This is a genomic window from Cellulosimicrobium cellulans (genome assembly GCF_042723955.1).
In the GTDB taxonomy this organism is placed as follows: Bacteria; Actinomycetota; Actinomycetes; order Actinomycetales; family Cellulomonadaceae; genus Cellulosimicrobium; species Cellulosimicrobium cellulans_H.
This window is the reverse complement of sequence record NZ_JBHXIC010000001.1, coordinates 37,897-83,759: the sequence shown is the minus strand read 5'-3', so window position 1 is coordinate 83,759 and position 45,863 is coordinate 37,897. Positions and strand designations below refer to the sequence as shown.

The following is a 45,863-nucleotide window of genomic DNA, read 5'->3' as shown; positions in this document are numbered from 1 at the left end:
AAATAGTCGCGGTCGAACCGATTCGGCCGCGACTATTTCATGCACTCAGCGGGTGGGTGGGCCGGGAACACCAGGGCTCTACGCGCGGTTGGGATCGTCGGAGGTGGATCATGACCAGCCAGACCCACGACAACCAGCCCTACGAGGTCGTCAAGTCCGACGACGAGTGGCGCGCCGAGCTGTCCCCGCAGGAGTTCGCCGTGCTGCGGCAGGCGGGTACCGAGCGCGCCTGGACGGGCGAGCTGCTCGACGAGAAGCGCGTCGGCGTCTACGCGTGTCGCGCGTGCGGCAACGAGCTGTTCCGCTCGGACACCAAGTTCGACTCGCACTGCGGGTGGCCGAGCTACTTCAGCCCGCTCGCGGGAGACCGCGTCGAGCTTCTCACCGACCGCAGCCTCGGCATGGTGCGCACGGAGGTGCGCTGCGCGCGCTGCGGGTCGCACCTGGGCCACGTGTTCGACGACGCGCCCCAGACGCCGACGGGCGACCGGTTCTGCATGAACTCGGTCAGCCTGACCTTCCAGGCCGGCGAGGAGTAGCCGACCGGGCGCCGGCCCACGTGTCCACCAGGCACGCGAGCGCGACGCCCACGAGATAGCAGACCAGGTCCCGCACCGCGAACGTGCTGCCCAGCAGCCACGCCGCGGGCGGGACCGCGTCGTTCACGGCGGTCGCGAGCCCCGTGGCCTGCAAGGCCTCGACGGTCCAGCACCAGCCGAGCGCGAGAGCGCCCGCGACGAGCGGGCGGGCGCGCGCGAGCACGAGCACCACGAGCAGGTAGGTCGCGACGGCGTAGAGGACGTCACCGCCGACGTCCCCCCACGGGTCGGGCGCGCGCGTCGCGACGAGGAACCCCGCGACCACGACGAGCCCGAGCACGAGGGCGACGACGAGGCGCCGCCGGCGGGGCCGCGCGAGCTCCGGTGCGACGCCGGGGCGGGGCGAGCGCGCGTCGTCGGGCACCGTCACGCGACGTCAGGGCGAGGCGTCACCGGTTCGCGGCCCAGCGCACGACGTCCTCGGAGTACCGGTGCAGGAGCGCGGCGAGCGTCGCGACGTCGCGTCGGTCCCAGCCGTCCAGGGCCTCGGTGATCGAGATGACCCGGCCGCTGTGCGCGGCGTGGAGCCGGGCCTCGCCGTCGGGCGTGAGCGTGATGAGCTGGCCGCGCGAGTCGTCGGGGTCGACCTCGCGCGCGACGAGTCCCAGGGCGTGGAGCCGGCTGAGCTGGCGGGAGATCGTCGCGCGCCCGACGCCGAAGTGCGCGGCGAGGTCGGACCCGCGGATCCCGGGGTGGTCGGCGATGTGCGCGAGCAGGGGGTAGGCGCTCGCCTCGAGGTCAGGGTGGATCCGGCGGGCCATGGCGGTCGCCGCCGCCCCGCCACGGCGGAGGAGGACCCGCAGCTCGCGTTCGAGGTCGACGTACGCGACGTCCGGCTCGGCGTCGCGCGCGGCGTCGGGAACGGTGCGGGTGGGAGCGGTCTCGGCGGGCACACGCCCATCATGACGCCCGGAACGGCAAGCGGTCACGCCCGTCCGAAAAACCTCACCCGCTGGACGACCGACCAACACGCTGAGTGCATGAAATATGCGGCCTCGAACCGATTCGAGACCGCATATTTCATGCACTCAGCGTGCGGGCTGGGTCAGCGCGACGAGCGCGTCCCCGCCTCGTCGACGACGCCCGCGGGCTCGTAGGCCTCGAGGAGCGTCGACTCCGTCTCCTCGGCGAGCGTCACGCGGCCCGGGGTCGTGTCGACCGGGGCGTCCGAGCCGAGCAGGGCCGCCTCCTTCTCGAGGCGCTCCTGCAGGCCGGTCTTGGTGCCGAGCGGCACCTCCTTGAGGAACGCCACCGCGATCAGCGCGATGAGCGCGAGCGGCACCGCGACGAGGAAGATCTCGGCGATGCCGTCACCGTAGGACTTCTCCACGAGGTCCTTGATCGGCGCGGGCAGGGTCGAGACGTCGGGCACGGCGTTGCCGCCGCCCATCGAGTCGGCCGGGACGCCGAGCTTGGTCAGGCCGTCCTGGATAGACGTCGTGACCTTGGTCGCGAGCACCGCGCCGAGCACGGACACGCCGATCGCGCCGCCGAGGCTGCGGAAGAACGCGACGGTCGACGTGCCGGCGCCCATCTCGCTGACGTCGAGCGTGTTCTGCACGGCGAGCACGAGGTTCTGCATGAGCATGCCCATGCTGACGCCGAGGAAGAACAGGTAGACGCTGATGAGCGTGAAGCTCGTGTGGTAGTCGATCGTCGACAGGGCGAACAGCGACGCCACGAGGACCGCGCCGCCCGTGACCATGAAGGCCTTGTAGCGGCCGTAGCGCGTGATGAGCTGGCCGAACACGGTTGACGCGACGAACGTGCCGACGATCATCGGGATCGTCAGGAGGCCCGACTCGGTCGGGGTCTTGCCGCGCGCCACCTGCATGTACTGGCTGAGGAACACGGCGGTGCCGAACATCGCGACACCGACCGCGACGGACGCGACGACCGCGAGGACGAACGTGCGGTTCTTGAACAGGTGCAGCGGGATGAGCGGCTCGGGGGTCACGCGCTCGACGAGCACGGCACCGACGAGCGCGAGGATCGCGCCGCCGACCATGGCGAACGTCTGCCATGAGAGCCACTCGAAGTTCTGCCCGGCGAACGTCACCCACAGCAGGAGCGAGGACACGCCGGCGCTGATGAGGATCGCGCCCCAGTAGTCGATGCGCACGACGCGGCGCGCGACCTTCGGCAGGTGCAGCGTGCGCTGGAGCACGATGATCGCGGCGATCGCGAACGGCAGGCCGACGAAGAAGTTGAGGCGCCAGCTCACGGCGTCGGTGAGGACACCGCCGAGGAGGGGCCCGCCGATCTGGCTCACGGCCATGATGCCGCCCATGAGGCCCATGAACTTGCCGCGTTCGCGCGGAGAGATGATGTCCGTGATGAGCACGGTGGCGAGAGCCATGAGGCCGCCCGCGCCGATGCCCTGGAACGCGCGGAGCGCGATGAGCGTCCCGACGTTCTGTGACAGGCCGGCGAGCGCCGAGGACACGACCGCGACGACCAGCGCGATCTGGATGAGGACCTTGCGGTTGGTGAGGTCGGCGAGCTTGCCCCAGATCGGGGTCGAGATCGTCATGGCGAGCAGGGTCGAGGTGACGACCCAGGTGTAGGACGACTGCGAGCCGTCCAGGTCGCTGACGATCTTGGGGAGCGAGCTCGAGACGATCGAGCTCGCGAGGATCGCGACGAACATGCCGAGAAGGATCCCGGAGAGGGACTCCATGACCTCGCGACGGGTCATGGACGTCTCGGTGCCGCCGGGCGGGGCGGTGCGTTCTGGAGTGGTGCTGGTCATGAGGCGCTGAGTTCCTTCTGCTCACGGGGCCGTGTCGGAGCGGCCGTGTCGTGCGGCGGGGTCGTGGGGCGGTGTCAGGTGTCGTGGCCGGTCGCGCGGCGGCGCGGTCGGCGGTGGAGGGCGTGCCCGACGGCGGTGGTGCCGCGGGCGCCGTCGGTCACCCGGTCGTGCGGGGAGCGTCGTGGCCGGCGACGACCGCCGCGGCGACGCGCTCGATGTGGCGCGTGGCCGCGACGATCTCGTCGTCGTGCCACTCGGAGAACGTCGTGGCGGCGAGGGCGTCGATGTGCTCGTACGCCCGCAGGACGAGCGTGCGCCCGTCCTCGGTGAGCTCGACGGTGCGGGCGCGCCGGTCGTCGTCGTCCACCGTGCGGCGGACGAGGCCCTCGTCGACCAGGTGGCTCACCTGGCGGCTGGCCACGGACAGGTCGACGCGGAGCCTCGCGGCGACGTCCCCGAGCTGGACGGGACCGCACCGCTGGAGCATGCGGAGCAGCCCGAACGACGAGCGCGGGATGTCGAGGTCCCGCGCGATGCGGACGGCCGACTCGCGCTGCGCGCGGGCCAGCTCGTCGAGCGCCCGGATGAGGCCCGCCGCGGGGGACGGGTCGGGTGCGAGCTCGGGGGCCGCGATGGTCGCGGAGGGGGTGGTGACGGGCACGACGACTCCTTGGTTGCTGCAGGCAAGCATACGCCTGTCAGTTGCTTTCAGCAACCATTGTGCCGAGCAAGGAAGTCCCGGCCACCGCGGGGAGGCCTGAGACGGCCGAACCCGGGGTCCGTCCTCACCGGCGCGTGCCGTGAGGACCGACCCCGGGTTCGGGGCGGGAGGCGTCAGTGCGCCGTGCGCCCCACGCGCTCGTCGCCCATGTCCTCGAGCTCGATGCCCTTCGTCTCCGGGACCTTGCTGAAGACGAAGACGAACGACAGTGCCGCGAAGATCGCGTACATGAGATAGGGGATCGTGGCGCCGAAGGCCGACAGCATCGGCGGGAACGTGAGGGTGATCGCGAAGTTCGCGAGCCACTGCGCCATGGCCGCGACACCGAGCGCGGCAGCGCGGATGCGGTTCGGGAACATCTCGCCCAGCAGCACCCAGACGAGCGGCCCCCACGACGCCCCGAAGAACACGACGAACGCGTTCGCGGCGACCAGCGCGATGGGCCCCCAGGGGTCCGGCAGGGTGATGTCCTTGCCGCTCCCGACGGCCTGCGTGAACGCGAGCGCCATGAGGCCGAGCGAGACCGTCATGCCCGCCGAGCCGATGAGGAGGATCGGGCGACGGCCCACCTTGTCCACGAGCGCGATCGCGATGAACGTCACCGCGACGTTGGTCACGGACGTGATCGTCGAGACGAGGAACGACTGGCTCTCGTCGAACCCGACCGCCTGCCAGAGCGTCGTCGAGTAGTAGAAGATGACGTTGATCCCGACGAACTGCTGGAACACCGACAGCAGGATGCCGACCCACACGATCGGCTTGAGCCCGAACGACGAGCCCTTGAGCGTGCCCTCCTGGGCGTTCTTCTCGTCGACCGCGATCGAGCGGTGGATCTGCGCGATGCGGTCGTCGACGTCCTCCTCGGGGCCGAGCACGGACTCCAGCACGGCGCGCGCCTCGTCGTCACGGCCCTTCGCGACCAGGTAGCGCGGCGACTCGGGGATGCGCAGGGCGAGGATGCCGTAGACCGCCGCCGGGATGACGCACACGAGGAACATCCAGCGCCACGCCTCCCACCCGAGCCACAGCTCGTTGGAGGCGCCGCCCGCGGTCTCCGCGAGGAGCTGGTCGGACAGCAGGGCCGCGAAGATGCCGACCGTGATCGCGAGCTGCTGGAGCGACCCCATGCGGCCGCGCAGGCGGGCCGGCGCGATCTCCGCGATGTACGCCGGCGCGATGACCGACGCGATCCCGATGCCGACACCCGCCATGAAGCGCCAGATCGCGAGGTCGAACGCCGACCACGCGATCGCGGACAGGATCGAGGAGGCGAAGAACAGGATCGCGCCGAACACCATGACGCGCGTGCGACCCCAGCGGTCGGCCAGCTTGCCGCCCGACCAGGCACCGAGCGCGCAGCCCAGGAGGGCGATCGCGACGACGAGACCGGTGACCGCGGAGTCGAGGTCGAACTGCCCCTCGATCGCGGCGACCGCCCCGTTGATGACGGAGCTGTCGAAGCCGAAGAGGAAGCCACCGACGGCGGCGGCGACGGCCAGACCGATGGCCTTGCGGTGGGCGCTGCGTGCGCTCACGGTCCCGTGACCTGCTGCGTCACTGCTCGACATCTCTCCTCCGCTCCTTCCGGAGCCGGTAGGAGGCCCCTTTCGTCACTGTAGGACGGGGCGCTCGCGGTGGCGCGGCGAACGGGGTGCGGCGAACGTCACGCGCGGACCCAGGTAGCTCAGGGGCCGGCGGCGCGCCGGTACCGCTGCGACCGACCCCGGGCCGGGTGGAGACTGGGCGCGTGCCCGACGACGCCTCCACCACCCCCGGACCCCGGCCCGACCCCGGCCGGACCGACCGCACGCAACGCCCCCGCCGCCCGGCGATGCTCGACCCGCGCGACGCGGACGAGCTCCCCGGCGAGCTCGACCCCGCGCTGCGCGACCAGGTCGCGCACACCACCGCGCACGCGATCGTGCACCGCGCGCGGGACACCGAGGACCCCCAGGTCGTCGAGCGCCTCGTCCACCTCGTCGAGACCGAGGGGCTCGACGTCGTCGCCGGCCTGTGGTCCGACGCCGCGCCGAACTCCCTGCCGGGCGCGCTCTGGCGGCTCTACGTGCTGCGCGAGTGGGTGCGTCGCGACCCGCAGACGGTGGCGCTGCGCTACCGCCTCGGGGTCGATGCCGCGCCGGTCCACGAGGCCATCGCCGGAGTGCCCCGGCCGCCCGGGCCGCAGGACGTGCGCGACCTCGCCGACGCCGTGCTCTCCGGCGTGTTCACCGGCGACCTCGCGGTCGCGCTCGAACGCGCCGGGTCGTTCTGCCGGATCCTCGCCACCGGCGCCGCGTTCGACGCCGACGCCCGCGAGGTCGCCGACCCGGACGGTGCGCTCCGCATGACCCGTGGCGCCGGTTCCCTGCTCCGCACCGCGCAGGAGCTCGAGCACGCCGCCGAGCTCTGGCGCGCCGACCGCCTCGACTGACCCACAGCGGCCGCCGCGGCAGACCCCTGGTCGCGCGAGGTAGAACCGTGGTCGCGCGAGGTAGAACCGTGGTTCTTGTGCTCGACGGCGTGTGGTTGCCCTGGGTGGTCGGGGTGGGTGGTGGTGCCGCGTCTACCATCCGCCGCTCGTTCCTCGCGGCTCCCGCCAGGCCCGCCACGACGCGGCACCACCACCCACCCCGCCCGGCGTCATCTCGCCCTGGTCGGCGCCCACCCGGGCGGCTGCCCGCGGTGTCGGTTCAACCCTTGCCGTGGCACCAGTTTCCGTAGCGTCCGTCGTCGGTGTCCCGCTGACTCGCAACAGGCGCAGTCCAGATGCTGCCCCGTCGTGTCGGGCAGGTGGTAGGCCGTGGGTAGTCGACGGCCCGCGACCCGGCTGCGCTGGGCGACCCACCGCCGTCGGCCGTGACCAAGGTTCTACTTCGCGTGACCAGGGTTCTATTTCGCGTGACCAGGGTTCTACTTCGCGTGACCAGGGTTCTACCTCGGTAGACCAGGGGTCTACCTCGGTGGACCGGGGTTCTCCCTCGGCTGGGTGGCGGGAGGGTGCGGGATACAGGGCCGGTGCGCACGTCGGGGGGAGGGGTTCTCGCGGAGCGCGAACACGGGGTCGGTTGGGTACCTCGCGGGGCGCTCGGCACGTACGATGGTTCACGACGCCGGGCCGCGGTAGCCCCGGGCTCCACACTCAGCCGCTACGAGCGGCCACGCGCCGAGAGGCGCTCCCGGTCCGGCGTCGCTACTTCCCCTCCTGGTCCGAGCGCGACGCCGCGCGCCGGAGGGTCGCCGCCCCGGCGAGGACGCCGGGCGCGGGCTGTGAGCGTCCTGAGGATCCGGGACCTTCGCCCCGACGATTCCAGCATCGCTCCGCGCGTCGGCTACATTTGACGAGAGTTCGACGTGCGTTCATCCAGAGATCATCCGACCCGAGATCGTGACCACCCCGGCCGACCGGCCCGTCCGGCAGCCGAGCGGCCCTTGTGGCCGACGCCAGCTCAGACCCCTACCCCGCGTCCCTTCCGGAGCCTCCCGTGCGCCTGCGCCTGACACCGCGCGACACCTCGTTCTTCGACCTCCTCGCCGCCTCGGCGCAGCACCTGGTCACCGGATCAACGCTCCTCGCGGAGCTGCTGGGCGCGGACCGTCCGACGCGCAAGCAGCTCGCGAAGCAGCTCAGCGAGACCGAGCACCTCGCGGACGACGCGACGCACTCGATCATGCGTCGGCTCAACCAGACGTTCGTCACGCCGTTCGACCGGGACGACATCTACGCCCTCGCGTCGGCGCTCGACGACTGCATGGACTTCATGGAGGAGGCGGCCGACCTCATCGTCCTCTACAAGGTGGACGAGCTCCCGGCGCGCGTGTCCGAGCAGGTCCAGGTGCTCCAGCGCGCGTCGGAGCTCACGGCCGAGGCGATGCCGCGCCTGCGCTCCATGGACGACCTCCCCGAGTACTGGGTCGAGGTCAACCGCCTGGAGAACCAGGCGGACAAGGTGCACCGCAAGCTGCTCGCCGAGCTGTTCGACGACGTGTCCGACCCGGTCCTCCTCATGAAGCTCAAGGAGATCGTCGAGGTCCTCGAGCAGGCGGCCGACGCCTTCGAGAAGGTCGCGAACACGGTCGAGACCATCGCCCTCAAGGAGTCCTGAGCCCCGTGGAGGCAGTGCTCGTCGTCGTCGTCGTGGCGTTCGCCCTGGCGTTCGACTACACCAACGGGTTCCACGACGCCGCGAACGCCATCGCGACCTCGGTCTCGACCAGGGCCCTCACGCCGCGCGCGGCGCTCCTCATGGCGGCGGTGTTCAACCTCATCGGCGCGTTGCTCGGCACGGCCGTCGCGCAGACCATCGCCGAGGACATCGTCGCCGTCAACGACGTCCCACCGCACCAAGGTCTGGTCATCGTGCTGTGCGGTCTCGTCGGCGCCATCACGTGGAACCTCATCACGTGGTGGCTGGGGCTGCCGTCGTCGTCGACGCACGCGATCATCGGCGGCCTCGCGGGCGTCGGGATCGCGTCGGGGATCACGGTCCACTGGGATGCGATCCTCGACAAGGTCGTGCTCCCCATGGTCTTCTCGCCGCTCATCGGCTTCGGTCTCGCGTTCGCGCTCATGGTGCTGCTGCTGTGGGTGTTCCGGAACGCGGCGCCCGCCCGGGCGTTCCGCCGCTTCCGCATCGCGCAGACGGCGTCGGCGGCGGCGATGGCCCTGGGCCACGGCCTCCAGGACGCGCAGAAGACGATGGGCGTGATCGTGCTCGCGCTCGTCGCGGGCGGGTTCCAGGACGACAACACGATCCCGCTGTGGGTCAAGCTGTCCGCGGCGACCGCGATCTCGCTCGGCACCTACGCCGGCGGGTGGCGCATCATGCGCACGCTGGGCCGCAAGATCATCGAGCTCGACCCGGCGCGCGGCTTCGTCGCCGAGTCGGTCTCCGCGGTCGTGCTGTACGCGAATGCGTTCATCTTCCACGCGCCGGTGTCGACGACGCACACGATCACCTCCGCGATCATGGGCGTCGGTGCGACCAAGCGGCTGTCCGCGGTCCGCTGGGGCGTCGCGAAGAACATCGGTGTCGCGTGGGTCCTGACCATCCCGGCGGCCGCGCTCGTCGCCGCCGTCGTCTACTGGATCCTCAGCCCGATCCTCCTCTGACCCTGCTCGCGCAGGACGCGACGCGCGGGCCCTTGGGCGTCCGGGCCACGTGGGCGACGATCATCTCGCCCGGCTCGAGGAACGGGTCGTGCGCCGGCAGGGCGTTCGCGACGGGCCGCCGCGAGTGCTGGCCGAGCACGTCGAGCACCGTGGGCAGCACGGGCCGGTGGGTGCACAGCACCGACGACCGCTCGGCCTCGAGGAGCTCGCGGACGGTCCGCGCGACGCGCGCGGGAGAGCGCTCGTGCTGCGCCTCCGTGAGGTGGTCGATGCTCACCGTCTCCAGGCCCGACGCGCCGGCGTAGGGCGCGATCGTCTGGGCGCACCGGTCCCAGCGGCTCGTCACGACCGTCTCGACCCCGTACGCCGCGAGCACGGGCACCAGGGCGACGGCCTGGGCGTGCCCCGCCGGCGTGAGCGGACGGTCCTGCTCGTCGCCGTGCCACGCCGAGCGTGCGACGGCCTTGCCGTGCCGGGCGATGACGACGACGTGCGTCGCGAGCCGCCCCTCCTCGCGCTCCCGGACGAGCGCCTCGAGCGGGGCGCGGTCGGCCTGGCGCGTGAGCCGGTGCGCGGCGTCGTCGGCCGACAGCCACGCGGCGCGGTCGATCTCCTGGGGTGACACGGGCGGGACGGGGGCACGCGCGGCGAGCGCACCGGCGTCCGCCTTCTGCGACGCCCGGCGCGCGGCCCAGTAGTGCACGCGCTTCACGCGGCCCTCGGGGGTGAGGTACTGGAGGCCCGGCAGCGGGACGCCCAGCACGACCGGCTTGCCCGTCTCCTCGGCGACCTCGCGCGCGGCGGCGGCCTGAAAGGTCTCGCCGGGGTCGAGCTTGCCCTTGGGCCACGACCAGTCGTCGTACCGGGGCCGGTGGACGAGGCGGACCTGGAGCTCGTCGTCGCGCACGCGCCACACGAGCGCGCCGGCCGACTCGATGACCGGGGCGTGGGAGACGTGCGTCGGGCCGAGGGCGTCCACGAGGGGCAGCCCGCTGCGCAGGGCGGGGGAGGGCACACCCATCCGCTACCGCCTCCCGACGAGCCGGCGGCGCTGTCGCTGCACGAGGCTCGCCTGGAGGTCGACGAGCGGCGTGCCGTCCGGGCCCGACTCGGGCCGGTGCCACGTGCCGTCGGCGTCGAGGTGCCACGACGCGGTGCGCTCGGACATCGACACGTCGAGCAGGTCGAGCAGCTCGATGACCTGGTCCGGGTCGGTGATGCGCACGAGCGCCTCGACGCGGCGGTCGAGGTTGCGGTGCATGAGGTCGGCCGAGCCGATGAACACCTCCGGCCCGCTCTCGGGGCCCTCACCGATGGCGGGGCCGGCGGAGTTGGCGAAGGCGTAGATGCGCGAGTGCTCGAGGAAGCGGCCGAGGATCGAGCGCACGCGGATGTTCTCGCTGAGCCCGGGCACGCCCGGGCGGACGGCGCAGATGCCACGCACGACGAGGTCGACCTTCACGCCCGACTGCGACGCGCGGTACAGCGCGTCGAGCGTCGTCTCGTCGACGACGGAGTTGACCTTGATCTTCACCCAGGCCTCGTGCCCGGCCTGCGCCGCGGCGGCCTCGCGGTCGATGCGCTCGACGAGCCCGGAGCGGACCGTGCGCGGCGCGACGAGCAGACGGTGGAACCGTGACTGGGGCGCGTACCCGGAGAGCTGGTTGAAGAGGCGCGTGAGGTCCTGCCCGACGTCGGGGTCGCACGTGAGCAGGCCGTGGTCGGTGTACAGGCGCGCGGTCTTCGGGTGGTAGTTGCCCGTACCGACGTGGCAGTAGCGCCGCAGGCCGTCCGACTCCTGGCGCACGACGAGCGAGAGCTTGCAGTGCGTCTTGAGCCCGACGATCCCGTACACGACGTGCACGCCCGCCTGCTCGAGCTTGCGCGCCCAGGAGATGTTGGCCTGCTCGTCGAACCGCGCCTTGATCTCGACGAGCGCGAGCACCTGCTTGCCCGCCTCGGCGGCGTCGATGAGCGCGTCGACGATCGGCGAGTCGCCCGACGTCCGGTACAGCGTCTGCTTGATCGCGAGCACGGCCGGGTCGGCTGCGGCCTGCTCGAGGAACGTCTGCACCGACGTCGAGAACGAGTCGTACGGGTGGTGCAGCAGGACGTCGCGCTCACGGATCGCGGCGAACACGTCCGTGGGCGACGAGCTCTCCACCTCGGCGAGGAGGCGGTGCGTCGTCGGGACGAACGGCGGGAAGTGCAGGTCCGCACGGTCGAGGTCGGCGATGAGGTTGAGCCCCGTGAGGTCGAGCGGCTCGGGGATCTCGTACACCTCCTCCTCGACCACGCCGAGCTCGCGCACGAGCAGCGCGCGGATGCGCGGGCTGATCCCGGGCGTCAGCTCGAGCCGCACCGGCGGGCCGAACCGCCGCCGCAGGAGCTCCTTCTCCATGGCCTGGAGCAGGTTCTCGGCGTCGTCCTCCTCGACCTCCACGTCCTCGTTGCGCGTGACGCGGAACAGGTGGTGCTCGCGCACCTCCATGCCGGGGAACAGGTGGTCGAGGTGCTGGGCGATGACCTCCTCGATCGGCACGAACGACGTCGGTCCGCGGTCCGGGGCGGCGGTCTGCGACGTCGGCGCGCTCGGGCGGCCCCGCGCGTCCACGGCGATGAACCGCGGCAGGAGCGGCGGCACCTTGACGCGCGCGAAGTGCTCCTTGCCGGTGGTCGGGTTGGCCACCACGACGGCGAGGTTGAGCGACAGCCCCGAGATGTAGGGGAACGGGTGCGCCGGGTCGACGGCGAGCGGCGTGAGCACGGGGAAGATCTGCTTGCGGAAGAACTTGTGCAGGCGCTCCTGCTCGCGCGTCTCGAGCTCGTCCCAGTGCACGAGCGTGATGCCCTCGGCGGCGAGCGCGGGCTGGACGTCGTCGGCGAACACGCGCGCGTGCCGCGCCATGAGGTCGTGCGCGCGCTCGCTGATCGCGTCGAGCACCTGGCGGGGCGACAGCCCGGACGCGGCGGTGACCGCGATGCCGGTCGCCATGCGGCGCTTGAGGCCGGCGACCCGGACCATGAAGAACTCGTCCAGGTTGGACGCGAAGATCGCGAGGAACCGGACGCGCTCCAGGAGCGGCTGGCTCGGGTCCTCCGCGAGCTCGAGCACGCGCTGGTTGAACGCGAGCCAGCTCAGCTCGCGGTCGGCGAACCGGTCGTCGGGCAGCGGACCGAGGTCGAGCTCGGCGCCCACCGGCTCGATGTCGGGTTCCTCGGCGATGTGCTCGGCGATGTGCGCGGCGAGGTCCGGGTCGAGCGTGCGCTGCGTGGACGTGTCGGTCATGGGTTCATGGTGGCACCAGATGGTGAACGGTGCGTGACACGGGTCACCGAGCGGTCGGGCGTGCGTACTGCACGTGCACCGCGCGGCGCGTGAAGCCGGCGCGCTCGTACGTGCGTACCGCGGGCACGTTGTCGCCGTCGACGTACAGCACCGCCGTCGTGGCCCACCGCTCCGCGAGGTGCGCGAGCCCGACGGCGGTCAGCAGCCGGCCGAGCCCCTCGCCCTGGGCGGACGGGACCACGCCGACGACGTAGATCTCGCCCTCGCGCGCGCCGTCGGGCTGCCCGGTCGGGATCTTGGTCCACACGAACCCGACGAGCTCCGGCGCCCCGGAACCGGGAGCCGGGGTGCGCTCCAGGAGCAGGAGGCCCGCGGCGTCGAACCAGTCCTCGCGCATCCGGGCGCGCAGGTCGTCGACCGTGAGCCGGCCCTGCTCGGGGTGGTGCGCGAAGGCGAGTGCGTTGGCCCCGACCCATGCGGCGTCGTCGTCCCCCGGCACGAACGCGCGCAGCCGCAGGCCCGCGGGGATCTCGGGACGCGGGTGCGCCTCCGGCCCGCCGAGCGGCCGCTCGAGGACGAGCAGCTCGCGCACGACGTCGTACCCCGCCCGCTCGGCGAGGCCGCGGGCCGCCGGGAGGTCGCCGTGGGCCCAGACGCGCAGCGGCGGGCGCGATGCTTGGGTGGGCTCGCCGTCGGTCTCCGCAACGGCGTGCGGCTGCCCGTCGTGGTCGTGGTCGCGGTCGCTCGGGCGCGGCTCGGCCGCGCGGTCGGCCGCGCTGCCGAGCAGGTGGAACCCGAGCCCGTGCCGCCGGTGCTCGGGGCGGACGACGAGCTCGGCGCTCGGAGCCTCGCCGCGCTTGTCCACCTGGGCGTACCCCGCGAGCTCGCCCGCGCGCCACGTGAGGAGGTGCACGACGTCGTCCGTCGCCTCGCGCAGGTTGAGCAGCGGCTGCTCCGAGAGGGCGGCGACGCCGTCCTCACGCTCGGCGGCGGCGGCGAGGTCGTGGACCTGCGCGATCTCGACGTCGTCGATGAGCGGGCCGGTGTGCCAGAGGATCGCGGTCTCCACCGGTCCATCTTGCCCCCGGCGCCCCGCGCGGCCGAACCCGGGGCGCCCGCCCGACGCGTCGTGCCTGGTCGGGAAGGTTCCGGGACGGGTGACGGTTGTCACGCTCGACCGGTTCGCGGCATCGATGACGGAGGGGCAGGGGCGCCATGGGTGCGTGCGCGGTGGAGGAAGCGACGGAGCAGGTGCCCGGGGCGCCGGCCGCGACGGCGGCCACGGCGCCGGCGGTGCAGGACCGGCCCGGGCCGGCGGCGTCGCCGGGAGAGCCGAGGGAGCCGGCGATCTGGACGCGGAACTTCCGGTACTACTTCACTGCCCGCAGCGCCGGGCTGCTGAGCTGGGCGATGCTGCCGGTCGCGGTCTCGGCCGGCCTGCTCAGCTCGGGGTACGGGCTCGCCGTCGCGGGGTACGCGATGGCGTTCCTCGTCGCGCCGTTCGCGAGCCTCGTGCTGTTCGGCGGGGTGCTCGCGGACCGGTTCACCGCGCGCCGGATGATGATCGTCGCCGACGTCGCGAACCTCACCGCGCACGTGCTCCTCGCCGTGCTCTTCGTGCGGGGCATCGACCACCTGTGGCACCTGTACGCGCTGCTCGTGGTGGCGGGCACCGCCAACGCGCTGTTCCAGCCGGGGGCCGCGTCGACCGTCCCGCTCGTGGCGCGAGACGTGCAGGGCGCGAACGGGATCCTGCGGACCTCCGAGGCGATCACCGGGCTCGGCGGCCCCGCGCTCGCCGGCGTCCTGGTCGGGTTCGGGTCGACGGGCTGGGTCATGATCCTCTCCGCCGTCGCCTACGGAACCAGCGCGCTGTGCCTCCTCGCGCTCCGGCTCGGCGTCGTGCCCGCGCCCCCGGCCGGGGCGGGGCTCTGGCGCAACCTCGCCGTCGGCTGGCGCGAGTTCCGCTCCCGCACGTGGCTGTGGGGCGTCATCGTCGTCTGGATGGTCTACGCCGTGCTCGCCTGGGGGCCGCAGCTCCCCGTGGCGGCGGGCGTCGTCGTGCCCGAGCACGGCGCGACCGCGTTCGGCGTCCTCAACAGCGCGCTCGGCGTGGGGACGGTCGTCGGCGGTCTCCTCGCGATCCGCTTCAAGCCCCGGCGACCGCTCGCGGCCGGGGCCGTCGCGCTCGTCGCCTACCCCCTCTACCCGCTCGGCCTCGTGCTCGGCTGGCCGGTGTGGGCGCTCGCCGTCGCGCAGGTGCTCGTGGGCGTCGGGGTCGGCGTGTGGGGCGTCATGTGGGCGACGAGCGTGCAGACCCAGGTGCCGGGCGACGTGCTCAACCGGGTCCACGCCTACGAGGTCGCGGGGTCGGTCGGCATGTACCCGATCGGCGCCGCCCTGGCGGGTCCGGCCGTCGCCGCGTTCGGCACCGACCGCGTCCTTCTGGTGGGCGCGATCGTGGGAACCCTGACGGTCGTGGCGCTCCTCGCCGTCCGGCCGATCCGCACGCTCCAGCGCGTCCCGGACCGCACCTGACGGCACACCGTAAACGGCTCGCGCCCCGTCCGCGAGAACGACACCGCCCGCCGTCGAGCACGACATGGCGGTCGTTCTCGGCTCGATCACGACCCCCATGTCGTGTTCGGCACAGTGGCGGGTGAGGGGGAAGGTTCGGCGGGCCGGGGTCGTTGAGGCGGTCGTGAGCGACGTGACGGGCGTGCGGGAGACGGTGGACGCGGGCGCGGGGGCTCCCGGGGTCACGGGGGACGCCGTGCGCGACGTCGTGGTCGTCGGCGCTGGGCAGGCGGGGCTGTCCGCGGCCTACCACCTGCGGCGCGCCGGGCTGGACCCGCTCGTGCTCGACGGCGGTCGCGGCCCAGGCGGGGCGTGGCAGGACCGCTGGGACTCGCTGACGATGGCCGAGACGCACGCCGTGCACGATCTCCCGGGCGTCCCGCTCCCGGCCGGAGACCCCGCGGAACGCGCGAACGTCGCCGTGCCGCGCTACTACGCGGCGTACGAGCGCGAGAACGACCTGCGCGTCGTCCGCCCGGTCACGGTCGACGACGTCTCGCAGGACCCCGACGACCCCGCCCTGCTGCGCGTGCGCGCGACGGTCGGGGCCGGGTCCGCCGCGCGCGAGGTCACCGTGCGCACGCGCACCCTCGTGAACGCGACGGGCACGTGGACCCGGCCGTTCTGGCCGCGCTACCCGGGGATGGAGTCGTTCCGCGGCCGCCAGCTCCACACGCACGACTTCCGCGCCGCCGAGGACTTCGCGGGGCAGCACGTCGTGGTCGTGGGCGGCGGGGCGTCCGCGACGCAGCTCCTGCTGCAGATCGCGCCGCACGCGTCCGGCACGACCTGGGTCACGCGTCGCGAGCCCGTCTGGGTCGAGGAGGAGTTCTCGCCCGAGCTCGGGCGGGCGGCCGTCGCACGCGTCGCCGAGCGGACGTCCGCAGGCCTCCCGCCGGGGAGCGTCGTCTCGGTCACGGGCCTGCCGCTCACGCCGCGCTACCGCGCGGGGATCGCGAGCGGGGTACTGCGCCGTCGGCCGATGTTCGACCGGGTGACGCCGTCGGGCGTCGAGTGGGTCGCGGGCGCGAACGACGACGGCCTGCTCTTCCAGCCCGCCGACGTCATCCTCTGGGCCACCGGGTTCCGCGCCGCGCTCGACCACCTCGCGCCGCTCGCCCTGCGCGAGCCCGGCGGCGGGATCCTGCTCGACGGCACGACGGCGGCCCGCGACCGCCGGGTACAGCTCGTCGGGTACGGGCCCAGCGCGTCGACGATCGGCGCGAACCGGGCCGGGCGCGAGGCCGCGCGGGGAGTGCTGCGCGTCCTGCGGGCGGGCCGGGAACCCGGAGACGCGGCAGGATCTCGCGTCGCGGTGGCGGTGTAAGACCTCGTCAGGACGGCCCGCCGAGGCCTACCGTGCACCGGTGAGCACCGAACCGCCCTTCCCCGAACCGTCGTCCGTGAGCCCCGCGTCCGCGCCCGACGACCCCGCCCTCCCGACGCAGCGCCGCACCCTCACGACGCTCGCCGCGACGCAGGTGCTCTCCGGGGTCGGCGTCGCGAGCGGGATCGCAGTCGCGCCGCTCGTCGCGTCCGCGCTCTCGGGTTCGGACGCGATCGCGGGGCTCACCTCGACGTCGGGCGTCGTCGGTGCCGCGCTCGTCGCGCTGCCGCTCGCGCACGTCGCGGGGCAGCGCGGGCGGCGGCCGTCCCTGCTCCTCGGTTTCGGCGTCGCGACCGGCGGCGCGGTCCTCGCGACGGTCGCCGTGCTCGTGGGCTCGTGGCCCCTGCTCGTCGTGGCCATGCTGCTGTTCGGCTCGGGCACGGCGGCCGGGCTCGCGTCCCGGTTCGCGGCGACCGACCTCGCGACGCCGCAGCGGCGGGCGCGTGACCTGTCCGTGGTCGTGTGGGCGACGACGGTCGGCTCCGTCGTCGGGCCGACGCTCGCCGGGCTCGCGGACCGCGTCGCCGGTCCCGGCCTGCGCCTCGGCGACGCGCACGCGCAGCACGGCTCGACCGCGCCGAGCGCGGCGCCGTTCCTCCTCGCGGCGGTCGCGTTCGCGCTGGCGGCGACCGTCGTCGCGGTGTGGCTGCGGCCGGACCCGCTGCTCGCGTCGCGCACGACGACCGATGAGGCGGGCGCCGTGCCGGGTGCCGGACCAGGCGATGGCAAGGGGTCGTCGTGGCGCGACGGGCTGCGCGCGGGGTGGGCCGTCGTGTCGGCCAGCCCGACGGCGCGCCTCGCCCTCGGCGCGATCGTCCTCAGCCACCTCGTCATGGTCGGGCTCATGTCCATGACGCCCGTCCACATGAACCACGGCGGCGCGACGCTCCAGGTCGTCGGCCTCGTCATCAGCGCGCACATCGCGGGCATGTACGCGCTCAGCCCGGTGGTGGGCTGGCTCGCCGACCGGGTCGGGCACGCGCGCGTGCTCTACGTCGGGGGAGCGCTGCTCCTCGCCGCGGCCGTCGTGGTGGCGGGCGCACCAGGCGAGGACTCCGCGCGGCTGACGGTCGGCCTCGTGCTGCTCGGGCTCGGGTGGTCGTGCGGGCTCGTCGCCGGGTCGGCGCTGCTCGTCGACGCCACGCCCGGTCCGTCACGCACGTCCGTCCAGGGCCTCTCCGACCTCGCGATGAACACGGGAGGCGCGGTCGGCGGCATCCTCGCCGGGGCGATCATCGGCTTCTCGTCGTACGGCGCTCTCGCGTGGGGCGCGGCGGCCCTCGTCGTCGTGTGCGCGGTCGTGGCGGCTCCGCTGGCGCGGCGGGCCACCCTGCGCTGACGAAGTCCGGGCTGACGGAGCGCAGACGTCGCGGGACGTCCGGTCAGGGGCGGAGCACGGCGGGGAGGGCCGTGCGCTCGTCCCGGCGGACAGCACCGGCCTGCGCCGGGGTGAGGAAGAGTGCGCGCGAGAGGTCGGTACCGCGCCCGTCGGCGCCGCGCAGGTCCGCGCCGAGGAGGTCGACGGCGTCGAGCCGGGCGCCGCGCAGGTCGGCGCCGAGCAGCAGCGCGCCCCGGAGGTCGGACCCGGTGAGGTCGAGCCCGCGCAGGTCGGCACCGACCAGGTCCGCGCCGGGTCGCAGGCGGCGCCGCACGCCGCCGTCCGGCATCCGGTGCTCGACGCCGCGCTCCGGCTTCCGTCGGTCGTGGCCTGCGGCGGGTCCTCGGCCGCCCGCGGACCGCGATCCGGCGTCCGCCGCTTCCCGACGGGGAACGCGGCGCGGCGCGCCGCGTTGGGCGGAGTCCCGCACGAGCACGCTCGCGCGGTCGACGAGCGGCCCGACGTCGCGGCGGACGGCGCCGACGTCGAGCGCGAGCAAGGCGGCCGGGGCGAGGTCCGCGAGGGGTGCGGTCCGGTCGAGCGCCCGCCGGGCGTCGTCGTGCACGGGCGCCGCCGCGGGCAGGGCCAGCACCTCGGCGAGGTACCAGAGCAGCTCGTGGAGCTGGGTCACGACGGGGAGCGCGGCGAACGCGTCGCGTGCTGCGGCGGGGTCGTCGCGCCACGTGGCGCCGTCGTGCGCGGACCGGACGGCCGCCGTCACGCGCTGACCCGCACCCAGGCAGTCGTACGCGACGCAGCCGGGGAACCCGGACTCGCGCAGCCGGGCGTGGATGCCGCAGCCGAAGTCCTCCCGGAGGTTCGGGCACGGGGTGCCCGCGGGCTTGTCGATCGCGAAGTCGGCGGAGCGCACGAGGTGCAGCCCCACGCAGCACAGGCCGGTGCAGCGCGCGCAGTCGCTGCGCAGGTCGAGCTGCTCGACGAGGAGCGCGCGACCGTCGGCCGCGGGAACGGGTGGCACGTCTCGACGCTACGCCGTCCGCGGGACGCCGGGCACCGAGATATCGACCGCCGGGCGCGGGAGGGCGACCGGGACTGGGACGACCCGGCCGCCGGTCCCGCGTCCGGCGTGCGGGCTCAGGGAGCGGTGCAGGTCGCCGCGGGTGCGGTGCCCGGGGCGGAGCCCGTCGCGATGAACCCGGCGGTCGTCGTGCCGCCCGCCGCGAGGGCGCCGTTCCACGCGGCGTTCGTCACCTGCACGCCCGAGGCGGTCGCGCCGTGCACGCCGCCCCAGAGCTGCGCGACGGCGGTGCCCGACGGCAGCGCGAACGTCGCCGTCCAGCCCGTGACCGCGGCGTCGCCCGCCGTGACGACGAGCTCGCCCTGCCACCCGCCGGGCCAGGCGTTCGCGACCCGGACGGTCGCGGAGCACGCCCCGTCGTCCGGCGGGTCGGTCGGGTCGGGCGGGTCCGTGGGGTCCGGCGGGTCCACCGGTCCGTCGCCGCCGAACCACGACGCCTCGACCGCGGTCTCGCGCAGGCCGTCCCGCCCGTCGATCAGGCGCGTGCCCCACGTGCTCGGGCGCGTGGCGTCGAAGCCCTGGACCAGGTCGAGATACTCGACTCCGCCACCGTTGCCGCTCCACGACCAGCCGAGCCAACCGATCCCGAGGCGCCGCGACTCGGCGAGGATCGCGTCCTCGTCGACGTCGCCGTCCGAGTGCGTGTTCCCGAACTCCCCGACGATCAGCGGCAGGCCCTCGGCGACGAAGTGCTCGAGGTAGCCCGTGACCGTCGCCGCCTGTGCGTACACGCCGTACATGTGGACGGAGAAGATCGTGTTGGCGTCCGGGTCGGCGGCGAAGACCTGCCCGGCCTGGTCGTACTGCGTCCGCTTCCAGTCCTGGCCCCAGTTCGGGGCGTCGACGACGACCGCGTGCTCGTACCCGATCGTGCGCAGGCGCTGGATCGCCGCCGACGTGTCCGCGGCCCACGTCGCGTTGGTGGTCTCGTCGTTGCCGTACGGCTCGTTGCCGATGTTGACGAGGACGAAGTCCTCGGTACCGGCGAGCGTCGGGTACAGGTCCTCCCAGTAGTCGACGGCTCGGTCCAGCGACACCGCTCCCGGCGCGTGCTGCGGCTCGCCGTACCCGGTCGTGTCGTGCACCTCCAGGACGCACACGAGGCGGTTCTCCTCGCACAGGTCGACGACCGCCGCGACGTCCTCGGGGGAGTTCCGCGTCCACCGGTCGCCGCTCGAGAGCACGACGCGCACGGAGTTCGCACCCGCGGCCTTGATGTCGACGAACGAGCCCGTCTCGTGGGTGTACCAGGTGTGGGCGTGGTTGACGCCGCGCAGCACGAGGTCCGTGCCGTCGGCCTCGACGACCCTCCCGTCCGCGACGCGGATGCCCGGCGGCGTGTCCGCCTCGACGGCTGCCGCGGACCGCGCGGTGGCGGTCGCGACCGCGCCGCACGTGGCGAGGACCGCGGCGGTCGCGAGGGCCGCGACGAGCGGGGCGGACCGTCCGGTCCCGGGCGGTCGGGCGGCGTCGGCGTCGGGTACAGGGGCGGTGCGGCTCATCGGACGACCTCGTCTCTGTCGGCAGCGCACGCCCGGGTCGGCGTGCCTCGACATCGTGCGGGCGAGCCGCCGCCGTCGGGCAGGGTCTTAACCGATTAAGCGACGTCATCCGCTGCCGAGCCCGATCCTGCCCGCACGAGAACGGGGTTGGTGCCGTCCTCGCGCGGAGGACGACACCAACCCCGTGGTCGGCGGCGGCCGGTCAGTCGTCGGAGGACGACGGCTTCTGCAGGCCGGCCGAGATGAGCTCCATCACCGACGAGTCGGCGAGGGTCGTCGCGTCGCCGACCGTGCGGTTCTCCGCGACGTCGCGCAGCAGGCGGCGCATGATCTTGCCGGACCGGGTCTTGGGCAGCTCCGGCACGACGAGGATGCGCTTGGGCTTGGCGATCGGGCCGATCTCCTTCGCCACGTGGTTGCGCAGCTCGGTCTGCACGGCGGCGGCGCCGTCGGCGTCCGCGGCCCTGGCCGCGTGCTCGCCGCGCAGGATGACGAACGCGACGACGGCCTGGCCCGTGAGGTCGTCGCTCGCGCCGACGACCGCGGCCTCCGCGACGATCTCGTGGGAGACCAGCGCCGACTCGATCTCCGTGGTGGAGAGGCGGTGGCCCGAGACGTTCATGACGTCGTCGACGCGGCCGAGCAGCCAGATGTCGCCGTCCTCGTCCTTCTTGGCGCCATCGCCCGCGAAGTAGATCCCCGGGAAGCGCGACCAGTACGTGTCCTTGAAGCGCTCGAGGTCGCCCCAGATGCCGCGCAGCATGGACGGCCACGGCTCGGACAGCACGAGGTACCCGCCGCCTCCGTTCGGCACGGAGTGCGCCTCGTCGTCGACGACGTCCGCGACGACGCCCGGGAGCGGCACCTGGGCGGAGCCCGGCTTGGCCGCCGTGACCCCGGGGTGCGGCGAGATCATGATCGCGCCCGTCTCCGTCTGCCACCACGTGTCGACGATCGGCGTGCGGTCGCCGCCGATGACGCGGCGGTACCACATCCAGGCCTCGGGGTTGATGGGCTCGCCCACCGACCCGAGCACGCGCAGCGACGACAGGTCGAACTTCGCCGGGATCTCCTCGCCCCACTTCATGCACGCGCGGATCGCGGTCGGCGCCGTGTAAAGGATCGAGACCTTGTACTTCTCGACGAGCTCCCACCAGCGGCCCTGGTGCGGGGTGTCCGGGGTGCCCTCGTAGATGACCTGCGTCGCGCCGTTGAGCAGCGGGCCGTAGACGACGTACGAGTGGCCCGTGACCCAGCCGATGTCGGCGGTGCACCAGTAGACGTCCGTCTCGGCCTTGAGGTCGAAGACGTTGCGGTGCGTGTACGCGGCCTGGGTGAGGTACCCGCCGGTCGTGTGCAGGATGCCCTTGGGCTTCCCGGTCGTGCCGGACGTGTAGAGGATGAACAGCGGGTGCTCGGCCTCGACCCACACGGGCGTGTGCGTCGTGTCGGCCGACTCGAGCGCGTCGTGCCACCACACGTCGCGGCCGTCGGTCCACGCCGTGTCCTGGCCCGTGCGACGCACGACGAGCACGTGCTCGACCGTGGTCGGGTCCGCGCCCTCCTTGGGGGCGAGTGCCTCGTCGACCGCGGGCTTGAGGGCCGAGGCCGCGCCGCGGCGGTACCCGCCGTCGGCCGTGATGACGAGCTTCGCCTCGGCGTCGGCGATGCGGCTGCGCAGCGCGTCGGCCGAGAAGCCGCCGAACACGACCGAGTGGGGCGCGCCGATGCGCGCGCACGCGAGCATCGCGACGACCGCCTCGACGACCATCGGCAGGTAGATGACGACGCGGTCGCCGGTCTCGACGCCGAGCGCGGCGAGCGCGTTGGCGGCGCGCGACACGTCGCGCTGGAGCTCCGCGTACGTGACCGTGCGCGTGTCGCCCGGCTCGCCCTCGAAGTGGATCGCGACCCGGTCGCCCAGGCCCGCCTCGACGTGGCGGTCCACCGCGTTGTACGCGGCGTTGAGCGTGCCGTCCGCGAACCAGCGCGCGACGGGGGCCTGCGACCAGTCGAGCGTCTCGGTGAACGGCGTGCGCCAGGTGACGAGGTCGTTCGCCTGCCGCGCCCAGAACGCGAGCCGGTCGGCCCGCGCCTCCTCGTAGAGCGCGGGCTGCGCGTTCGCCTGCGCGGCGAACTCCGGGCTCGGCGGGAAGCTCCGGGTCTCGTGGAGGAGGTTCTCCAACCCGGGCTGAGCAGTGGTGGACTCGTTCTCTGGCACGCTGACCTCCGGTGCGCATCGACTCTGGTGCGGCGCCTGCGCGCGGGCCGTCGGGGAGCGGCAGCGGACGCGAGGCGGTCGGACACCCGCCGTGGTGGGCGCCGACCTTGGGGAGTCTAGACCCGTTGCCGTGAGCGCAGTCACACGGGTCCACCATTCGGCGGGAGCGCTCGCAAATGCCCGCCGGCGGGACGGGGACGTCGGGCAGGCCGTGGCGCCGGGGGAGCCGCGTCAGCGCGAACGGCGCTGTCGCACGGCCTCGTACAGCACGACCGTCGTCGCGCTCGCGGCGTTGAGCGAGCTCGCCGAGCCCAGCATGGGGATGCTCACCATGACGTCGCACGCCTCGCGCCACCCCGCGCTGAGCCCGGTCGTCTCGTTGCCCGTGAGCACGAGCGTCGGGCCGGTGAGGTCGTGGTCGGCGAGCTCGACGTCGCCGTGCTCGTCGGTCCCGACCAGCGTGAGCGGGGTACCGGACGCGCGCTGCGCGCCGACCCAGTCCAGCACCTCGCGGCCCGACGGGACCCGCACGGTCGGTACGGAGAAGATCGAGCCCGTGCTCGCGCGCACGGCGCGCGGGTCGTACGGGTCCGCGGCGTGCCCCGCGACGATCAGCCCGCCACCGCCGAACGCGTCGAGCGAGCGCGCGACGGTCCCGACGTTCCCCGGGCTCGTCGGACGGTCGAGCACGACCCCGAGGAAGTCGTGCGGCACGGCCACGCGCCCCAGGTCGTCCGGCGGCGTGGCGACGACCGCGAGCAGCTCGGGCGCGTCGTCGTCCTTGCCGCCGAGCTCGCGCATGAGCTCCGACGACACGGCGAAGCGCCTCGTGCGGACGCGGTCGAGCATCGCGTGCGCCCAGGTCGAGAGCGACCGGTCGGCGTCGACGAGCCACGTCCGCACGGTCCACCCCGACTCCACGGCGAGCGTGATCGGCCGGACCCCCTGGACGACCATCTCGCCCGCGCGGTGGCGCTTGGTGCGGTTGGTGAGCAGCGACTCCCACTGCTGGAACGCGGCGTTGCGGGTCGTGACGCGCTGCACGGGTCAGGCCTCCTGGGTGGTGGTCGTCGCGACGCGCGGGAGGCCGCCGGTGAGCGCCGCGGGTTCGGCCGCGTCGGCCTCGCGCGCGGCGCGCTCGACCGCCGCCGCGACGAGGGTCGTGACCTCGGGGTTGAACACGCTCGGGATGATGTAGGTGGGGTTGAGCTGGTCCTCGTGGATCGCGGACGCGAGGGCGCGGGCCGCGGCGAGCAGCATCCCGTCGGTGATGCGGTGCGACTGCGCGTCGAGGAGGCCGCGGAACACGCCGGGGAACGCGAGGACGTTGTTGATCTGGTTCGCGAAGTCGGAGCGCCCGGTGCCGACGATCGCCGCGTGCCGTGCCGCCTCGACCGGGTCGACCTCCGGGCGCGGGTTCGCCATCGCGAAGACGATCGCGCCGGGCGCCATGCGCGCGACGTCGTCGCCGGTGAGGACGTCCGGGGCAGAGACGCCGATGAACACGTCCGCGTCCACGACGGCCTCGCGGAGCGTCCCGGTGACGCGCCGCGGGTTCGTGTTGACGGCCGTCCACGCGAGCGACGGCGACAGGCCCGGCCGCGCGGGGTGGACGACGCCCTCGATGTCCGCGACGACGACGTCGTGGGCGCCCGCCGCGAGGAGGAGCTTGAGCACGGCCGTGCCCGCGGCACCGGCCCCGGACAGCACGATGCGCACGTCCGGCAAGTCCTTGCCCACGACCTTGAGGGCGTTCGTCAGCGCCGCGAGCGCGACGATCGCCGTGCCGTGCTGGTCGTCGTGGAACACGGGGATGTCGAGCTCGGCGCGCAGCCGGGCCTCGATCTCGAAGCAGCGCGGGGCGGAGATGTCCTCGAGGTTGATGCCCGCGAACACGGGCGCGATGGCCTTGACGGTGCGCACGATCTCGTCGACGTCGGTCGTGTCGAGCGCGATCGGGAACGCGTCGATGCCGGCGAACCGCTTGAACAGCGCGGCCTTGCCCTCCATGACCGGCAGCGAGGCGAGCGGGCCGATGTCGCCCAGGCCGAGCACGGCCGAGCCGTCGGTGACCACCGCGATGGTGTTGCGCTTGATCGTGAGCCGGCGCGCGTCGTCGGGCTTGGCGGCGATGGCCTCGCACACGCGCGCGACGCCGGGCGTGTAGATCATCGACAGGTCGTCGCGGTTGCGGATCGGCACCTTGGACTCGATCTGCAGCTTGCCGCCCAGGTGCAGCAGGAACGTGCGGTCCGAGACGCGGTCGACGACGACGCCCGGCAGCGCGCGCAGCGCCTCGACGATCTGCCCGGCGTGCTCCTCGCCGCGCGTCGCGACCGTGACGTCGACCGTGATGCGCTCGTGGCCCGACGCCGTGACGTCGAGCGCGGACACGATGCCGCCCGTGTGCTCGATCGCCGTCGTCAGCTCGCTCACGGCGGTGGGGCGTGCCTCGACCTGGAGGCGGACGGTGATGGAGGAGGAGACACTCGGCGCTGACGTCATGGGCTCCAGTATCGCGCGGCGACCACGCGCCCGGCACGACGACGGCGCCCCCTCAGGAGCGCCGTCCCGCCAGCATCGCGGCGGCTATCAGGCGTGCAACGGTGTCCGCTGCAACGGCGCGAGGTGGCCGTCGTGGCCGGGTCTCGTCCGGTCAGCGAGTCCCTACGTGGACTTCCTGCGCGTGGGTACCGCCGAGATGCTGTTGTCCCTCCATCACAGCCCGGACGGTCGGGGAGCGCAACCGCTCCCCGGGGACTTCCACACCGTGTTCTACAGCGTTCGAACGCCCGCGGTGCGGTTGGTCCGGGAGGTCCGGATCGGGCCCTTCGGCGGGCGGTGGGAGCCGGCTCGCGACCTCGGCCCGCGCGTCGTTCAGTCGCGGCGGCTTCGACGGCGCAGCACGCGCCAGACGACCCACGCCGCGACGCCGAGCGCGACGACCCCCGCCGCGGCGAGGGCCGGCGTCGACCCGGCGAGGTGCGACCGCAGCGCGACGGGCTTCGAGAAGGTCAGGGCGCCCCAGCCGTGCTCCGCGGCGAGCCGGCGCAGCGTCCGGTCGGGGTTGACGACGAAAGCGTGCCCGACGGCGCCCAGCATGGGGGCGTCGGTCACGGAGTCGGAGTAGGCGTAGCTCGCCTCCAGGTCGTACCCCTCCCGCTCGGCGAGCTCGCGGAGGGCGACGGCCTTGTTCTCGCCGTACGCGTAGAAGTCGATCGCGCCCGTGTACCGGCCGTCCTCGACGGCCATGCGCGACGAGATCGCGTGGTCGGCGCCCAGCACCGCCGCGATGGGCTCGACGACCTCGCTCCCGGAGGCGGACACGATGACGACGTCGTGCCCGTGCTCGTGGTGGGACTCGATGAGCTCGACGGCCTCCGCGTAGACGACGGGGTCGATGTGCTCGTGCAGCGTCTCCTCCACGATGCGCGACACCGTGGCGACGTCCCAGCCGGTCACGAGGCTCGACAGGTGCGCGCGCATGCGCTCGGTCTGGTCCGCGTCCGCGCCGCCGACCATGAACAGGAAGTGGGCGTACGCGCTGCGCAGCACGTCCCCGCGGTTGATGAGCCCGCCGGCGAAGAACGGCCGGGAGAACGCCGCGGCGGACGACGTCGCGATGATCGTCTTGTCCAGGTCGAAGAACGCGGCGACCCGGCCGGCGCGCGGCGGGTCCGTCGGGTCCGGGAGCGGGGTCACGGTCGCGAGCCTAGCCGCGGAACGTGGCCGTCCACAGGAGCGCTCGCCGGGGCGCCCGTCCACAGGTCGCGCGGCCGGCCCGACGACGCCCCGCCGGTCAGGGCAGGGTGGGGCGCCGGTCGACGGGGTAGCGGGGGAGGACGCGATGGGCGGAGCGGTCGTAGCGGTGGTGGGAGCGCGCGGCGGGGCGGGGGCGAGCGTCGTGGCGGCCTCGCTCGCCCGCGCGGTGGCACGACGCCGCGCACCCGCCTGCCTGGTCGACCTCGCGCTCGTGGGCGGTGGCATCGACGTGCTCCTCGGGATCGAGCAGGACCCGGGGGTGCGCTGGCCCGACCTGGCCGACGCGCGCGGCCGGCTCGACGGCGACGACCTCCTCGCGCGCCTGCCGCGGTGGGGCACGGTCCCGGTCGTCAGCACCGAGCGCGGCGGCGGCCCGGAGACCGCGGCGCTCGCGGACGTCGTGGCGGCGCTCGCCGAGGTCACGTCCGCGCGGTCGGGGGTGCTCGTGCTCGACGTCGACCGTGCCGCGATCGGGTCGGGCGCGGCCGGCGCCGGGCTGCTCGGGGCGTGTGACGAGGTGCTGGTCGTGACGCCGCTCGACGTGGCCGGGGTCGCGGGCGCTGCGGCGGTGCGCGACCGGGTCCCCGGCCCGGCGGCGCTCGTCCTGCGCCGGCCGGCTCCGGGGCGGTTGTCCGGCGGTGAGGTGGCTGACGCCGTCGGGCTCGAGGTCGCCGCGACGGTCGGCTGGGACCGGGCGCTCGCCGGGGCGATCGAGCGCGGCCAGGGTCCGTGCGTCGGCAGGGGGCCGGTCGTCCGGGCGGGTCGGGACCTCGCGGCGCGGTACGCGGGGAGCGACCGGTGAGCGGGCGCGACGCGGCCCCGGGGCGGACCGAACGGGGGCGCGGACCGCTGCTCGACGGCGTCCGGGACCGCCTCGTGCGGGCCGGCGCCGAGCCGGGAGCCGGCGCGGGGGCGGGACCCGACGACGCGGCCGTCGCCGACGCGCTGCGGGCGTCGGGGCGCGTGCTCGGTACCACCGCCCTGCGGGAGCTCACCCGCACGGCGCACGCGGAGATCTTCGGCGCCGGCCCGCTCCAGCGCTACCTCGACGAGCCGGGCGTGACCGACGTGCTCGTCAACGGGCCCGACGAGGTCTGGGTCGACCGTGGGGCCGGGCTCCAACGGGTCGTCGTCCCCCTCGGCGGTCCGGAGGCCGTGCGGTCGCTGGCCGTACGGCTCGCCGCCGCGGGCGGGCAGCGCCTCGACGACGCCTCGCCCGTGGTCGACGCCCGACTCCCCGACGGGACGCGCCTCCACGCGGTGGTGGCGCCCGTGTGCGGGCCCGGGGCCGTGATCTCGCTGCGCGTGCTGCGGACGCGGACGTTCGGGCTGGCCGACCTCGTCGCGTCCGGCACGGTCCCGGGCGCCTGGGAGCCGGTCCTGCGCGGGCTCGTCGCCCGGCGCGCGAGCGTGCTCGTCTCGGGCGGGACCGGCACCGGCAAGACGACGCTGCTCGCCGCGCTGCTCGCCCTCGTCCCGCCGGACGAGCGCATCGTCTGCGTGGAGGAGGCGCGCGAGCTCGACCCGGACCACCCGCACGTCGTCCCGCTCACCGCGCGGCGGGCGAACGTCGAGGGTGCCGGAGAGGTCGACCTCGCCGACCTCGTGCGCGCCGCGCTGCGGATGCGTCCCGACCGCATCGTGCTCGGCGAGTGCCGTGGGGCGGAGGTCCGCGAGGTGCTCATGGCCCTCAACACCGGTCACGAGGGCGGCCTGGCGACGATCCACGCCAACGACGTCGAGGTGATCCCGGCCAGGCTCGAGGCGCTGGCGGCGCTCGCGGGCATGGACCGTGCCGCCGTGGCGGCACAGGCGGTCGGCGGGCTGGACGTCGTGCTGCACCTGCGCCGCGTGCGCGCGGGCGGCACGACCCGGCGCGTGCTCGCCCAGGTCGGGGTCGTGCGTGGCGACGTCCGGGCCGGCCTCCGGGTCGACGTCGCGGCCTCGTGGGACGGGCTGTCCGGCCCGCGCGACGGCTCCGCACGCGACGGCGGCGGCAGCGGCACCGGGCCGGTCGCCGGCCCGGCCTGGGACGAGCTCGTCGCGCGGTGGTGCGCGTGAGGCGTCCATGACGGTCCTCGTGGGCGTGCTCGTCGGGGCCGCGGTCTGGTGCGTGGCGGCGCGGGGCGGGCGCCGGGCCCGTAGCGTCGTCGGCACCTCGTCGCCGCGGCCCGGGCGACCGGTGTTCCTGCGGCGCCGGTCCCGGGCGCGGGCGGTGCCGGAGCTGGTGCGCGTCGTCGTGACGCAGGTCGGGTCGCTCCTGCGGTCCGGTGCCGCGCCGGGCGTCGCGTGGGAGCGGGCGGTCGGGGTGCGGGTCGACGCCGCGGGCGTCCCCCGGGTCGCCGAGCTCGCGCCGCACGTGGGCGGGCGCGCGACCGCGCAGTCCCTCGTGGCGGCGTGCCGGCTGGCGGTGGAGGTGGGCGCGCCGCTCGCGTCCGTGCTCGACGAGGTCGCGGCCTCGGTCGCCGCGGACGCCGAGGCCCGGGCGGAGCGGGACGCGGCGCTCGCCGGGCCCCGGGCGACCGCGCGCGTGCTCCTGTGGCTCCCGGCGGTCGGTGTGCTGCTGGGCTACGTCCTCGGCGCCGACCCGCTCGGCACCGCGACCGACGGCGGCCTCGGGACGGCCGGGGTCCTGCTCGGGCTCGTGCTCCTGCTCGCGGGCCGCACCTGGTCTGCGCGGCTCGTCGAGCGGGCGCGCAGCGCGGGGGAGGACCGGTGACCGCGCTCCTGGTGACGGCGTGGGCCCTGGCGGCGACCGCGCCGTGGTGGGCGGCGCGGGCGGCCGTCGTGCGGCGGGTCGTCGAGGTGTCGCGACGCGCGCGGAGCGGTGTCGGCCGCCCCGACGGGGCGTGGGGTGAGGGTGAGCGGGAGGCACGAGGCGGAGGCCGGAGGCGCCGGGACGACGCCGGGCCCCTCGAGACGGGCGTGCTGCTCGAGCTCCTCGCGGCGGCGGTCCGCTCCGGCGCGGCCGTCCCACGTGCTCTGGACGTGGTCGGGTCGTGCGTCGGTGGTCGGGAGGGTGCCGGCCTGCGAGCCGCGGGCGCCGCACTCCTCCTCGGCGCGTCGTGGGACGCCGCCTGGGCGACGGCGCCACCGCGGCTCGCGGTCGTGCAGCGCGCGCTGCGTCCGGCCTGGTTGCACGGTGCCGCCCCCGCACCTGCGCTGCGGGCCGCGGCGCAGGCGTCGCGGCAGGACCGGACCGCCGCGGCCAAGGCCGCCGCGGCGCGCCTCGCCGTGCACCTCGTGCTCCCGCTCGGCGCGTGCTTCCTCCCGGCGTTCGTGCTCGTCGGGCTGGTGCCCGTCCTTGTCTCCCTCGGGTCAGGTCTGCTGGGCGGGTAGTCGACCCTCTCGGACTGTCGGACTGCGGGATCGTCGGACGGCGGGACGGCGGGACGGCGGGACGGCAGGATGGCGGGACGGCGGGACTGCCGAGCTGCCGGCACCGGGCCCGCACCCGTGCCCGTGCTGCTCGTGCTGGGTCGACCGCGGTGCCGTTCCTGCCGTACCACCGGGCCGCTCGCTACGGTGGGTCCATGGATGCGACCGCCGTCGGCCCGACCGAGCGGGGCGCCCTCGCCCAGGGGATCTGGGAGGAGGTCGGCAGCGGCGAGTCGTCCGCCCGGGTCTTCGTCAGCACGGACGGTGCTCGGTACGCCAAGGTCGCGACCGGCGACCAGGTTGCCGCGCTGGCCGGGGAGCGTGACCGCGTGCGGTGGGCTGCCGCCCGGGGGATCCTCGGGCCGCGGTTGCTGGGATGGGCCGACGCCCCCGACGGGGCGGTGCTGACGACCAGCGCGGTGGCGGGGACGCCCGCCGACCAGGTCGGTCCACACCAGGTCCGCCAGGCGTGGGCGAACATCGTCGCGGCGGTCGCGGCGCTCCACGACGTCCCCGCGGGCGACTGCCCGTTCGACCGGGGGCTGCGCACCATGTACCCGCTGGCGCAGGACGTGGTGGCGCGCGGCGCGGTGCGCCGGGAGTTCCTGCGCCCTGAGCAGGAGTCCCGGACGAGTCACGACCTGATCGCCGAGCTCGCCGCCGAGCTGCCCGTACGCCAGGAGCAGGAGGCGGCCGACCGGGTGGTCTGCCACGGCGACCTCTGCCTGCCCAACATCCTGCTCGACCCCGAGACGCTGGAGGTCTCCGGGTTCGTCGACCTCGGTCGCCTCGGCGTGGCCGACCGGCACGCCGACCTGTCGCTGCTGCTCGCGAGCGCGCAGGACGCGTGGCCGGACGAGGCCCAGCACCTCCAGGACCAGCTCCAGCCGCTCTACGGGTCTCCGGTCGACGCTGACCGGCTCCGGTTCCACCTCCTCCTGGACCCGCTGACCTGGGACTGACCGTCCGCGCGCAGGCACGCGCCTCGCGCGCCTCGCGCGCCTCGCGCGGCGCGACCGGCGCGACCGGCGAGCGCGGAGACTCGGCACGTGCACGCGGGCAGGGTCCTTCTCGCGACGATGCCCCGAGGGGCGGGGACCGACACCGTCCACAGGTCGGTCGCGCGAGGGTCCCGTCCACCGGCGGCGCGGCACAGGGTGCGGGCCCGGTCGTCGACCCGCCACGGTGTCCTGGACCGCCCGCGGACGCGGGCCACGAGAGGGGAGACCTGACATGCCAGGACGGGTTCGGCGCGTGCTCGCGCGCCTGACGGGGACGAGCACGGGACAGGACGGTGAGGCCGGTCTCGCGACCGCGGAGTACGCCATCGCGACCGTCGCGGCGGCGGGCTTCGCCGGGCTGCTCATCGTCGTGCTCAAGAGCGGCGAGGTGCGCGAGCTGCTGCTCGGCATCGTGCGCAGCGCGCTGTCGCTGGGCTGAGCCGTGCGACGGGAGGCAGGCACCGGCACCGGTCCGTGGCGCGGGTCCCGGCCGTGGGCGCTCCGCTCGCGGGAGGTCTGCTCGCGGGAGGTCTGCGCGCGCGGGGTCCGGTCCCGTGGGGTCCGGTCGCGCAACGACCGGGAGCGGGGTGCGGTCACGGCCGAGCTCGCCGTCGCGCTGCCGGCGGTCGTCCTCGTCCTCGTCGTCGTCCTCACCCTCGCCGCGGCGGCGGGCGCACAGATGCGCTCTGCCGACGCGGCGAGGGCCGCCGCCCGCGCCGCCGCGATCGGTGAGGACGACGCGACCGTGCGCGCGACGGCGCTCCGGGTGGCAGGGGCCGACGCGACGGTCGGCGTCGTACGCGGTGACCCGTGGGTCGAGGTCCGCGTCACGACGCCCGTCGTCGGCGGGTGGCTCTCCTCCTCGCCCCTGCGCGCGAGCGGCGAGGCCGTCGCGTGGGTCGAGCCATGACCCCGGGACGGGCCGTGGTCGGGGAAGGCCCGGCCACGCGTGCGCGGCGAGCTCGCAGCACCGGTCGCGGTACGGCCCGGGCCGGGATCGGGCGGCACGACGAGGTGCCCGACGCGGAGCGCGGCGCGGGCACGGTGCTCGTGCTCGGCGTCGTCGCCGCCGTGCTCGTCCTCGCCCTCGGGCTCGCCGCGCTCGCGCACGCCCAGGCGGCACGCGGGGCGGCGCAGACCGGGGCCGACCTCGCGGCGCTCGCGGCCGCCACGGCCGCCCGCGACGGCTGGGACCCGTGCGGTCGCGCCCGCGAGGTCGCGGCCCGTAACGCGGTGTCGGTCACCGCGTGCACCGAGCAGGACGGCGGGGTCGTTCGGGTGGACGTCGCCACGACCGCCGGCGTCACCGTCCTCGGTGTCGAGCTGGGCCGGGCGAGCGCCGCCGCACGCGCAGGCCCGGCGACCGCACGGTGACCGCGGTTCTACCTCGCGCAACCACGGTTCTACCTCGCGGCACCGGGGTTCTCTCTCGTGTGGCCACGGTTCTATCTCGCGCGGTCAGGCGTCTCGCTCGTGGAGTCCGGGCCGTTGCTCGTGAGGTCGGGAGTCTGGCCCGCCGGGGCGTGGGCGAGGACGGCGTCGAGCAGACGGACCGCCGCGGCCTTCTCGAGCGGGGCGTTGTACGACCCGCACTTGGGGGACTGCACGCACGCCGGGCAGCCGTCGTGGCAGGGGCAGCGCGCGATGGCGTCGCGCGTGGCGCGCAGCCACGTCGCGCCGAGCTCGAACCCGCGCTCGGCGAAGCCGGCCCCGCCGGGGTAGGCGTCGTGCACGAACACGGTCGCCTCGCCGGTGTCGGCGTGCAGCGCCGTGGACACGCCGCCGAGGTCCCAGCGGTCGCACGTCGCGAGGAGGGGGAGCAGACCGATCGACGCGTGCTCGGCGGCGTGCAGCGCCCCGGGCAGCTCGTCGGCGTCGACGCCCGCCTCCTCGATCACGGAGGCGGGGACGGTCCACCAGACGGCCATCGTCGGCAGCGTGCGCTCGGGAAGGTCGAGGGTCTCCGTGCCGAGGACCTGCATGTCGAGGAGGCGGCGGCGCTGGAAGCTCACCACCTGGGAGCACACGTCGACCGGGCCGTAGCCCCAGCCGACGGGTCCCCACTTCCGCTCGACGACCTCGCGCCCCGCCGCGACGTCGCCGTCGGCGGGGTCGTCGACGATCGTGACGGAGGTCGTGGAGCGCGACCACGTCCCGTGGTCGACGTCCTGGCGACGCACGAGCGCGACGTGGTCGGCGAGGTCGAGGTGCTCGACGACGTAGGTGCGGCCCTGGTGGACGTACACCGCGCCGTCGTGCACGGACCCGTCCGCGGACGCGGCGTCGACCGTGCCGAGCAGCCGGCCGGTGCGGGCCTCGGCGACCCGCACGGGCGCGCCGCCAGAACCGCGCAGGTCGGTCATGCCCGACGCGGGCTGCGCGTGCGTCCAGTACCAGCCGGACGCACGACGGCGCAGCGCGCCCCGGGCGACGAGCACGTCGAGCAGGCCCCGCACCGCCGTGGGGTCGCCGAACGCCGGGAGGTCGTCCGACCGCAGCGGGTTCTCGGCCGCCGCTGCGCACAGGTGGGGCGCGAGGACGTACGGGTTCGCGGGGTCGAACACGGTCGCCTCGAGCGGGGCGTCGAACACGGCCTCGGGGTGGTGCACGAGGAAGGTGTCGAGCGGGTCCTCCCGGGCGACGAACGCCACGAGGCCGTCCGCACCCGCGCGCCCGGCGCGGCCCGCCTGCTGCCACACCGACATGCGGGTACCCGGCCACCCCGCGATGAGGACGGCGTCGAGGCCCGAGATGTCGACGCCGAGCTCGAGCGCGTTGGTCGTCGCGAGGCCCAGGACGTCGCCCGTGCGCACGGCGTCCTCGAGCTCGCGCCGCTCCTCGGGCAGGTACCCGCCCCGGTACGCCGCGACGCGCCGCACGAGCCGCGGGTCGACGACGCGCACGCTGTCCTGCGTCTGCACCGCGACCGACTCCGCCCCGCGGCGCGAGCGCGTGAACGCGAGCGTGCGGGCGCCCGCGATGACGAGGTCCGCGAGCAGGTCCGCGGCCTCGGCCGTCGCGCTGCGCCGTGGGTGCTCCGGTGCGGCGTCGACGGACGTCGGGACGGTCGGGTCGTCGTCGTGCCCCTCGGCGGGACCGGCGGAGGAGGCCGCGTCGAAGCCCACGACCACCGGCGGCTCCCACAGCGCGAACGTCTTGCGGCCCGCGGGCGAGGTGTCCTGCGCGACGGTCACGACGTCGTCGGGCTCGACCCCGACGAGCCGAGCCGCGCTCGTGGCCGGGTCGGCGGTCGTCGCCGACGCGACGACGAACGTCGGCGGCCGGTCGCCCTCGCGCGCGTAGTACGCGGCGAGGCGTCGCAGGCGTCGCAGCACGAGAGACACGTGCGCGCCGAAGACCCCGCGGTAGGCGTGGCCCTCGTCGACGACGACGTACCGCAGGTCGCGCAGCAGCCTCGACCAGCCCCGGTGGTTCGGCAGGAGGGCGAAGTGCAGGAAGTCGGGGTTGGTCAGCACGACGTCGGCGTGCTCGCGGACCCAGCGTCGCTCGTCCTGCCCGGTGTCGCCGTCGCACGTCGCGACCCGCACGTCGCGCGCCCCCGCGGCGTCGAGCAGCCGCTGGAGCCCCGAGAGCTGGTCCGCGGCGAGCGCCTTGGTGGGCGACAGATAGAGCACGGCGCCGCGTCGGGCGACCGACTCGATGCGGCCGGGGTCGAGGAGGCGCGCGGCGGCGTCGGCCCGGACGGACGAGAGGGCCGGGAGCCAGAACGCGAGCGACTTGCCGGAGCCCGTCGAGGTGGCGAGCGAGACGTGCCGGCCCGACCACGCGGCGTCGGCCGCGACGACCTGGTGCTCCCACGGGCGGTCGACGCCGAGCGCGCGGTAGCCCGCGACGAGCGACGCGTCGGCCCACTCCGGCCACTCGGCCTGCGTGCCCGCCCGCGCGGGCAGCTCGCGCACGTGCAGCAGCCGCTCGTCGCGCCGCCCGCCCGCGCGCAGCACGTCGAGCAGGGCCGCGCTCGTCGGTCGCAGGGGGGTGGGGGCGGGGGCGTGCGGCACGCCTCCGAGTCTCCCACCTCCGGCCCACCCTTCGGCCGAGGGGCGGCCGCGCTCGGGACCTCCGGCCCTCGCGCCGGGCACGGCGCGCGACCGAGGATCGGGTCATGGGAGCGGTGCGCGGGGTCCGGGTCGTGGCGACGACTGCGCTCGCCGTCGGGGCGCTCCTGCTCACCCGGCGCATGACCCAGACGTGGGGCACGTGGGAGGGCGAGCACGAGTGCGTGCTCCCGGGCGACGGCCTCGTGCCCGACGCGCGGGCCGTCGTCGCGACGCGGGCCGTGACGGTCGACGCGCCGCCGGCCGACGTCTGGCCGTGGCTCGTGCAGCTCGGCCAGGGGCGCGGCGGCTTCTACTCCTACGACGCGCTCGAGAACCTCCTCGGCCTGGGCATCCGCAGCGCCGACGCGATCGAGGAGCGCTGGCAGGGCCTGGCCGTGGGTGACGACGTCCACCTGGCCGACGAGGCCGTCCTCCGGGTCGCGGCGCTCGAGCCCGGCTCGCACCTCGTGCTGCTCGGTGCGCCCGGGCCCGGGCAACCGGACACGATGCCGTTCCGGTTCTCGTGGGCGTTCGTCGTGCGCCCGCTCCCGCCGGGCGCAGACGGCACTCCCCGGTCGCGCCTGCTGGTCCGCGAGCGCTACCTGCCGCTCGGTGCCGCAGGCCGCGCCGTCGTCGAGGCGGTCCAGCCGGTGAGCTTCCTCATGACGCAGAAGATGCTGCGCGGCGTCCGCGAGCGCGCCGGACGTGAGTGACGCGGCATCGGCCCGCCCGCCGACCCGGCCCCGCTACCGCCCGGACCGCCGACCAGGCGATCATGGCCGCCCGACCCGGTGGTCCTGGTCCGTCCGACGCGCGGGACGAGCCAGGACCGCGTGCTCGGCCGGTGAGGGGACCGTCAGCCGCGGAAGACCTCGAACACCGCGCGGGAGAGGTACCACGGGTCGACGACGGCGGTGAGCTCGCGCGCGGAGTGCATCGAGAGGATCGGGACGCCGACGTCGACCGTGCGGATGCCGAGGCGCGTCGCCGTGAGCGGGCCGATCGTCGAGCCGCACGGCACGGTGTTCTTCGACACGAACTCCTGGCTCGGCACCCCGGCCCGTGCGCAGGCCCGCGCCCAGGCCGCCGCGCCGTGCGCGTCGGTCGTGTAGCGCTGGTTCGCGTTGATCTTGAGGATCGGCCCGCCGCCCGCGAGGGGCCGGTTCGCGGGGTCGTGCCGCTCCGGGTAGTTGGGGTGCACGGAGTGCCCGACGTCGCTCGACACGCACAGCGACGCCGCGAGCTGGCGGTGCCGCCCCTCCGCCGTCGCGCCGAGGCCGGCCGCGACCCGGTCGAGCACGTCGGCGAGGAACGGGCCCGACGCCCCGGAGCGCGACTCCGAGCCGATCTCCTCGTGGTCGAACGCCGCGAGCACCGGGATCACGTCGCCCTCGACGGGACGGTCGGGCGAGCCGGCGACCTCGAGCAGGGCGACGAGCCCCGCATGCACGGAGATCAGGTTGTCGAGCCGCCCGGACGCGAGGAACGCCCCGTGCGCGCCGAACACGCGCGGCGACTGCGTGTCCGCGACGACGACGTCGTACCCCGCGACCTCGCTCGCGCGCACGCCCGCGTGGTGCGCGAGCTCCGCGAGCACGTCCCCGCCGCTCGTCCCGTGCGCCGCGCCCGCGGCGTCGGACCCGGCGGGCCCGGACGCCGACGCGAGCCCCCACACGGGCTGAGTGTGCTGCTGCTTGTCGAGCGTGAGCCCGTCGTTCGCCGCGCGGTCGAGGTGGATCGCGAGCTGCGGGATGCGCAGGAGCGGCCCGGTGCGCACGAGGTGCTCGACGCCGTCCGACGTCACCAGCCGCCCGGCGAGCTCGAGCTCGCGGTCGAGCCACGAGTTGAGCAGCGGACCGCCGTAGACCTCGACGCCGGCCTGCCACCAGCCCTCGCGCCCGGTGCTCGGCCGGGGCTTGAGCTTGAAGCCGGGGGAGTCGGTGTGCGCGCCGAGGACCGCGAACGGCGTCGTCGCGGTCGCGCCCGCGGGCACGACCCAGGCGATCACCGCGCCGTCGCGCACGACGACGTACCGCCCGTCCGCGGGACCCTCGCCCGCGCTGCCGGTCGCCGACGGCCACGCCGTCGTCTCGTCGAGCCTCTCGAAGCCGACGGCCTCCAGGCGGCGCGCGACCTCGTGGGCCGCGTGGTAGGACGACGGGGACGCCTCGACGAACGTCGCGAGGTCCTGGGCGTGCGCGTGCGCGCGCTCGTGGAGGGTCGGGTCGGTCACGGGGGTGCTGGGCGTCGACACAGGCTCCACCCTACGCACGCCCAGGAGTGCTCCGTAGGGTGGTCGCGCACCGCGAGAGAAGGAGTCACCATGACCTGGGTCGTCCTGCCGGGCCTGGCGCTCACTCCCGAGGACTTCGCCCCGCTCGCGCTCTCCCTCGGCGCCGGGTCCGGCGTCGAGCCCTGCACCGAGTCCCGCACCGACGACGTCCGGGTCCTCGACGCGTGGCGCGTGCCCGTGACGGGACCGGTCGACGCGGTGCGCGCGAGCCTCGGTGTCGACGGGTCGGGGCCGGTCGACCTCGTCGGGCACTCCGTCGGTGGTCTCACGGCGATCGAGTGGGCGCTGCTGCACCCGGACGAGGTCCGTCGGCTCGTCCTCCTCGACCCGACCAGCCCCTGGGAGGTCCATCTCCCGGCGCTGCACACGGATACCGTCGCGGCCCGGGCGGGTACGGCCGTGGCGAGCGCCCTCGCCGTCGGCCTGGCGGTGACCGGACCCTCGTTGCGCCGCGCGGGTGTCCGGGTGGTCACGCGTCGACCGGACCGCCTCCAGCACGACGTCGCCCGCGCCCGCTACAGGTCGCGCGTCGCGTGGACCGCGCTCGCCCACCAGTGGTTCGCGAGCTGGGAGCAGGCCCCGCGGGTGCGCGCCCTGCTCGACGACGGCCGGACCCTGCCCGCGAACGCCGAGCCGCTGCTCGTCACCGGGCTGCGGGCGAGCGCCCGGTTCCTGCGCGCGCAGCGTGAGCTGTCGGACCGGCTCGCAGTCCCGCGCGTCGGGCTCGCGGGCGAGGGCCACCTGTTCCCGCTCGTCCGGCCCGACGTCGTCGCGCACCTCGCGCTGAGCGCGGGTCGTCGGCGGACGGGAGACGTGTGATCGCGCGGCCGCTGCCGGGAGCGCCACCGCGGCGCCCGCTCCCGACAGCCCGGTGACGAGGGGCGCCGGGGGCGGGCACCGGTGCTCAGCGGACGACGAACCACCCCGGCTCGGACACGAGCCAACCCTCGAAGACGGGAGCACCGTCAGCGGACTGCGTGGCGCCCCACGAGCCGTCCTTCTGCAGCAGGCTGTACGACGTGATCGTCCAGGGCAGGAGCCCGTAGTAGGTGTACGTGCCAGGAGGCAGGGTCCGACCCGTGGCGGCGCCGTCCTCGCAGCGGATCTCGGCGGAGTACTCGAACGGGACCGGCGCCTCGGTGCCGTCCACCATGGTCCGCAGGTCGGCCGACGTCTGGGAAGCCGCTCTCGTGGAGCTGACGATCGTGCCGTCGCGCACCACGACGTAGGCGTTGGCCGAGCCCGGGTAGGTAGCCTCGAACTGGGCCAGCGAGTCGCCATAGACCATCGATCCGCGCGTCGTGGGCGTGCTCGACCCCACCTCGACGACCCCCGGCCGAGCGAGGAACGCGAGGAGCGACGTCGACGACGTGGGCGCGGGCATGCCGCACTCGAGATCGGCGGACGTGGGACCGGACGGGAACGCCCAGGTCGGGCTCGCGGCCGCGTGCTCGAGGGAGTCCGGTGCCGCCGACCCCGCATCCTGCCCGGACGGGACCGCCGGTTCCACGACGAACGGCACGGTGCGCGAGACGAGCCAGCCGTCGAACAGAGGGCTTGCTCCGCCCGCACCACCCGTCGGAGGCTGCTCGACGCCGCCGGGATCCGCCGCGTGCGACACCACGGTCCAGGGCACGACGGCGGCGAGCTCGTACTCGCCGGGCAGCAGCGAGGGTGACTCCCCCACCCCGTAGAGGTCGCAGATCGCGAACGAGTCGACGGACAGAGGAACGGGGACGACGGACCCGCCGACGAGCCTGGTGGGCGCTTCGTCGTGCGCCGGGTGGGACGACCTGACGGTGGTCGACACGACCGTTCCGTCCTGGACCAGCACGTAGCCGGCGCGCTCGGTGGGGTCGAGCGCGACCACCTCGGCGCCGTCCTCGATCCGGAGCTGCGCCACGACGTCGGAGAGCTGGGTCGATCGCACCGACGGCCGAGACGTCTCGACGGCCACCGTCGCGAGAAGGTCGGCACCTGTGGCGGTCGGTGCCGGGCTTCCGCACCGGAGGTCGTCCGCGGTCACCGGCGCGGGGAAGTCGACCGCGGACGTGGGGCCGGTGTCCGTCGTCGTCGGCTCCGGGCTCGGTGCGGGCGCGGGCATGAGGGGGTCAGGCCCTCGGTCCCAGGCCGTCGTGAGCCCGGCACCGGCGAGCACGAGGCCGAGCGCGGCGGCGGTCCCGACCAGCCCTGCGCGGCGGCGGCGGACACGTCGCACGGCGCGGTGGAGCCGTTCCCGGGCGACCGCGTCGTCCGTCGTCGGGTGCACGGCGGCGGCGGCGGAGTGCAGGGCCCCTTCGAGGTCGAAGGGCTCGTGGGTGATGGGCCGGTTCATCGCACACCTCGCTGGGTCTTCACGGTCAGGTCGTCGTCGGCCGCTCGGACCGGGCCGAGTCGGGCGGCAAGCTTGGTGTTCGCGTCGCTGAGGTAGCGCTTGACGGTCCCTTCGCCGATCCCGAGCTGCGCGGCGACGTCGCGGACCGGGAGGTCGCTGAAGTACCGGAGGACGACGCACGCGCGCTCTCGGGGCGAGAGCGCCCCGAGCGCCTCCACGATGTCGAGGCGCACCTCGGGAGGGGTCGGCTCGTGCGCCTCGGGGCGCGGATCGAGCAGATGGCGCACCCCGTCCCAGCGCTTGCGACGGCGGGTGCCGTCGAGGTACGCCGTGAGGATCGAGCGGCGGACGTAGCTCTCGGCGAGCTGGAAGTCCGTCGCAGAACGTCCGCGGCGAAAGGTCCGGAACAGGGCGTCCTGGACGAGGTCCTCCGCCTCCGCGGCGTTCCCGGTGAGGAGATAGGCGTACCCGACGAGCGCCCTCCGCCGGGTGCGGACGATCTCGTCCAGCACCGTTTCCCAACGCGCCATCGCGCATGCCTCCTGCTCGTCGTGAACACCGTCGCCCCTCTCAACGTCCGTCGCGAGCGTTCGGTTGGGGTCGGGTGCAGCCTCTCCCGCGGCCCACTCGCCGAGGGCGGTGGGGATGCGTTTGTGACGTCCTGCACGAGTGGTCGTGACGCACGCCACACGTGCGTAGACTCACCCCCATCGCTCCGGCAGGGGACCGGCGCGACGGTCGCGCGGTTCGTCAAGGAGGACGGATGCTCACGCTCGGTTCGGAAAGTCTCACCATCGTCGCCGTCATCGCGGTGATCGCGCTCGTGGCGCTGGTCTTCGCGTTCGTCCTGCGCAGACAGGTCCTGGCCGCGGACGACGGCACGGCGAAGATGCAGGACATCGCGCAGGCCGTGCAGGAGGGCGCCGGGGCCTACCTGAGCCGCCAGTTCCGCACGCTCGCCCTGTTCGCGGTGATCGTGTTCGGCCTCCTGTTCCTCCTGCCGGGGGACGGCGGCATCCGGGTGGGGCGCTCGATCGCGTTCCTCGTCGGAGCCGGTTTCTCGGCGGCGATCGGCTACCTCGGCATGTGGCTCGCGGTGCGGGCCAACGTGCGCGTCGCCTCGGCCGCGACCAAGCCCGGCGGGCGCACCGAGGGCGCCCGGATCGCGTTCCGGACGGGCGGCGTCGTCGGCATGTCGGTCGTCGGCCTCGGCCTGCTCGGCGCCGCGGGGGTCGTGCTGATCTACAAGGGCGACGCTCCCGCCGTGCTCGAGGGCTTCGGCTTCGGCGCCGCGCTGCTCGCGATGTTCATGCGCGTCGGCGGCGGCATCTTCACCAAGGCGGCCGACGTCGGTGCAGACCTCGTCGGCAAGGTCGAGCAGGGCATCCCCGAGGACGACCCGCGCAACGCGGCGACGATCGCGGACAACGTGGGCGACAACGTGGGCGACTGCGCCGGCATGGCGGCCGACCTCTTCGAGTCGTACGCCGTGACGCTCGTCGCCGCTCTCATCCTCGGCAAGGCCGCGATGGGCGAGCAGGGCCTCGTGTTCCCGCTGATCGTCACCGCGCTCGGCGCCCTGGTCGCCGTCCTCGGCGTCTTCATCACGCGCGTGCGCGGCCAGGAGAACGGCCTCAGGGCCATCTACCGCGGCTTCTACCTCTCGGCGCTCATCGGCGCGGTGCTCGCGGCCGTCGCGGCGTTCGTCTACCTGCCGTCGTCGTTCTCGGCGCTCGACGGCACCGCGGACCTCGGCGACCTGTCCGGCCTCGCGGCCGACCCGCGCGTCGTCGCGAGCCTCGCGGTCGTCATCGGCATCGTCCTCGCGGGCATCATCCTGTGGATCACGGGCTACTTCACGGGCACGACGTCGAAGCCCACGCTGCACGTCGCCGCCACCTCCCGGACGGGCGCGGCGACGGTCGTCCTGTCCGGCATCGGCGTCGGGTTCGAGTCCGCGGTGTACACGGCGGGCGTGATCGCCGCCGCGATCTGCGGCTTGTTCCTCCTCGCGGGCGGCTCTGTGTGGCTCGCGCTGTTCCTCGTCGCGCTCGCCGGGTGCGGGCTACTCACGACGGTCGGCGTCATCGTCGCGATGGACACGTTCGGCCCGGTCTCCGACAACGCCCAGGGCATCTACGAGATGTCGGTCGGCGAGTCCGGCGACGGCGACGCGGAGGCCGCGCAGATCCTCACCGACCTCGACGCGGTGGGCAACACGACGAAGGCCATCACCAAGGGCATCGCGATCACGACGGCGGTCCTCGCGGCGACGGCCCTCTTCGGGTCGTACGCCGATGCGGTGAGCCACGCGCTCGCGGACGTCGAGGGCATCGGCACCGGACTCGTCTCCGCGATGCTGGACTACCAGATCATCTCGCCCATCACGCTCGTGGGTCTGATCCTGGGCGCCGCGACCGTCTTCCTGTTCTCCGGGCTCGCGATCGACGCCGTGACGCGCGCCGCGGGCGCGATCGTGTTCGAGGTGCGCCGCCAGTTCCGCGAGCACCCCGGGATCATGACGTTCCAGGAGCGCCCGGAGTACGGCAAGGTCGTGGACATCTGCACGCGCGACTCGCTGCGCGAGCTCGCGACGCCGGGTCTGCTCGCCGCGTTCGCGCCCATCGCGGTCGGGTTCGGCCTGGGCGTCGGACCGCTCGCCGGCTTCCTGGCAGGGGCGATCGGTGCGGGCGTGCTCATGGCGGTGTTCCTCGCCAACTCGGGCGGTGCATGGGACAACGCGAAGAAGATCGTCGAGGACGGCGCGTACGGGGGCAAGGGCTCCGAGGCGCACGCGGCGACCGTCATCGGCGACACCGTCGGCGACCCGTTCAAGGACACGGCCGGTCCGGCGATCAACCCGCTCATCAAGGTCATGAACCTCGTGTCCGTGCTCATCGCCCCCGCGGTGGTGCTCATGAGCGTGCCGGAGGACGCGAACCACGCGCTGCGCATCGGCATCGCGGTCGTCGCGGCGGCGATCGCGTTCGGCGCGGTGATCATGTCGCGGCTCCGCGCGGCCCGCGTCGACCGCGAGCAGTCCACGTTCGAGCCGGAGCGCGTCGCGACCGGCGCCTGACGGCCCGACCTGCACGTACGAGGACGCCCGGGCCGTGCGCGGCCCGGGCGTCCTCGTCCCGGTCCGGCGGACCGGGCCCGCTCTCAGCCCTTGACGGTGAAGGGCGCGCGCAGGAGCGCGTCCTCGCGGGACGACGGGCCGACGCGGAGCTCGAACTCGCCGGGCTCGACGACCCGGTGGCCGTGGGCGTCGACGAGCGTGCAGTCCGCGACGGGCACCTCGAGGTCGACGACGGCGGACTCGCCGGGGGTGAGCGCGACCTTGCGGTACGCCTTGAGCTCCTTCTCGGCCCACGTCACGGACGTGACCGTGTCGCTCACGTAGACCTGCACGGTCTCGCGGACGGGCCGCGTGCCGGTGTTGGTGAGCGTGACCTGGGCGCGCACGACGTCGTCGGGGCCGTGCACCGAGCCCAGGACGCGCAGGTCCGTGTAGTCGACGGTCGTGAAGCTCAGGCCCTCGCCGAACGCGAACGCGGGGCTCTGGGTGAGGTCGGCGTACCGGTCGCCGTGCTGCCCGCGGACCACGTTGTAGTAGGTGGGCTGCTGGCCGGCGTGCCGGGCGAACGAGATCGGGAGCCGGCCCTCGGGCTCGATCTGCCCGAGGACGAGCTCGGCGACGGCCTGGCCGCCGCGCATGCCCGGGTTCGCGGCCCAGACGATCGCGGCCGCCGCGTGGGCGGACGGCGGGAGCACGAGCGGCTTGGACGCGACGACGACGACCACGACGGGCGTGCCGGTCGCGACGAGCGCGTCGAGCAGGGCGACCTGGCCGCCGACGAGCTCGAGCGTCGCGGTCGACTTGCCCTCGCCGACGAGCTCGATCCGGTCGCCGACGACCGCGACGACGAGGTCCGCGACGCGCGCCGCGGCCACGGCCTCGGCGATCAGCGCGTCGTCGGGCTCGGCGGGCACGACGACCTGCGGCCGCGGCTGGCCGTCGGGGAACAGCTCGCCCTCGGGGTCGGGCTCGAGCGTGAGGATGTCGGCGCCGCGCGCGTGCGTGACAGTCCACCCCTCGGGGACGAGGGCGCGGAAGCCGTCGAGGACGGTGGCGGTCATCTCGCGCGGGTGGCCGTCGGGCAGCCAGTCGGCCTGGCCCGAGGCACCGGCCCAGTCGCCGAGCTGCGTGTGGTCGTCGTCTGCGTTCGGCCCGACGACGGCGACCGTGCGCCCGCCCGTGAAGGGGAGCGTGCCGTCGTTCGCGAGCAGGACGAGCGAACGCCGCGCGACCTCGAGGTTGACGGCGGTGTGCTCCGCCGAGGCGATGACGGCCTCCTGGCGCGCCACGTCGGGGCGCCGCGGGTCCTCGAACAGCCCGAGCCGGAACTTGAGCGTGAGGATGCGGCGCACGGCCGCGTCGATCGCGACCTCCTCCACGAGCCCGCGTGCGACCGCCTCGAGCGCGCCCTCGAAGAACTTCGGCGTCGTCATGATCATGTCGTTGCCCGCGCGCACGGCGACGGCGGAGGCGTGCACGTAGTCGGGCTGGATGTGCTGCTCCCAGACCATGCGTCCGACGTTGTCCCAGTCGGTGACGAGCGTGCCCGTGTAGCCCCACTCGCCGCGCAGGACGTCGTCGAGCAGCCAGCCGTTGACGGTGACGGGCACGCCGTCCATGGACTGGTAGCCGAGCATGAACGTCGCGCAGCCCTCGCGCGCGACGCGCTCGAACGGGGGCAGGAACCAGGACCGGAGCTTGCGCGGCGAGATGTCGGCCTCGCTCGCGTCGCGGCCGCCCTGCGTCTCGGAGTAGCCGGCGAAGTGCTTGGCGGTCGCGAGGACCCCGGTCGGGTCCGCGAGGCCGTCGCCCTGGTACCCGCGCACCATGGCCGACGCAAGCTCGCCGATCAGGTACGGGTCCTCCCCGAACGTCTCGTCGACGCGCCCCCAGCGCAGGTCGCGCGCGATGCACAGCACGGGGGAGAACGTCCAGTGGATGCCGGTCGCGGCGACCTCGACCGCGGTGGCCCGGGCGACCTGCTCGACGAGCTCGGGGTCCCACGTGGCGGCCATGCCGAGCTGTGTGGGGAAGATCGTCGCGCCGACCCAGAAGGAGTGGCCGTGGATGCAGTCCTCGGCGACCAGCAGGGGGATGCCGAGCCGGGTCTTCCCGGTGAGCGCGTGGGCCTCGACCACGTTCTGGGGGGACGTGTGCAGGAGCGAACCGGCGTGCTTGTCCAGGACCGCCGGCCCGACGCCGTCGCGCGCGTCGAGCTGGAGCATCTGCCCGACCTTCTCGGGGAGCGTCATCCGCGCGAGGAGGTCCTCGACGCGGTCGGCCACGGGCAGAGCGGGGTCGAGGTAGGGGAGGGTGCTCACGGACGGTCCTTCCACGGCGACGGCGACGGTTCCCCGGGGCGGTGCGCGTCGGGTGGGTCGCCACCGACGCGCTCGGGAGCCCGGGCGCCGCCACTCTACCGGTAAAACTGAATAACCGGTAAGTAAGTTTGCGCCGTCAGTGCCAATGGTCCAGGAAGCGCGCGACCGTATCCGTCGCGTGGTCCAGCACGCGCCCGTCCTCCGCCGCCGCGGCGGAGAGCAGCGCCGCGTCGACCACGTGCGCCACCAGGTCGACGTCCGTCACGTGCGCGTGCCCTGACGCGTCCAGCACGGTCCGCGCCGCCGCGAGCAGGCGCGGCCGCGACGCGCGCATGATCGGCCGCAGCGCGGGGTCGCGCATCGCCGTGAGCATCGGGTCCAGCCGCACGTCGACCACCGTGTCGTCCACGTGGGGTGCGTAGAGCGTCTCGATCAGCTCGCGCGCCGTCGCCCCGCTCGAGCGAGGCTCCCGCGACAGCGCGTCCGCCCGCACCTGCGCCGCCGTCGCACGCACGTCCTCCGCAGCCTCGACCGCCGTCGAGACCAGCGAGGCGCTCGTCGGGAAGTAGTACGACGCCGAGCCTTGCGGCACACCCGCCGCGCGCGCCACCTGGCGGTGGGTCACGGCGCCGAAGCCCTCCTCGATGAGCAGGTGCGCCGCCGCCTCGACCATCGCGCGCTGCCGCTGCGCGCTGCGCCCCTGCACCGTGGCGCGGGCCCCGTGCGTCGCGTCGCGGACCGTCCCGCGCGTCGCCCCGGCCCCCGCGCTCTCCCCGTCGCGCCGCGCTGCCCGGTCGATGGTGCCCGCTCCGTCGTCCACGGGGCCATCGTAGTGAGACCGCTGCCTCCTACCCGGGGCCGCCGAGCGAGAACCCCGGCTGGTCGAGAGAGAACCCTGGCCGCGCGAGGTAGAACCGTGGTGGCGCGAGATAGAACCGTGGGTGCGCGAGGTAGAACCGTGGTTCTTGTGCTCGACGGCGTGTGGTCGCCGTGGGTGGGCGGGGGGGGGGGGGGTGGGGGGTGGGCTGCACGCCCCACCCGAGCGCGCCGGCCGCCCCCCC

General features: G+C 74.6%; 38 protein-coding genes. 18 read left to right on the top strand and 20 right to left on the bottom strand.

The window, feature by feature from the left end:
* Window positions 1-110: 110 nt before the first annotated feature.
* On the top strand, window positions 111-539 hold the full coding sequence (msrB, locus tag ACFWH7_RS00350; protein WP_378214493.1) for a peptide-methionine (R)-S-oxide reductase MsrB: 429 nt from the start codon (window positions 111-113) through the stop codon (window positions 537-539).
* On the opposite strand, the gene ACFWH7_RS00345 is transcribed toward msrB, so the two are convergent.
* The 5 genes from ACFWH7_RS00345 to ACFWH7_RS00325 all read right to left on the bottom strand — a co-directional run bounded on the left by ACFWH7_RS00345 (window position 508) and on the right by ACFWH7_RS00325 (window position 5,640).
* On the bottom strand, window positions 508-969 hold the full coding sequence (locus ACFWH7_RS00345) for a ribosomal maturation YjgA family protein (protein WP_378214492.1): 462 nt from the start codon (window positions 967-969) through the stop codon (window positions 508-510). The genes msrB and ACFWH7_RS00345 overlap by 32 nt on opposite strands.
* 19 nt (window positions 970-988) lie before the next feature.
* A complete protein-coding gene (locus ACFWH7_RS00340; protein ID WP_378214491.1) occupies window positions 989-1,492 on the bottom strand; it encodes a MarR family winged helix-turn-helix transcriptional regulator in 504 nt (167 codons plus the stop codon).
* A gap of 152 nt (window positions 1,493-1,644) precedes the next feature.
* On the bottom strand, window positions 1,645-3,351 hold the full coding sequence (locus ACFWH7_RS00335; RefSeq protein ID WP_378214490.1) for an MDR family MFS transporter: 1,707 nt from the start codon (window positions 3,349-3,351) through the stop codon (window positions 1,645-1,647).
* Window positions 3,352-3,508: 157 nt separating this feature from the next.
* Window positions 3,509-4,012, bottom strand: coding sequence for a MarR family winged helix-turn-helix transcriptional regulator (locus tag ACFWH7_RS00330; protein WP_378214489.1), 504 nt, complete (start codon window positions 4,010-4,012; stop codon window positions 3,509-3,511).
* Window positions 4,013-4,185: 173 nt separating this feature from the next.
* On the bottom strand, window positions 4,186-5,640 hold the full coding sequence (locus tag ACFWH7_RS00325; RefSeq protein WP_378214488.1) for a sugar porter family MFS transporter: 1,455 nt from the start codon (window positions 5,638-5,640) through the stop codon (window positions 4,186-4,188).
* Window positions 5,641-5,903: 263 nt separating this feature from the next.
* On the opposite strand from ACFWH7_RS00325, the gene ACFWH7_RS00320 reads away from it, so the two are divergent.
* From ACFWH7_RS00320 to ACFWH7_RS00310, 3 genes are all read left to right on the top strand, one after another.
* Window positions 5,904-6,503: a hypothetical protein gene (locus ACFWH7_RS00320; RefSeq protein WP_047231598.1), complete on the top strand. Its 600-nt coding sequence runs from the start codon at window positions 5,904-5,906 to the stop codon at window positions 6,501-6,503.
* 1,051 nt (window positions 6,504-7,554) lie between these two features.
* Window positions 7,555-8,175, top strand: a complete 621-nt coding sequence (locus tag ACFWH7_RS00315) for a DUF47 domain-containing protein (RefSeq protein WP_047231395.1) — start codon at window positions 7,555-7,557, stop codon at window positions 8,173-8,175.
* Window positions 8,176-8,180: 5 nt separating this feature from the next.
* Window positions 8,181-9,182 (top strand): inorganic phosphate transporter, encoded by a 1,002-nt coding sequence (locus tag ACFWH7_RS00310; protein ID WP_047231396.1) that lies wholly within the window; start codon window positions 8,181-8,183, stop codon window positions 9,180-9,182.
* Here the strand turns inward: ACFWH7_RS00310 and ACFWH7_RS00305 are convergent.
* Genes ACFWH7_RS00305 through mshD form a run of 3 tightly spaced genes read right to left on the bottom strand, consistent with a single transcriptional unit; the run spans window position 9,163 to window position 13,540 of the window.
* A complete protein-coding gene (locus tag ACFWH7_RS00305; protein ID WP_378214559.1) occupies window positions 9,163-10,161 on the bottom strand; it encodes an NUDIX hydrolase in 999 nt (332 codons plus the stop codon). The two genes, ACFWH7_RS00310 and ACFWH7_RS00305, sit on opposite strands and share 20 nt — an antisense overlap.
* A gap of 45 nt (window positions 10,162-10,206) precedes the next feature.
* Entirely contained in the window at window positions 10,207-12,471 is a 2,265-nt protein-coding gene (locus ACFWH7_RS00300) for an RNA degradosome polyphosphate kinase (RefSeq protein ID WP_378214487.1), read from the bottom strand.
* Between the two features lie 43 nt (window positions 12,472-12,514).
* The gene (mshD, locus tag ACFWH7_RS00295; RefSeq protein ID WP_378214486.1) at window positions 12,515-13,540 is read right to left on the bottom strand and encodes a mycothiol synthase; all 1,026 of its coding nucleotides are present in this window, start codon (window positions 13,538-13,540) and stop codon (window positions 12,515-12,517) included.
* Between the two features lie 161 nt (window positions 13,541-13,701).
* Here mshD and ACFWH7_RS00290 point away from each other — a divergent pair, with 161 nt between their 5' ends.
* The 3 genes from ACFWH7_RS00290 to ACFWH7_RS00280 all read left to right on the top strand — a co-directional run bounded on the left by ACFWH7_RS00290 (window position 13,702) and on the right by ACFWH7_RS00280 (window position 17,774).
* Window positions 13,702-15,009 (top strand): MFS transporter, encoded by a 1,308-nt coding sequence (locus ACFWH7_RS00290; protein ID WP_378214485.1) that lies wholly within the window; start codon window positions 13,702-13,704, stop codon window positions 15,007-15,009.
* 193 nt (window positions 15,010-15,202) lie between these two features.
* On the top strand, window positions 15,203-16,375 hold the full coding sequence (locus ACFWH7_RS00285) for an FAD-dependent oxidoreductase (protein ID WP_378214558.1): 1,173 nt from the start codon (window positions 15,203-15,205) through the stop codon (window positions 16,373-16,375).
* 40 nt (window positions 16,376-16,415) lie between these two features.
* Window positions 16,416-17,774 (top strand): MFS transporter, encoded by a 1,359-nt coding sequence (locus ACFWH7_RS00280; RefSeq protein ID WP_378214484.1) that lies wholly within the window; start codon window positions 16,416-16,418, stop codon window positions 17,772-17,774.
* Window positions 17,775-17,817: 43 nt separating this feature from the next.
* Here the strand turns inward: ACFWH7_RS00280 and ACFWH7_RS00275 are convergent, their stop codons facing one another.
* The 6 genes from ACFWH7_RS00275 to ACFWH7_RS00250 form a co-directional block, all read right to left on the bottom strand.
* Entirely contained in the window at window positions 17,818-18,792 is a 975-nt protein-coding gene (locus ACFWH7_RS00275; RefSeq protein WP_378214483.1) for a pentapeptide repeat-containing protein, read from the bottom strand.
* A gap of 116 nt (window positions 18,793-18,908) precedes the next feature.
* The gene (locus tag ACFWH7_RS00270) at window positions 18,909-20,354 is read right to left on the bottom strand and encodes a cellulase family glycosylhydrolase (protein ID WP_378214482.1); all 1,446 of its coding nucleotides are present in this window, start codon (window positions 20,352-20,354) and stop codon (window positions 18,909-18,911) included.
* A gap of 202 nt (window positions 20,355-20,556) precedes the next feature.
* Window positions 20,557-22,575: an acetate--CoA ligase gene (gene acs, locus ACFWH7_RS00265; protein WP_378214481.1), complete on the bottom strand. Its 2,019-nt coding sequence runs from the start codon at window positions 22,573-22,575 to the stop codon at window positions 20,557-20,559.
* A 231-nt stretch (window positions 22,576-22,806) separates the two neighbouring features.
* Window positions 22,807-23,619, bottom strand: a complete 813-nt coding sequence (locus tag ACFWH7_RS00260) for an RNA methyltransferase (protein WP_378214480.1) — start codon at window positions 23,617-23,619, stop codon at window positions 22,807-22,809.
* A 3-nt stretch (window positions 23,620-23,622) separates the two neighbouring features.
* Window positions 23,623-25,080 carry an NAD-dependent malic enzyme gene (locus ACFWH7_RS00255; protein ID WP_378214479.1) on the bottom strand — a complete coding sequence of 486 codons (1,458 nt, stop codon included), beginning with the start codon at window positions 25,078-25,080 and terminating at the stop codon, window positions 23,623-23,625.
* A 372-nt stretch (window positions 25,081-25,452) separates the two neighbouring features.
* Window positions 25,453-26,277: an HAD family hydrolase gene (locus ACFWH7_RS00250; RefSeq protein ID WP_378214478.1), complete on the bottom strand. Its 825-nt coding sequence runs from the start codon at window positions 26,275-26,277 to the stop codon at window positions 25,453-25,455.
* A gap of 145 nt (window positions 26,278-26,422) precedes the next feature.
* Between ACFWH7_RS00250 and ACFWH7_RS00245 the strand changes: the two genes are divergently transcribed.
* The 8 genes from ACFWH7_RS00245 to ACFWH7_RS00210 all read left to right on the top strand — a co-directional run bounded on the left by ACFWH7_RS00245 (window position 26,423) and on the right by ACFWH7_RS00210 (window position 32,090).
* Window positions 26,423-27,139, top strand: coding sequence for a CpaE-like family protein (locus ACFWH7_RS00245; protein WP_378214477.1), 717 nt, complete (start codon window positions 26,423-26,425; stop codon window positions 27,137-27,139).
* Complete coding sequence (locus ACFWH7_RS00240) at window positions 27,136-28,398, top strand: TadA family conjugal transfer-associated ATPase (protein ID WP_378214476.1); 1,263 nt, start codon at window positions 27,136-27,138, stop codon at window positions 28,396-28,398. The genes ACFWH7_RS00245 and ACFWH7_RS00240 overlap by 4 nt, the downstream gene beginning before the upstream one ends.
* Window positions 28,399-28,405: 7 nt before the next feature.
* On the top strand, window positions 28,406-29,056 hold the full coding sequence (locus ACFWH7_RS00235) for a hypothetical protein (protein ID WP_378214475.1): 651 nt from the start codon (window positions 28,406-28,408) through the stop codon (window positions 29,054-29,056).
* The gene (locus ACFWH7_RS00230) at window positions 29,053-29,676 is read left to right on the top strand and encodes a type II secretion system F family protein (protein ID WP_378214474.1); all 624 of its coding nucleotides are present in this window, start codon (window positions 29,053-29,055) and stop codon (window positions 29,674-29,676) included. The genes ACFWH7_RS00235 and ACFWH7_RS00230 overlap by 4 nt, the downstream gene beginning before the upstream one ends.
* Window positions 29,677-29,870: 194 nt before the next feature.
* The gene (locus tag ACFWH7_RS00225) at window positions 29,871-30,677 is read left to right on the top strand and encodes a phosphotransferase (RefSeq protein ID WP_378214473.1); all 807 of its coding nucleotides are present in this window, start codon (window positions 29,871-29,873) and stop codon (window positions 30,675-30,677) included.
* 271 nt (window positions 30,678-30,948) lie between these two features.
* Window positions 30,949-31,155, top strand: coding sequence for a DUF4244 domain-containing protein (locus ACFWH7_RS00220; RefSeq protein WP_378214472.1), 207 nt, complete (start codon window positions 30,949-30,951; stop codon window positions 31,153-31,155).
* 3 nt (window positions 31,156-31,158) lie between these two features.
* Window positions 31,159-31,626, top strand: coding sequence for a TadE family type IV pilus minor pilin (locus ACFWH7_RS00215; protein WP_378214471.1), 468 nt, complete (start codon window positions 31,159-31,161; stop codon window positions 31,624-31,626).
* Entirely contained in the window at window positions 31,623-32,090 is a 468-nt protein-coding gene (locus tag ACFWH7_RS00210) for an Rv3654c family TadE-like protein (RefSeq protein ID WP_378214470.1), read from the top strand. The genes ACFWH7_RS00215 and ACFWH7_RS00210 overlap by 4 nt, the downstream gene beginning before the upstream one ends.
* Before the next feature lie 71 nt (window positions 32,091-32,161).
* Here ACFWH7_RS00210 and ACFWH7_RS00205 read toward each other — a convergent pair whose 3' ends face one another.
* On the bottom strand, window positions 32,162-34,735 hold the full coding sequence (locus tag ACFWH7_RS00205; RefSeq protein WP_378214469.1) for a DEAD/DEAH box helicase: 2,574 nt from the start codon (window positions 34,733-34,735) through the stop codon (window positions 32,162-32,164).
* Between the two features lie 104 nt (window positions 34,736-34,839).
* Between ACFWH7_RS00205 and ACFWH7_RS00200 the strand changes: the two genes are divergently transcribed.
* Window positions 34,840-35,487 carry an SRPBCC family protein gene (locus tag ACFWH7_RS00200; protein ID WP_378214468.1) on the top strand — a complete coding sequence of 216 codons (648 nt, stop codon included), beginning with the start codon at window positions 34,840-34,842 and terminating at the stop codon, window positions 35,485-35,487.
* A gap of 143 nt (window positions 35,488-35,630) precedes the next feature.
* Here ACFWH7_RS00200 and ACFWH7_RS00195 read toward each other — a convergent pair whose 3' ends face one another.
* Complete coding sequence (locus tag ACFWH7_RS00195) at window positions 35,631-37,028, bottom strand: M18 family aminopeptidase (protein WP_378214467.1); 1,398 nt, start codon at window positions 37,026-37,028, stop codon at window positions 35,631-35,633.
* A gap of 69 nt (window positions 37,029-37,097) precedes the next feature.
* Between ACFWH7_RS00195 and ACFWH7_RS00190 the strand changes: the two genes are divergently transcribed.
* Window positions 37,098-37,886, top strand: a complete 789-nt coding sequence (locus ACFWH7_RS00190; protein WP_378214466.1) for an alpha/beta fold hydrolase — start codon at window positions 37,098-37,100, stop codon at window positions 37,884-37,886.
* Between the two features lie 85 nt (window positions 37,887-37,971).
* Here the strand turns inward: ACFWH7_RS00190 and ACFWH7_RS00185 are convergent, their stop codons facing one another.
* Window positions 37,972-39,402, bottom strand: coding sequence for a hypothetical protein (locus ACFWH7_RS00185; RefSeq protein WP_378214465.1), 1,431 nt, complete (start codon window positions 39,400-39,402; stop codon window positions 37,972-37,974).
* Complete coding sequence (locus ACFWH7_RS00180; protein ID WP_378214464.1) at window positions 39,399-39,932, bottom strand: sigma-70 family RNA polymerase sigma factor; 534 nt, start codon at window positions 39,930-39,932, stop codon at window positions 39,399-39,401. The genes ACFWH7_RS00185 and ACFWH7_RS00180 overlap by 4 nt, the downstream gene beginning before the upstream one ends.
* A gap of 233 nt (window positions 39,933-40,165) precedes the next feature.
* On the opposite strand from ACFWH7_RS00180, the gene ACFWH7_RS00175 reads away from it, so the two are divergent.
* The gene (locus tag ACFWH7_RS00175; protein ID WP_378214463.1) at window positions 40,166-42,481 is read left to right on the top strand and encodes a sodium-translocating pyrophosphatase; all 2,316 of its coding nucleotides are present in this window, start codon (window positions 40,166-40,168) and stop codon (window positions 42,479-42,481) included.
* A gap of 83 nt (window positions 42,482-42,564) precedes the next feature.
* Here the strand turns inward: ACFWH7_RS00175 and ACFWH7_RS00170 are convergent, their stop codons facing one another.
* Together ACFWH7_RS00170 and ACFWH7_RS00165 are read right to left on the bottom strand one after the other, a co-directional pair.
* A complete protein-coding gene (locus ACFWH7_RS00170; protein WP_378214462.1) occupies window positions 42,565-44,802 on the bottom strand; it encodes an exo-beta-d-1,3/1,6-glucosidase in 2,238 nt (745 codons plus the stop codon).
* Window positions 44,803-44,938: 136 nt separating this feature from the next.
* On the bottom strand, window positions 44,939-45,622 hold the full coding sequence (locus ACFWH7_RS00165; protein WP_378214461.1) for a TetR/AcrR family transcriptional regulator: 684 nt from the start codon (window positions 45,620-45,622) through the stop codon (window positions 44,939-44,941).
* Between the last annotated feature and the right edge of the window lie 241 nt (window positions 45,623-45,863).

Excerpts from the sequence above, each read along its gene's own strand:
- msrB (WP_378214493.1), top strand. The coding sequence starts at position 111 with ATGACCAGCCAGACCCACGACAACCAGCCCTACGAGGTCGTCAAGTCC.
- ACFWH7_RS00335 (WP_378214490.1), bottom strand. The coding sequence starts at position 3,351 with ATGACCAGCACCACTCCAGAACGCACCGCCCCGCCCGGCGGCACCGAG.
- ACFWH7_RS00325 (WP_378214488.1), bottom strand. The coding sequence starts at position 5,640 with ATGTCGAGCAGTGACGCAGCAGGTCACGGGACCGTGAGCGCACGCAGC.
- ACFWH7_RS00320 (WP_047231598.1), top strand. The coding sequence starts at position 5,904 with ATGCTCGACCCGCGCGACGCGGACGAGCTCCCCGGCGAGCTCGACCCC.
- ACFWH7_RS00300 (WP_378214487.1), bottom strand. The coding sequence starts at position 12,471 with ATGACCGACACGTCCACGCAGCGCACGCTCGACCCGGACCTCGCCGCG.
- ACFWH7_RS00270 (WP_378214482.1), bottom strand. The coding sequence starts at position 20,354 with ATGAGCCGCACCGCCCCTGTACCCGACGCCGACGCCGCCCGACCGCCC.
- ACFWH7_RS00255 (WP_378214479.1), bottom strand. The coding sequence starts at position 25,080 with ATGACGTCAGCGCCGAGTGTCTCCTCCTCCATCACCGTCCGCCTCCAG.
- ACFWH7_RS00245 (WP_378214477.1), top strand. The coding sequence starts at position 26,423 with ATGGGCGGAGCGGTCGTAGCGGTGGTGGGAGCGCGCGGCGGGGCGGGG.
- ACFWH7_RS00235 (WP_378214475.1), top strand. The coding sequence starts at position 28,406 with ATGACGGTCCTCGTGGGCGTGCTCGTCGGGGCCGCGGTCTGGTGCGTG.
- ACFWH7_RS00225 (WP_378214473.1), top strand. The coding sequence starts at position 29,871 with ATGGATGCGACCGCCGTCGGCCCGACCGAGCGGGGCGCCCTCGCCCAG.
- ACFWH7_RS00220 (WP_378214472.1), top strand. The coding sequence starts at position 30,949 with ATGCCAGGACGGGTTCGGCGCGTGCTCGCGCGCCTGACGGGGACGAGC.
- ACFWH7_RS00210 (WP_378214470.1), top strand. The coding sequence starts at position 31,623 with ATGACCCCGGGACGGGCCGTGGTCGGGGAAGGCCCGGCCACGCGTGCG.
- ACFWH7_RS00200 (WP_378214468.1), top strand. The coding sequence starts at position 34,840 with ATGGGAGCGGTGCGCGGGGTCCGGGTCGTGGCGACGACTGCGCTCGCC.
- ACFWH7_RS00190 (WP_378214466.1), top strand. The coding sequence starts at position 37,098 with ATGACCTGGGTCGTCCTGCCGGGCCTGGCGCTCACTCCCGAGGACTTC.
- ACFWH7_RS00185 (WP_378214465.1), bottom strand. The coding sequence starts at position 39,402 with ATGAACCGGCCCATCACCCACGAGCCCTTCGACCTCGAAGGGGCCCTG.
- ACFWH7_RS00180 (WP_378214464.1), bottom strand. The coding sequence starts at position 39,932 with ATGGCGCGTTGGGAAACGGTGCTGGACGAGATCGTCCGCACCCGGCGG.
- ACFWH7_RS00175 (WP_378214463.1), top strand. The coding sequence starts at position 40,166 with ATGCTCACGCTCGGTTCGGAAAGTCTCACCATCGTCGCCGTCATCGCG.